The sequence below is a fragment of the Gordonibacter sp. An230 genome (assembly GCF_002159915.1).
Classification (GTDB): Bacteria; Actinomycetota; Coriobacteriia; order Coriobacteriales; family Eggerthellaceae; genus Rubneribacter.
The window spans coordinates 53,209-110,879 of record NZ_NFJP01000010.1; the positions used below are offsets into that span (position 1 = coordinate 53,209).

Annotated in this window: 45 protein-coding genes and 1 CRISPR repeat array (1 of these 46 running past the window's edge); of the genes, 5 read left to right on the forward strand and 40 right to left on the reverse strand. The window is 65.6% G+C overall.

The annotated features are described in order from the left end of the window. Positions 1-83: 83 nt before the first annotated feature. The 3 genes from smpB to B5F40_RS06980 all read right to left on the reverse strand — a co-directional run bounded on the left by smpB (position 84) and on the right by B5F40_RS06980 (position 2,159). A complete protein-coding gene (smpB, locus tag B5F40_RS06970) occupies positions 84-548 on the reverse strand; it encodes an SsrA-binding protein SmpB (protein WP_087193621.1) in 465 nt (154 codons plus the stop codon). Positions 549-554: 6 nt separating this feature from the next. Then, positions 555-1,715 (reverse strand): M42 family metallopeptidase, encoded by a 1,161-nt coding sequence (locus B5F40_RS06975; protein ID WP_087193622.1) that lies wholly within the window; start codon positions 1,713-1,715, stop codon positions 555-557. Between the two features lie 162 nt (positions 1,716-1,877). Next, the gene (locus B5F40_RS06980) at positions 1,878-2,159 is read right to left on the reverse strand and encodes a hypothetical protein (protein ID WP_087193623.1); all 282 of its coding nucleotides are present in this window, start codon (positions 2,157-2,159) and stop codon (positions 1,878-1,880) included. 285 nt (positions 2,160-2,444) lie between these two features. Between B5F40_RS06980 and B5F40_RS06985 the strand changes: the two genes are divergently transcribed. Both B5F40_RS06985 and B5F40_RS06990 read left to right on the forward strand, forming a co-directional pair. Continuing rightward, positions 2,445-4,787: a bifunctional alpha,alpha-trehalose-phosphate synthase (UDP-forming)/trehalose-phosphatase gene (locus tag B5F40_RS06985; RefSeq protein ID WP_087193624.1), complete on the forward strand. Its 2,343-nt coding sequence runs from the start codon at positions 2,445-2,447 to the stop codon at positions 4,785-4,787. A 740-nt stretch (positions 4,788-5,527) separates the two neighbouring features. Then, the gene (locus B5F40_RS06990) at positions 5,528-6,697 is read left to right on the forward strand and encodes an IS110 family transposase (protein ID WP_162610923.1); all 1,170 of its coding nucleotides are present in this window, start codon (positions 5,528-5,530) and stop codon (positions 6,695-6,697) included. A 401-nt stretch (positions 6,698-7,098) separates the two neighbouring features. Here B5F40_RS06990 and B5F40_RS16640 read toward each other — a convergent pair whose 3' ends face one another. Together B5F40_RS16640 and B5F40_RS07000 are read right to left on the reverse strand one after the other, a co-directional pair. Continuing rightward, positions 7,099-7,296: a CRISPR-associated endonuclease Cas2 gene (locus B5F40_RS16640; protein WP_239442941.1), complete on the reverse strand. Its 198-nt coding sequence runs from the start codon at positions 7,294-7,296 to the stop codon at positions 7,099-7,101. A gap of 6 nt (positions 7,297-7,302) precedes the next feature. Beyond that, positions 7,303-7,818 carry a CRISPR-associated endonuclease Cas1 gene (locus B5F40_RS07000; RefSeq protein ID WP_342395014.1) on the reverse strand — a complete coding sequence of 172 codons (516 nt, stop codon included), beginning with the start codon at positions 7,816-7,818 and terminating at the stop codon, positions 7,303-7,305. Between the two features lie 207 nt (positions 7,819-8,025). Here B5F40_RS07000 and ade point away from each other — a divergent pair, with 207 nt between their 5' ends. After that, entirely contained in the window at positions 8,026-9,834 is a 1,809-nt protein-coding gene (gene ade, locus B5F40_RS07005) for an adenine deaminase (RefSeq protein WP_087193626.1), read from the forward strand. A gap of 176 nt (positions 9,835-10,010) precedes the next feature. Continuing rightward, positions 10,011-12,986: a CRISPR direct-repeat array (repeat unit 31 nt; unit sequence GTTTCAACCCGCGAGCCCGTGAGGGCTCGAC). Between the two features lie 191 nt (positions 12,987-13,177). Here ade and cas2 read toward each other — a convergent pair. The 8 genes from cas2 to B5F40_RS07045 form a co-directional block, all read right to left on the reverse strand. Continuing rightward, a complete protein-coding gene (cas2, locus tag B5F40_RS07010) occupies positions 13,178-13,468 on the reverse strand; it encodes a CRISPR-associated endonuclease Cas2 (RefSeq protein WP_087193627.1) in 291 nt (96 codons plus the stop codon). Between the two features lie 2 nt (positions 13,469-13,470). Further along, positions 13,471-14,496 carry a type I-C CRISPR-associated endonuclease Cas1c gene (cas1c, locus tag B5F40_RS07015; RefSeq protein ID WP_087193628.1) on the reverse strand — a complete coding sequence of 342 codons (1,026 nt, stop codon included), beginning with the start codon at positions 14,494-14,496 and terminating at the stop codon, positions 13,471-13,473. After that, positions 14,456-15,115 (reverse strand): CRISPR-associated protein Cas4, encoded by a 660-nt coding sequence (cas4, locus tag B5F40_RS07020; RefSeq protein ID WP_087193629.1) that lies wholly within the window; start codon positions 15,113-15,115, stop codon positions 14,456-14,458. The genes cas1c and cas4 overlap by 41 nt, the downstream gene beginning before the upstream one ends. Positions 15,116-15,118: 3 nt before the next feature. Continuing rightward, positions 15,119-16,024, reverse strand: coding sequence for a type I-C CRISPR-associated protein Cas7/Csd2 (gene cas7c / locus B5F40_RS07025; RefSeq protein ID WP_087193630.1), 906 nt, complete (start codon positions 16,022-16,024; stop codon positions 15,119-15,121). Positions 16,025-16,033: 9 nt separating this feature from the next. Next, positions 16,034-17,860 (reverse strand): type I-C CRISPR-associated protein Cas8c/Csd1, encoded by a 1,827-nt coding sequence (cas8c, locus tag B5F40_RS07030; RefSeq protein WP_087193631.1) that lies wholly within the window; start codon positions 17,858-17,860, stop codon positions 16,034-16,036. Then, a complete protein-coding gene (cas5c, locus tag B5F40_RS07035; protein WP_087193632.1) occupies positions 17,857-18,522 on the reverse strand; it encodes a type I-C CRISPR-associated protein Cas5c in 666 nt (221 codons plus the stop codon). Before cas5c ends, cas8c begins: the two co-directional genes overlap by 4 nt. A gap of 54 nt (positions 18,523-18,576) precedes the next feature. Beyond that, positions 18,577-20,874, reverse strand: a complete 2,298-nt coding sequence (locus B5F40_RS07040) for a CRISPR-associated helicase/endonuclease Cas3 (RefSeq protein WP_087193633.1) — start codon at positions 20,872-20,874, stop codon at positions 18,577-18,579. Between the two features lie 376 nt (positions 20,875-21,250). Beyond that, positions 21,251-22,501, reverse strand: a complete 1,251-nt coding sequence (locus B5F40_RS07045) for a HipA domain-containing protein (RefSeq protein WP_140396449.1) — start codon at positions 22,499-22,501, stop codon at positions 21,251-21,253. Between the two features lie 490 nt (positions 22,502-22,991). Between B5F40_RS07045 and B5F40_RS07050 the strand changes: the two genes are divergently transcribed. After that, complete coding sequence (locus B5F40_RS07050; RefSeq protein WP_087193635.1) at positions 22,992-23,642, forward strand: NUDIX hydrolase; 651 nt, start codon at positions 22,992-22,994, stop codon at positions 23,640-23,642. On the opposite strand, the gene B5F40_RS07055 is transcribed toward B5F40_RS07050, so the two are convergent. The 18 genes from B5F40_RS07055 to B5F40_RS07145 form a co-directional block, all read right to left on the reverse strand. Then, positions 23,525-24,667, reverse strand: coding sequence for a GNAT family N-acetyltransferase (locus B5F40_RS07055; protein ID WP_087193636.1), 1,143 nt, complete (start codon positions 24,665-24,667; stop codon positions 23,525-23,527). The genes B5F40_RS07050 and B5F40_RS07055 overlap by 118 nt on opposite strands. Positions 24,668-24,879: 212 nt before the next feature. Beyond that, positions 24,880-27,396 carry an acetyl-CoA carboxylase carboxyltransferase subunit alpha gene (locus B5F40_RS07060; protein WP_087193637.1) on the reverse strand — a complete coding sequence of 839 codons (2,517 nt, stop codon included), beginning with the start codon at positions 27,394-27,396 and terminating at the stop codon, positions 24,880-24,882. 18 nt (positions 27,397-27,414) lie between these two features. Further along, positions 27,415-27,864, reverse strand: a complete 450-nt coding sequence (gene fabZ, locus B5F40_RS07065; protein WP_087193638.1) for a 3-hydroxyacyl-ACP dehydratase FabZ — start codon at positions 27,862-27,864, stop codon at positions 27,415-27,417. Positions 27,865-28,148: 284 nt separating this feature from the next. Further along, entirely contained in the window at positions 28,149-29,453 is a 1,305-nt protein-coding gene (gene fabF, locus B5F40_RS07070; RefSeq protein ID WP_087193639.1) for a beta-ketoacyl-ACP synthase II, read from the reverse strand. Further along, positions 29,450-30,214 carry a 3-oxoacyl-[acyl-carrier-protein] reductase gene (gene fabG / locus B5F40_RS07075; RefSeq protein WP_087193640.1) on the reverse strand — a complete coding sequence of 255 codons (765 nt, stop codon included), beginning with the start codon at positions 30,212-30,214 and terminating at the stop codon, positions 29,450-29,452. The genes fabF and fabG overlap by 4 nt, the downstream gene beginning before the upstream one ends. An 11-nt stretch (positions 30,215-30,225) precedes the next feature. Then, positions 30,226-31,230: an ACP S-malonyltransferase gene (locus B5F40_RS07080; RefSeq protein ID WP_087193641.1), complete on the reverse strand. Its 1,005-nt coding sequence runs from the start codon at positions 31,228-31,230 to the stop codon at positions 30,226-30,228. Positions 31,231-31,241: 11 nt separating this feature from the next. Beyond that, complete coding sequence (locus B5F40_RS07085) at positions 31,242-32,216, reverse strand: DUF561 domain-containing protein (protein ID WP_087193642.1); 975 nt, start codon at positions 32,214-32,216, stop codon at positions 31,242-31,244. A 114-nt stretch (positions 32,217-32,330) separates the two neighbouring features. After that, positions 32,331-32,552, reverse strand: a complete 222-nt coding sequence (locus B5F40_RS07090) for an acyl carrier protein (protein ID WP_087193643.1) — start codon at positions 32,550-32,552, stop codon at positions 32,331-32,333. 217 nt (positions 32,553-32,769) lie between these two features. Next, positions 32,770-33,240, reverse strand: a complete 471-nt coding sequence (locus B5F40_RS07100; RefSeq protein ID WP_087193645.1) for a MarR family winged helix-turn-helix transcriptional regulator — start codon at positions 33,238-33,240, stop codon at positions 32,770-32,772. A 120-nt stretch (positions 33,241-33,360) separates the two neighbouring features. Continuing rightward, entirely contained in the window at positions 33,361-35,577 is a 2,217-nt protein-coding gene (locus B5F40_RS07105; RefSeq protein WP_087193646.1) for a ribonuclease R family protein, read from the reverse strand. A gap of 3 nt (positions 35,578-35,580) precedes the next feature. After that, the gene (locus B5F40_RS07110; RefSeq protein WP_087193647.1) at positions 35,581-36,861 is read right to left on the reverse strand and encodes a S41 family peptidase; all 1,281 of its coding nucleotides are present in this window, start codon (positions 36,859-36,861) and stop codon (positions 35,581-35,583) included. Positions 36,862-36,876: 15 nt separating this feature from the next. After that, the gene (ftsX, locus tag B5F40_RS07115) at positions 36,877-37,782 is read right to left on the reverse strand and encodes a permease-like cell division protein FtsX (protein ID WP_087193648.1); all 906 of its coding nucleotides are present in this window, start codon (positions 37,780-37,782) and stop codon (positions 36,877-36,879) included. Then, complete coding sequence (gene ftsE, locus B5F40_RS07120; RefSeq protein ID WP_087193649.1) at positions 37,775-38,614, reverse strand: cell division ATP-binding protein FtsE; 840 nt, start codon at positions 38,612-38,614, stop codon at positions 37,775-37,777. Before ftsE ends, ftsX begins: the two co-directional genes overlap by 8 nt. Before the next feature lie 55 nt (positions 38,615-38,669). Then, positions 38,670-39,635, reverse strand: a complete 966-nt coding sequence (locus B5F40_RS07125; RefSeq protein ID WP_087193650.1) for a transketolase family protein — start codon at positions 39,633-39,635, stop codon at positions 38,670-38,672. 2 nt (positions 39,636-39,637) lie between these two features. Beyond that, complete coding sequence (locus tag B5F40_RS07130) at positions 39,638-40,468, reverse strand: transketolase (protein WP_087193651.1); 831 nt, start codon at positions 40,466-40,468, stop codon at positions 39,638-39,640. A 290-nt stretch (positions 40,469-40,758) separates the two neighbouring features. Next, the gene (prfB, locus tag B5F40_RS07135; protein ID WP_087193652.1) at positions 40,759-41,853 is read right to left on the reverse strand and encodes a peptide chain release factor 2; all 1,095 of its coding nucleotides are present in this window, start codon (positions 41,851-41,853) and stop codon (positions 40,759-40,761) included. 4 nt (positions 41,854-41,857) lie between these two features. After that, positions 41,858-44,680, reverse strand: a complete 2,823-nt coding sequence (secA, locus tag B5F40_RS07140) for a preprotein translocase subunit SecA (RefSeq protein ID WP_087193653.1) — start codon at positions 44,678-44,680, stop codon at positions 41,858-41,860. 162 nt (positions 44,681-44,842) lie between these two features. After that, positions 44,843-47,428 (reverse strand): BTAD domain-containing putative transcriptional regulator, encoded by a 2,586-nt coding sequence (locus B5F40_RS07145; protein WP_087193654.1) that lies wholly within the window; start codon positions 47,426-47,428, stop codon positions 44,843-44,845. Positions 47,429-47,725: 297 nt separating this feature from the next. Here B5F40_RS07145 and B5F40_RS07150 point away from each other — a divergent pair, with 297 nt between their 5' ends. Beyond that, positions 47,726-48,703 (forward strand): P1 family peptidase, encoded by a 978-nt coding sequence (locus tag B5F40_RS07150; protein ID WP_087193655.1) that lies wholly within the window; start codon positions 47,726-47,728, stop codon positions 48,701-48,703. A gap of 424 nt (positions 48,704-49,127) precedes the next feature. Here B5F40_RS07150 and rsfS read toward each other — a convergent pair whose 3' ends face one another. The 9 genes from rsfS to polA all read right to left on the reverse strand — a co-directional run. After that, positions 49,128-49,556, reverse strand: coding sequence for a ribosome silencing factor (gene rsfS, locus B5F40_RS07155; RefSeq protein WP_087193656.1), 429 nt, complete (start codon positions 49,554-49,556; stop codon positions 49,128-49,130). Next, complete coding sequence (gene yqeK, locus B5F40_RS07160; RefSeq protein ID WP_087193657.1) at positions 49,553-50,179, reverse strand: bis(5'-nucleosyl)-tetraphosphatase (symmetrical) YqeK; 627 nt, start codon at positions 50,177-50,179, stop codon at positions 49,553-49,555. Before yqeK ends, rsfS begins: the two co-directional genes overlap by 4 nt. Further along, entirely contained in the window at positions 50,176-50,847 is a 672-nt protein-coding gene (gene nadD / locus B5F40_RS07165; protein ID WP_087193658.1) for a nicotinate-nucleotide adenylyltransferase, read from the reverse strand. Before nadD ends, yqeK begins: the two co-directional genes overlap by 4 nt. Further along, positions 50,848-52,137, reverse strand: coding sequence for a glutamate-5-semialdehyde dehydrogenase (locus tag B5F40_RS07170; RefSeq protein WP_087193659.1), 1,290 nt, complete (start codon positions 52,135-52,137; stop codon positions 50,848-50,850). 132 nt (positions 52,138-52,269) lie between these two features. Further along, positions 52,270-53,424 (reverse strand): glutamate 5-kinase, encoded by a 1,155-nt coding sequence (gene proB / locus B5F40_RS07175; protein WP_087193660.1) that lies wholly within the window; start codon positions 53,422-53,424, stop codon positions 52,270-52,272. Continuing rightward, positions 53,424-54,818, reverse strand: a complete 1,395-nt coding sequence (gene obgE / locus B5F40_RS07180; protein ID WP_087193661.1) for a GTPase ObgE — start codon at positions 54,816-54,818, stop codon at positions 53,424-53,426. The genes proB and obgE overlap by 1 nt, the downstream gene beginning before the upstream one ends. A 211-nt stretch (positions 54,819-55,029) precedes the next feature. Continuing rightward, positions 55,030-55,281: a 50S ribosomal protein L27 gene (rpmA, locus tag B5F40_RS07185; RefSeq protein WP_087193662.1), complete on the reverse strand. Its 252-nt coding sequence runs from the start codon at positions 55,279-55,281 to the stop codon at positions 55,030-55,032. Positions 55,282-55,299: 18 nt separating this feature from the next. Further along, the gene (gene rplU / locus B5F40_RS07190; protein ID WP_087193663.1) at positions 55,300-55,671 is read right to left on the reverse strand and encodes a 50S ribosomal protein L21; all 372 of its coding nucleotides are present in this window, start codon (positions 55,669-55,671) and stop codon (positions 55,300-55,302) included. Between the two features lie 388 nt (positions 55,672-56,059). Then, positions 56,060-57,671: the 3' portion of a DNA polymerase I gene (gene polA / locus B5F40_RS07195; protein ID WP_087193664.1), read on the reverse strand. 1,016 nt of this gene lie beyond the right edge of the window; the window shows 1,612 of its 2,628 coding nt (coding positions 1,017-2,628); its start codon lies off the right edge, out of view; it ends in the stop codon at positions 56,060-56,062.

Consider the following 57,671-nt stretch of genomic DNA (forward strand, 5'->3'; position numbering starts at 1 on the left):
AGACCTCCTTCGCCTTAGGCGCCGCATGTGCGGCGCTGGCTCTTCGTTCGATGCCCCGCTCGAAACGCCGTCAGGGGCGATGTTCAGCGACTGCGCTCCTTGAGCGCACGCTCGACCTCTCGGCGGCTGTCGCGCTCGGCCATGCTTGCGCGTTTGTCGTAGAGCTTTTTGCCCCGAGCAACGGCCAGCTCCACCTTCACGAGCGCGTTTTCCTTGAAGTACATGCGCAAAGGTACGAGCGCCAAACCTTTCTCCCGTACCCGCTCTTGCAATTGCCGTATCTGCCTCTTGTGGAGCAGCAGCTTGCGTTTGCGATCAGGATCCGGATTGGCGATGTTGCCGTTTGCGTACGGAGGGATATGGACGTTATGCAGCCACACCTCGCCGCCACGAACGAGCGCGAAGCAATCCGTGAGCTGGCAATGATTGTCCCTCAGCGAGCGCACCTCGCAACCCGTGAGCTCGATACCCGCCTCGATCGTCTCGAGAACCTCGTACTCGTGCAGAGCCTTTCGGTTCTTGGCGATGGTCGTTTCCTCGCGCCTCATGGAAAACTACCCCGCCACCGCTTCGAAACCTTCTGAATCCGCTTCGGATCGAAGGTCGTCATCGTCCCCGACCTCGCATGGAACCTGAAAACCGCCCATGCCCGGCACGAAGCACGCGTCTTCGTCAAGATCGCGAACGAAGCGCACGATGAGATCCACCGCCGCATCGAGGTCGTCGAGGCACACCACTTCGGTTGGCGTGTGCATGTAGCGCAGCGGCACGGACACGAGGCCTGTAGGAACGCCGCCGCGGGCCATCTGGATGGCACGCGCGTCAGTGCCCGTCACGCCCGGCTCGGCTTCGATCTGATACGGCAGCCCCTCGGCTTCGGCAGCGGCCACGAGGCGCTCGAACACCTCGGGGTTGATGTTGGGTCCGCGCGCGATGACAGGACCTTCACCGCAGACGATCTTCCCATGCTTGGCCCTGTCGATGCCCGGATAGTCGGTTGCATGCGTCACGTCGAAGGCCAGCCCCACGTCCGGACGCACCGAGTACGCGCTCGTCTGCGCGCCGCGCACGCCGATCTCCTCCTGCACGGTGGCGGCGAAGATGAAGTCGCCCGCCGGACGCGGTCCCTTCGCCAGCCGCTGAAGCACGCGCGTGCCGATCCACACCCCCGCCTTGTCGTCGAATGCTCGCGACACGGCCATGTTCGCGCCGAAGCGCTCGAAACCGACGCCGAAGGTGACCACGTCGCCCACTCGGACGAGCTTCCTCACCTTCTTGGCGGGAAGGCCCAAGTCGATGACCAGCTTGTCGAGGGGGGTGACGTTTTTGCGCTCGTCGGGCTCGATGAGATGGATGGGCTTGCGCCCCACCACACCCCGTAACGGCACGAAGGAGTTCGAAGCGTGCACGTCCACGCGCAAGCCCGGCAAGATAGCAGCGTCCACGCCGCCCACCGCCGCGACGGAGAGAAAACCGTCGTCGGAGACATAGGTGACCATGAGGCCGATCTCGTCCATATGGGCCGACAGCATGAGCGAGGGACCGGCACCCGCTCCCTTGAGCCTGGCGTGCACCGAGCCCATCGCATCCGTCTCGACCTCGTCGGCCGCATCGGAGACCCGCTCGCGAACGAGCGCGGCGACGCCGATCTCCGAACCGGTGGCCGAGGGGGTCTCGAGCAATCGCTTGAGAAATTTCACCTGCTTGTTCTTCATAACGCTCCCTGTTGTTCGGTCATGTCCGCGCACGGGTCGCGCAACGCGCCGACGCGACGGTTTTCGATCTGCCGCATTATAGCGCCTCGCGAGGAAGACGAGCCCGCAGACGCGGGGATGAGGCGCAAACGTCACCGCGAAGGCATGCGGAAGGCCGTGCGGCTACCACCACTCTTTGCGCTTCGCGCGCTTGCGCTCGGGCTTCGGCGGCCTGAAGTCAAGCTCGAGCTGGCCGTCGGAAGCCGATGCGGTCGCCTTCTTCCGCTCGACGCGGTCGATGTTCCACGACACGGCGTCTTTCCCGTACATCTCGAGCATCTTGAGGCGCGCGTCGCGCAGGTTGCCTTTCGTACCGGCACGCGAGTCGCTCTCGAACTCGAACAGACCCGTGCCACGCACGTCGGCGGCGGCGGGAGAGCGGTAGTGGGCGATATAGGTCTGCATGTCCTTCCCTCGATGAGATCGGCGGCGGGTAATCGTCTGACGGCATCATAGCGCATAACGGGCGCGCGCGGAACGCGAAGGGGCGGAGCACCGAAAGAAGCGGACAGGACGAGACCCTTCTGAGTGTCGAAGAGCACCGACGCTTTCCGGCACGAACGCAGGCGGTCTCAGACGAGGCGCGCGGTTCACGACGGCCTGACGGGCCTGAAACGACCATGCAACCGCCGAAAAGGAAAGGCGCAAGGCTGCGTACAATGGCGAAAACGACAGCGAAGATGGAGCAGCATGGACAAGACAGCACACGCATATGCGGTCGTCGCCGACCGCCCGAAGACGTCTCCCCTCCCCCCGGCGCCCAAACTCGATCTCGCCAGCGCGCCGACCCCGCCTTCCGAAGCCTTCAAGCCGGGCGTGGCGGGGACGGATGCGACGGGAAGGAGGCTCGTCATCGTGTCGAACCGCCTCCCCTACCGCATCGAGGGCGATGGCACTGGCAGATTCTCTTTCGAACGCAGCGTCGGCGGGCTTTCGACAGGCTTGGGACCATTGCATGAAAAAGCCGGGAACCTCTGGATAGGATGGGCCGACACGGACGGCAGCATCGAAAACCAAGAGCGTTCGGGGCTCGAAAGCGCACTCGGCGAGCGAGCATGCCGTCCCGTGTTCTTGGACGAGCGAGATGCCCAGCGCTACTACGAAGGATTCTCGAACTCCGCCGTCTGGCCTCTCTTCCACGGATTCTCCCACCTCGCGCGCTTCGATAAAGAGGAGTGGGAAGCGTACCGTCGCGTGAACGAGCGTTTCCGCGATGCGGTGGTCGCCGAAGCACGGCCTGGCGACGTGCTCTGGGTGCAGGATTACCACCTCATGCTCCTGCCGTCGCTTCTGCGCGAAGCGCTGCCCGACGCGCGCATCGGCTTTTTCCTGCACATCCCCTTCCCCGATTACGAGACGTTCCGCATGCTGCCGTGGCGAGAGGAGATCGTTCGCGGCATGCTGGGTGCCGATCTCATAGGGTTCCATGCCTACGACTACGTGAGGCACTTCCTCTCGAGCTGCAGGCGCGTAGCCGGCATAGAGAACGCAAGCGGTGCGCTCATGGTGAGCGGGCGGCTCGTGCAGGCAGACGCATTCCCCCTCGGCATCGATTACGAACGCTACCGCGATGCCGCTCGCACGCCCGCAGTGCGCCGCGCCGCTGCGGAGTTCACGTCGGAGAGAGGCCACGAGGGCTGCAAGGTTATGTTATCGGTGGAGCGGCTCGATTACTCCAAGGGCATCCCCGATCGCCTGAACGCCTACGACGCCTTCCTCGATCGCCACCCCGAATGGGCGGGAAAGGTCGTGCTTGTTCTCGTCACCGTGCCTTCGCGCGAGAACGTGGAGTCGTACCGCAAGCTCAAGAAGCGCATCGACGAGTTGGTGGGCCTCATCAACGGCAAGCACTCGACGATGGATTGGACGCCCGTGGAGTACCATTACCGCTCGTTGCCGTTCGACCAGTTGGCAGGGCTGTACGTGGCGAGCGACATCATGCTGGTCACCCCTTTGCGCGATGGAATGAACCTCGTGTGCAAAGAGTATCTGGCCTGTCACGATGGCGGCGCAGGCGTGCTCGTGCTATCCGAGATGGCCGGCGCATCCTCCGAACTGCACGAAGCGATCCTCGTGAACCCCTTCGACCTCGAAGGCATGGTATCGGCCATGGAGCAAGCGCTCGCCATGCCCGAAGACGAGCAGCGCCGACGCAACGCGCCCATGCAGCAAAGGCTCGCGCGCTACACGTCGCAAAAATGGGCGCGCGAGTTTTTGAGCGCAATGGACGAGGCGAAACAGAGGCAAGAAGGCCTGGGCGCTCGTCTGATCGGATCGGATTTTGCACGCAAACTGGCTGAAGCGTTCCTCAGAGCGCAAAGACGCGCGCTCCTGCTCGATTACGACGGGACGCTTGCGCCGTTCTCGAACGAGCCCGAGCATGCGGAACCAGACGCTCGGCTGCTCGAACTCCTGAGGACATTGGCGGCCGCAAAGGAAACCGACGTGGTGGTGGTGTCGGGACGCGACCGCGCAACACTCGAAACTTGGCTAGGCGGCACGCCCGCAGAGCTGGTGGCCGAGCACGGCGCATGGTTCCTGGACCGCGCGCGCAACGGCTGGACGCTCGAAGAGCCTCTCGACAATTCTTGGAAAGATTCGATCCGACCGGTGCTCGCCGATTTCGTGGACCGAACGCCGGGAGCAATCCTTGAGGAGAAAGACTTCTCGCTTGTATGGCATTACCGCATGTGCGGACAAGAGCTGGCCGAGCGCCGCGTGATCGAGCTGAAAAACGCGCTCGGGGAATTGGCCGAAAGCGGACTTGCTCTCATGGACGGCAACAAGGTGCTCGAGATCAAGCCGAGCGGCGTGAGCAAAGGGCATGCGGCGCGTCGTTGGTTTTGCGATCCTTCGTACGGCTTCCTGCTAGTCGCAGGTGATGACCGCACCGACGAGGACATGTTCGAAGCCGCGCCGTCAAGTGCATGGACGGTGAAGGTGGGAGGCGGGCCGACGCGGGCCCGCTTCGCCCTGCGCGACTGCCACGAGATGCGCGCGCTGCTCGAAACGCTGGCGAAAACGGCGAGCTAGGACGCTCGAACGGGAGTAATTCGAAGTCGCCGAGCGGTCTGCCAACTCCGGTCCGGAGAGACAATCCGCGTCGACTCCGTTTTGGCGTCGATGCGAAAGGGCATGAACGCGAGAGGAAGTTGGCGCGAAACCGAGCAGATCAAGCGCTGAATCCTTGACAGGCGATACCGCGAACAGGCGTTTTGCCTGCAACAAACCGAAAACGCACGTCTTTGAAGGCAGAACCGCCCCACAACGATCTTTCGTGCCCATAAATTGCGTCTTTTCCGCCAGGCCACCGCCGACGAGCGCTCAATCACCTTCGCGCGACGCCTCAGCCTCATCGGCCTCAAATGAGGGAATTCATGGCGGAAAGCTTCGGGCGAAACAGGTCGCGCCAACCCCTGCTCGACGGAAAGGGAAGCCGTCGAAGGCAATCGTCCGGCAGAAACCATTCGCGCACCGAAGCATTTCGCTCTCGCCCCATTACAGTTAGACCTGGCTCTGCCGGGTCTTTTCTTTTCCAGCTCGATTCGCAAGCGGATCACGATGAAGCGGACCCTGCGGGGTTGCTGGCCGACCCGCCCCGGATGGCCCTTCGTCCCTGCCTCTCACGAAGGCCCGGGGGGGTGTTGCCACCAGGGACGGGCGCCGCGGCGAAGGCTGATGGAAACCTGCCGGCCCGAAAGGGCGCGGCTCTGCAATGCGGGTGCCGAAGCTGCGGCCCGCGCGGTCAGCCAGCATGCCGAAAGGATAGCATCATGGAGGCCGCAAGGGCAATCTGCATCGGATTCGACGTGGGCAAGTCGGCGCATCGGGCGTGCGCCGTCTCCCGGGCGTCCGGGGAGATGCTCTTCAACGAGGCGCTTGAGGACAGGGAGGGGCCCATAGACGAGACGCTCGCGCTCGCGGGCGAAGGGGCGCTCGTCGTCGTCGACCAGAAGCGCAGCATCGGGGCCCTCGCGCTCGAGCGCGCGAGGGCCGCGGGCATGGAGGTCGCCTACCTGCCGGGCCTGGCGATGAAGCGCGCCCGGGACATGTTCCCCGGCGCCGCCAAGACCGACGAGATGGACGCCGAGGTCATCGCGCGCACCGCCATCGGGATGCCGCGGTGCCTGCGGCCCGCGGCCGAGGACGCCGACAGCGGCGCCGAGGTAAGGCTGCCCGCATCGCGGCGGCGCTTCCCGACGGAATGCTCCACGCAGTCGAAGGACCGCCTGCGCTCGGCGCTGCTCGAGGTCGATCCCGCCTTCGAGGCGGCCGTCGACCTGGGGGCGGCGTGGCAGGTGGGCGTCCTCTCCAGGTTCGGAGGGGCCCTCGGCATAGCCGCGGCGGGCAGGAGGGGCCACCGCGCCTTCGCCGTGAAGAAGTCGGGGGCGCCCGAGGCGGCGGCCGACGGGCTTTGGGACGCGGCCCTGGCTTCGGCGAAGTCGGGCGGGCCGCACACGGCCGCGGAGGACGCGGCGGTGAGGATGCTCGCCGAGCGGATAGCGGAAGACCTCGCCAGGGCGGCATCCGTCAGGGAGTCCATGGACGCGCCGCTCGCCGACGACGCCGTGTGCCGGGCGATGCTCGCCGTTCCGGGCATCGGCCCGAAGGCCGCCTCGGCGCTCGTCGCCGGAGTCGACATCGGCCTGCTTTCGAGCCACGACAAGCTGGCGTCTTTTACCGGGCTCGCCCCGAGCAACAGGCGGTCGGGCACCTCCCTGGACTCGGCGTCGTCGTCGAAGGCCGGCAACAAGGAGCTCAAGAACCCGCTCGTCTTCTCCTGCAACTCCCTCGTCGGCGCTGACAACGGGTTCGGCCGCTACTACGATGCGTGCCGCGCGCGGGGAACGGGGCGCAACAAGGCCCTCAAGGCCGTGGCGCGAAAGAGGCTGAAGGTCGCCTTCGCCGTCATGCGGGACGCCCGCCCGTACGTCCGAGCCTAGCCCTCGGCCGAATCGCCGAAGAAAAGCCCTGTCGCCGGGGTTTGCGCGAGCATGCCCGAATCCAACGGCCCGATCCCGAAGAAGCAATTGACAAAACCATAGAAACACCCCCCCCCTCCCCGAGCGCATCCGAGGTGGCCTTGACCAGCCTCGCTCGGAGGCACAACGCGACCTTGGAGGCGAGCGGAGCCGAAGCCGCGAAGAACGCGCCCCACCCGCGCTTCTCGAACACGTCGCATTTCCCACGCTCCCCACATGGGGAGCGACCGCAATATATTGCGTTGATAGTATTTTGCTGTCAATATGCAGACCAAAGAAGAGTTGTTGTCCCGAAAAACGAGTCGCAAGGACCTCGAAGAGCCCGGATGCGACGCGAACCTCCCCCATGACGCTTGGGAGCCCTATGTTCGCACCGCAGACTGCAGTGCCGAGAAGCCCTCGGCTTCATGCGTCGGTTTCGCGCCCACGTGCTCTATCTTCGTTTGGTACTTGTTGCCCAGATAATAGAATCGCAAGCTATCCTTCGCAAAGTCGACGAGCTCCACCAGCTTGTTCTTGATGCGCACCATCTCAGCTGCATCGGCAACGCACTCGAACACCGAGCTTTACACACGTTGATCATAGTTGACGCAGTGGCGCGCAACCTTCCTCGGCCGCCGTTGCCCCGTCGGATCCTCCGTGCTCACGTCGTACGTGACGACCGTCAACATCTCACCTAGCCTCACTTCCACAGAAACGGCGGATAGCCGTCCAAATCGCCCCGAATACAGCGCGCAAGCAGAAGCGCCTGCGCATGAGGAACAAGTCCGCGAGGAATCTTCTCCTTCGGGAACGAATGCGCGATCGCCTCCCTCTTCCGCTTCTGCCACGCACCGAACAATGCGCCCCCCCCCCTCGTCGGTCAGACGCGCCTCGCCTGATTCCCGCCGTTCGAACCGCCCGGGCTGCACCACGCGGTTGTTCACCGCCGACAACACGAAGCGATCCGCCACGACCGGTCGCAGCCCCTCCATCAGATCTAACGCAAGCAAGTGCCTTCCCGGCTGATCGGCATGCATGAACCAGACATACGGATCGAGCCCCACGCCCTCGAGCGCCGCCGCGCAATCGTGCGTCAGCACGGTGTTTCATGCGCCCTCGAAATTGCTCCCCCATACCGCTACTCGAAGCGCCGGACCCCGCCAAAGACCTATCGCATGGCTCTCGCAAAACGCAACGTTTGCGCATTCCGTCTGAGATCTTTCCGGAACTTGGGACGACAGACACGTCGACGCGCGATACTGGCCGCATCGCTTTTGCGCCCGCAACGTCGTCCGAAGGAGCCCGCCATGATCAACGCGTTTTGCAAGAAGCCTTTATGGGAGTGCTCGAAAACGCTCGTCGCCGTCGCCCAAGGCCGCACGCCCGCCGACACGGTCATCAAGGGCGCGAAGCTCGTGAACGTGTGCACGGGCGAAGTCCAGGAGGGCATCGACGTGGCCATCGCCGAAGGTCGCATCGCCTACCTCGGTACGGCCGACCACTGCGTCGGCGAAGGCACGCGCATCATAGACGCGGAAGGCCAATGCATCGCCCCCGGATTCCTCGACGGGCACATCCATGTGGAATCGTCCATGATGGGCGCGGGAGAGTACGCGCGCGCCGTCGTCCCGCACGGCACCACGGGAATCTACTGGGATCCGCACGAGGTGTGCAACGTGCTGGGCCTCGACGGCGTGCGGCTCATGGCCGAGGATGCGCGCCGCACACCCCTCAAGGCCATGATCACCACGCCGTCGTGCGTACCCGCCGTGCCCGGCTTCGAGGACACCGGGTCTTCCATCGGCCCCGAAGACATCGCTGAAACGATGGCGTGGCAAAACGTCGTGGGCCTCGGCGAGATGATGAACTTCCCCGGCATCCTCTCCGGCGCAGACCACGCGCACGGCGAAGTGGCAGAGACGCTGCGCGCCGGAAAAATCGCAACCGGCCACTACTCGCTTCCCGAAACCGACCGGGGCCTGAACGCCTACGTCGCCTCGGGTGTGCGCTGTTGCCACGAGTCCACGCGCGCGCAAGACGCGCTCGCGAAGATGCGCCTCGGCATGTACGCGCAACTGCGCTTCGGCTCGGCCTGGCAGGATCTGCCCGCGCTCGCCGAAGCCGTCGCGTCGCGCGGCATCGACACGCGCTTCGCCAACCTCGTGAGCGACGACACGCATCCGCACACGCTTGTGGCCGACGGACACCTCGACCATATCGTGCGCACGGCTGTGAGCTTGGGCATCGACGCCGTCGTCGCCATCCAGATGGTCACCATCAACTGCGCCCAGTGCTTCCAGATGGACCACGACCTGGGCTCCATCGCCCCCGGCAAGTGCGCCGACATCGTGTTCCTGGACGATCTAGAGAGCCTGCAGGTCACGCGCGTGCTCATCGACGGCGAGGTGGTGGCCGAGAACGGGCGCGCCCTGTTCGACCTGCCGCCCTACCACTACCCCGATTGGGCGACGCGCTCCATGCACCTGGGACGCGAGATCACGCCGGCAACGTTCGAAGTGGCCGCCCCCGAAGGCGCCTCTGACGGCGGCACCGTGCGCGTGCGCGCGATCGAGGTCATCCCCGGCAAAGTGGGCACGCTCGAGGCGCACGTCGATCTGCCCGTTAAGAACGGGCGCTTGGAGTCCGCTGCGGAAAAGGACGCGCTCAAGGCGTTCGTGTTCGAGCGGCACCATGGGACGGGCGCGTTCGGCAGAGGGTTCGTCAAAGGCTTCGGCATCAAACGCGGGGCGATGGCGTCCACCGTGGCGCACGACGCGCACAACCTGCTCGTGCTGGGTGCGAACGACGAGGACATGGCCCTGGCCGCGAACACGCTCGCCGCGTGCGGCGGCGGCATGGCCGTGGTCGCCGACGGAGAGGTGCTGGGCCTTGTGGAGCTTCCCATCGCCGGCCTCATGGACGCGCTTCCCGCCGAGGAGATGAGCGCGAAGGTGCATGCCCTTGAGGACGCCTGGGCTGCTATCGGCTGCGCCATGCCCTCCCCTTTCATGACGATGGCCCTGATCCCGCTCGCCTGCCTCCCTGAGCTGAGGCTGACGAACCGAGGATTGGTCGATTGCACGAAGTTCGAGTTCGCGGATTTGGCGGTGGAATAGAGAGCGGGCGGATCGGAGACATCTTCTGGCCCGCTCGCCCCTTGGAACAAGAACCGCTCGCGCTCTCCGGGTTCGATCAGCCGCTGCCTTCATGCGAGCCCCTCGCGTGAGAGCTCTCGATCCGAACTCACGAAGGCTCGACACGACCCTCTCAAAGGTGCGCCGCACCGATGCGCATTCCAACCCGCGAGCCCGCGAGGACTCGACTACCCCGGCATCGCCGAGGTCGTGCGAACCGGCATGTTTCAACCCGCGAGCCCGTGAGGGCTCGACACGGCATGCCGCAGTCGTCGACCGCGGTCACGTCGTTTCAACCCGCGAGCCCGTGAGGGCTCGACCAAAAACCTTACGAGCAGCACGCCCAGCACCATCGTTTCAACCCGCGAGCCCGTGAGGGCTCGACGATAATCACGCAGATAGTGCAGTTCGTCAATGAGTTTCAACCCGCGAGCCCGTGAGGGCTCGAAGTGTCCTCCAAGCTCTCCGGCGTTGCCGGCGCGGTGTTTCAACCCGCGGGCCCGTGAGGGCTCGACCAGGCGCCTACCTGCAGCAGATAATCGACGGGCTGTTTCAACCCGCGAGCCCGTGAGGGCTCGACCGATGCTGTCGATCATCTGGTGCGCCGCCAGCCAGTTTCAACCCGCGAGCCCGTGAGGGCTCGACATCATGCTCAAGGACATCTATGCGGAGACGTTGGTTTCAACCCGCGAGCCCGTGAGGGCTCGACGTCGCGAACGACGAGACCGCCGCAACGCTGACCGTGTTTCAACCCGCGAGCCCGTGAGGGCTCGACAAATCACCCACCGTCCACTCGCGGCGCCCGATAGGTTTCAACCCGCGAGCCCGTGAGGGCTCGACGTACGAGAGCGACGAGGCCGTGCCCATGGCGAGGGTTTCAACCCGCGAGCCCGTGAGGGCTCGACGCCATGGTCGATTTGCCGTTTTGGCGCGCAACCAGTTTCAACCCGCGAGCCCGTGAGGGCTCGACCACGTAGGACGTCTTCGCGAGCTCGACGCCGTTGTTTCAACCCGCGAGCCCGTGAGGGCTCGACGGTTGCCGCCTCCTCGGCGCCCTCAAGGATGCTGTGTTTCAACCTGCGAGCCCGTGAGGGCTCGACCATGGCGACGTACTTCGCGGGAGCATCCACGCTTGAGTTTCAACCCGCGAGCCCGTGAGGGCTCGACGCATCGTGTCGCCGACCGGGAGGACGCCGTCGAGGTTTCAACCCGCGAGCCCGTGAGGGCTCGACTTGAGCGTTTTGAGGGGCGTTATGAATGGTACGAGTTTCAACCCGCGAGCCCGTGAGGGCTCGACTACGGGCGGCGCGAACACGTCCGCGCCGCATGCCTTCGTTTCAACCCGCGAGCCCGTGAGGGCTCGACCGCAGCGGCGAACGTCCCCTATGCGAACCTGCAATGGTTTCAACCCGCGAGCCCGTGAGGGCTCGACCCACCGGCTTGTTCCTGGGATTACGCATCTGGAGAAGTTTCAACCCGCGAGCCCGTGAGGGCTCGACTGATGGTGGCGGCCATTTTGTCCCTTTCTCTCGTGTTTCAACCCGCGAGCCCGTGAGGGCTCGACCTGCGCGTCCTCCTCGTTCAAAAACGCCTGGAAGGTGTTTCAACCCGCGAGCCCGTGAGGGCTCGACGCCGCTCCGGGGCCGCTGTAGAGGGTCTGGGATACGGTTTCAACCCGCGAGCCCGTGAGGGCTCGACGGATGGCGCTAGGCGGTAGGCCAGTCGAGCGTACGGTTTCAACCCGCGAGCCCGTGAGGGCTCGACATCGATCATGCAAACCTCCAATGCATGTGATGTTGTTTCAACCCGCGAGCCCGTGAGGGCTCGACCATTCTATCCTCCCGTCACCATGATCCCGTTTATGTTTCAACCCGCGAGCCCGTGAGGGCTCGACGCTATCGCCGTCCACATCATCCCGCGAGCCCTCATGCGGTTTCAACCCGCGAGCCCGTGAGGGCTCGACGGATAAAGGCAGATACAACCATTCCCAAAGCCCAGTTTCAACCCGCGAGCCCGTGAGGGCTCGACGACCGATTACACGCCCATCACGCCCGAGCGCCTGTTTCAACCCGCGAGCCCGTGAGGGCTCGACGCGTCCGCGCCTCGGAGAATCGTTAGAGAGAAAGGTTTCAACCCGCGAGCCCGTGAGGGCTCGACCTGCGTACGTGGATAGCAGGGCGTCGATGACGGCGTTTCAACCCGCGAGCCCGTGAGGGCTCGACGACGGCACGTGGGCGCGCTGCTCCGCATCCAAGAGCGTTTCAACCCGCGAGCCCGTGAGGGCTCGACGACCCTGTACGGCTACAATTACGCGATGTTCAAGTTTCAACCCGCGAGCCCGTGAGGGCTCGACTGGACTCCGGGTCGCGAGCGATGTCCATGATGCGGTTTCAACCCGCGAGCCCGTGAGGGCTCGACAATCCGGCAGCGACGGGGTTAAAAAACCGCAGTGTTTCAACCCGCGAGCCCGTGAGGGCTCGACCTTAAGATAGCCGGTGCGAGAATCGCAATAAAAGTCGTTTCAACCCGCGAGCCCGTGAGGGCTCGACCGCCGCCGAGAGGTTCAAGGGCGACATGCGCGAGTTTCAACCCGCGAGCCCGTGAGGGCTCGACTCCTGCGAGCCCGTATCCGATTCCAGCGAAAGCTTGTTTCAACCCGCGAGCCCGTGAGGGCTCGACCATGATATTGCGATCATACTCGCGAAAAACGAGGGTTTCAACCCGCGAGCCCGTGAGGGCTCGACGGGGCCGGGAAGGAGAGAAGATGAGCATCAACTGGTTTCAACCCGCGAGCCCGTGAGGGCTCGACGAGCTCGCCGGTCGTCGCGTTGTCGTCGGTCGTGTTTCAACCCGCGAGCCCGTGAGGGCTCGACTCGCGAGACGGCTTGCAACGCCTCCTTGTTCAAATAGTTTCAACCCGCGAGCCCGTGAGGGCTCGACCGATGTCGATGAGCACGCCGGGAACGTTCTCAAGTTTCAACCCGCGAGCCCGTGAGGGCTCGACTCGATACCGATGTGCCCTTCGTGGCTATCGATCTGTTTCAACCCGCGAGCCCGTGAGGGCTCGACGGGAGTCTCGAAGTTCGATCACATGGCTCTTTGAGTTTCAACCCGCGAGCCCGTGAGGGCTCGACTGTCGGAATATACATATTAGTGCATATTCTGACTATTATATTCATATTAGACAATCAGCCAACACCGTAAGCAGCTATCAGCGGGCTTGTGAAGCCTAAAACCTGCGCGAACCTCATGAATAGCGCGCCATTGCTTGGGGTTCGCGCGGCACGCTATCGAGTTTTCGCATTGTCAAGGTGCGCATTTCCTCTCACACGCACAGGAGCCCTTCCGGGTCGTACGCCTCCTTCGCTCCCACATGCTCGACTTTTCGCTTCCAGTTCTTCCCGAGATTATAGAACCGCAGGCTGTCACGCGTCAGATCGGCCGCCTTCATCAGCTCGCTCTTCATTGTCTCGAACTGAGCCGGATCGAGCGAGCACTCGAACACCGAGTTCTGCACGCGCTGGCCGTACTTCACGCAGATCTTCGCAACCCGACGCAACCGGCGGGTTCCCTGTGGGCTCGCCGTTTCCACATCGTACGTCACCAGCACGTACATCGCTACCTCCAAATGAACGCCGGATAATCGTCCAAATCTCCGCGCAGGTGGCGCGCCAGCAGCTGCACCTGCAAGAACGGCACGAGACCCACCGGCACCTTCTCCTTCAAGAACGGATGCATCACCTGCTCCTGTTTGCGCTGCTGCCAGAGCCCAAGCGCGTTCTTGCGGGCCGCGTCAGTCAAAACGACGCCCGATGCCTCGCTCGACGAGAAATCGGGCTCGCCCACCTGCCGACGATTGATCAGCGATACCACGAAGCGATCAACGTACCACGCCCGCAACTCCTCCATGACATCCAATGCGAGGCTCGCCCGCCCCGGTCGATCTCGATGGAAGAAGCCAACCTGGGGGTCGAGCCCGACGGTCTCGCACGCGCTCGCCACATCGCGAGCCAGAAGCGAATAGAAAAACGAGAGCAGGGCGTTCACCGGATCTCTTGGCGGCCTCCTCGTGCGTCCCGAGAAGGCGAAACCGTCCCCCGCCCGAAGCAAGCGGTCGAACACGCCGAAGTACCGATGCGCCGCGTCGCCCTCGACTCCCCTCAGCTCGTCAGCGTCGACCGTCGAGAACGCGCCAGCCTCACGAAGCTTGAGCCCTTCGATGGCCTCGTCCAAAGCATCATCCGCCTCGTCGGGATAATCACGCCTGCAACGCTGCAGGACGGTCCGCGCGTTGCGCACCTTGGCCGCGACGAATCGCTGTGCGAGACGGAGGGCGGCGTCAGGATCGTCCGACACCCGGTACTGGGCGCGTCGGAGCAGCACGTTTCCCGAAACCGGCCCCTCGACCCGCGCGAGGAAGCGCCCGGCGTCGTCCAGAAACGAGATCGTGATCCCCCGCTCAGCACAAGCCCCCAGAACCGCAGGGGAGCAGCCGAGGTATCCGAATATCACAATGCCCTCGAGCAAGTGGCACGGCACCTGCAGCGCCTTCTCGCCGTCCACCCGCACCACGAGCGCATCGTCGCCCTTGCACACGTACGCCTCAGGGTTCGTCACATAGAGCGTGTTGAGAAGCTTTTTCAAACCCCGCCTCCTTCCAATACGCTACGGCATCATGATCGAACGCCTCGAGGAGGCAAGAGTCGGCCAACGAGCATCGGCGGCACTTCGGGCCGCGCACGGCCCGAGGCGTCTCGCCGCACTCGAACAGCTTGTGCATGCGAAGCGCCAACCCAGCGACGCGCTCGCGCAAGGCATCGTCGAGCACGACGCGCTCCCGACGGCGGGTGGCGCCGTAGAACAGGTCGCCCTGTCCTACGGCGCATCCGAACATCTCCTCCAGGCACAGCGCCTGCGCACACACCTGGATGCGATCCCATTCTTCTATCTTCGGTTTCCCCACCTTGTACTCCACGGGGCGCACCGCAACCTTGGCCGCATCGCCGTCCGCAGCGAACTCCACAACATCGGCGATGCCCGCTATACCGAGGCTGCGGCTCACGAGCCGATACCCTCGCTCGGACCTGACGCCCTTCGCGGCGGAGTACCCCTCCAAGTGCACCCGTTCGTGGAACAGCGAGCCCCGCACCGTGTCGTAGCTCTCGTCCCATATCTGCTCGAGGTGGATGAGCGCCCACTGGCGCTCGCAGTACGCGATGTGCTGCAGCCCCGAAAGCGGCAACAGCTCGTCATCGGCGTACATGGTCTACTCGACCGGAAGTTCCAGCAGCTCGACCCCCTCGGGAATCGCCGCGCGGTCGACGACGATCTCGTAGTCCGAGAACGCACGGGCCTCGGCGCCGTCCTCGATGAGCCGCTTCACCGACACCGCATCGAACAGCTTATGGGCCGGCGCGTTCCCCAGCTTGCTCTCATGCTTGAACGCGAACAGCTTGCGCAAGGCCATGAGCCCGCGCGCGGCACTGCGGTCGTGCTCGAACATGTTCATGAGCGCCTCGAAGAACAGGTCGAGGTCCTCCTGGGAGAAGCCCGTCTTCTCGGCGAGCGCGGCGGAGATGAACCCCTCAGCCCGGTACAGCCCGTAGGGCACGTACTGCTTGCGGCCCATCGTCTTCTCTTTTTCGACGTCCTTCTCGTTCGTCACCGCCATGCGCGTGATGCTCATCTCGAGCGGCAGCACGGGGTCGACCGACTCGGCGAAGCACAGCTGGATGGGGCCGCGCACCTGGCCGCAGTTCACGTCGGTGGTCATGACCGCGCCGAACGCGCGGATGTCGAAGAAGTTGTCGCACATGAACTTCGTGACCTTGAGCTGGTCCTCCTTGGCTTTCGGCAGCTTCTTCGGCGCGGGCTTCATGTCGTAGTGCACGTACGCCTTGCGGTTGCGGTCGTTGAGCACGGCCGCCTCCTGCACGTAGATCTTGTACCCGAGCTCGCCCTGGGCCACGTCGGGGTCGTCGATCGCCTCGCCTTTCACCAGGTCGACGTAGTTGCGGATCTTGCGCTTGAGGCACACGTCCGACACGATGCCGCGGCTCGTGTCGGGATCGATGCGCGGCATGTTGCCGGCATCCGGGTCGCCGTTGGGGTTGCCGTTCTTCACGTCGAAGAAGAAGACGAAGTCGTAGCGGTTCTTGATAGGCTCTGCCATGATGTCCTCCTAGTTGGTTTCGGTCTCGTCGTCGGCGCTATCGGCGTCCGCTTCCGCATCGGCCTCGTCGTCGTGCTTCTTCCACAGGTCGACGCGCTGCTGGTAGTACCCCACGAAGAACTCGCCCTGGTCTTCCGCGTCGAGTGTCTTGGGGAACAGGACCGGCCCGTCGAGCATCGCCATGATCTCGTCGTTCGCCTTCTCGAACTTCACGCAAAGCCCCGGGTTGAACTTGCGCAGCTTCGACAGATGGTTCTGCGTGTTGTGCAGCAGATGCGGGAACACGCGGGCGGGCGTCGTGGAAGCGGCCCCGATGTAGCGGTCGCGGATGGTAGCGTTCACCTCGCCGAGCGCGCTTCGCTGCGCGTGCTCCATGACGGCGAACAGCCTTCCGAGCACGTAACCGCGGTTCGCCCTCTCTTTGTCCAGATTCACGTCCAGACTCCTTTCCTCATCGGCGCGTGCGGCGCCGTCTTCCCCATTCGAGTTTTCTGCGCCGAGCCGTGCCCTGCGCACAAGGCACGCCTTGAGCAACGCCGCCCGCCGGCCCATGTCCCACGAGTTGCGCCGCGCATGGTCGGAGCGCATGCGCGAAAGCACCGCGTAGTAGAGGGCCTGCGGAAACGCGCGGCCGGTGAGCATGGCCTCCATGCAGCCGTTCACCAGCGTCGAAGGCAGCTGGTCGGCCGACCCCATGGGCGCGGTCTGCAGCAACAGCGTGCGAAGCGAGCGGGCGCGCACGTCGGCCATGCTCACATCGCGAAGGTACGCTCCGAAGTTCTCGGCCATGCGGCCGAGCGTGCTCGTCTCGAAGAACCGAGCGGCCAAGCGCGCCGCGTTGGGCGCGAGGCCGAGCACGAAGTAGCGCGTCTCGGTGTCGACGCCGGTCAGGGGAAGGCCGCGCTCCATGCTCTCGAGCGCCGCGCGCACTTCCTGCACGGCGTTCTGGTCCTCGGCCCTGTCGAGCTCGTCGGGGTCGAGTATCCCCAGCATGAGCAGGTCCTCCGCCGGCGCCGGACGATCCGCCCAGAACACCACCGTCGTCTCGCCGAAGCGCACCCGATGCTCGCGGTCGGCGCAGAGCTGCCGCAGTGCGGAGCCCGCGTTGAACGCCGCCGCCTCCGAGACCGACGCGTTGTAAGCCTGCGACTTGCCATACGACTCGAACGACTGCAGGTTGAACGATACGAGCGACGCTCCGGCCGACTGCGCCCCAGGAACGCCGGTCACCTGGGGAAACAAGCGGGCAAGCGGGCCCTCTTCGCCCGTGACGGCACATTGGCCAACCACCTCGCCCGTCGCCTGGCCATCGCAATAGGAAGCCCATGCGGCAGCCACCGCGGGCCGCTCGTGCAGTCGCCCCGGGTCTCCGTCCAGCCGGAACACCACGAAGCCGCCGCCGCTCGCCAACTCCGAGCGCACGCCCTCGTCGAGGTCGGCGTCGCGATCCTCGCGCTCGAAGAAGCGCAGGACGGCTTGCGCGCCCTCGTCGTCGCATTCGCCCAGCACGGCCTCGTGCAGCGCCCGCGCGCTCGCCAGCTTCTCGGGCCCGCGTTTCTCATCGTAACCGAGCAGGTAGGCCGCATTGTCGCACAGGAAGAACGGCAGCATGCCGGTTCCGCTGCGCGTCGTATGCTCGGGCACGCGCAGCGAGACGAACTTCCGCAGCTCCTTGCCCGTGCCCGCTGTGAGTTGATACGCGCCCAGCAGCCTGCCGTCGCGGGAGAGCTTGAGCTCCCACGCCGCCTTCTCCACGCTCCAATGACGGGCGGGAACGTCGCGCTCGGGATCGGCCAACAGGCGCTCGTAATACTTGTTGAGCTCTTGCAAGATCATCGGACCACCGCCTCGCGCGCGCGGGCGACGTCGATCACGCCGTCGCGCATCGAGGCGCGGAAGAACTGCGGCTCCATATCATGGTCGAAGTCGATGTCGAAGAGCATGAACCCCAGATCCCGCTCGCCGGAGCCGGCGTAGAACGACTTGGGCCTATCGCCAGGCTCCTCCACGATCGATACGTCGGCGGGGAACTCGCGGCAGCCGAAGTAGGGCTGGTTGAAGCACTGCCCCTTGCGCAGGCGGCGCAGGGCGATGCTGTAGTGCTTCTCCACCGCGTCGTCTTCCCCCGCCTGCTCCGTCAACGTGAAATGCGCGTCGATCAAATACGCGACGTCCTTCAAGTACATGGTCGCGCGCTGTTGGCGGTCGTCGTTGGCCGCCGTCCATACCTCCTCGCCGCGCTCCATGGCGGCCTTGGCATTGCGGTAGCTCAGCTTGCCGCCCAGCTCGTTGCGCCTGAACGTGTCGAAGCGAATCTCATTGAGCACCTCAATGCGGTCGATGTGCCATCGGATGGCCGGCTTCCAGTACACGGCCTCGACGAGCCCGCGCGCCGCCGACGGCGTGATGACGTCGTAACTGACGCGCTCGGCTTTCATCTCGGGCCGCGTGAAGCACGCCCGAGGGCCTCGCGCGAGCACTTTGATGCCATATCCCATGTCGAACCTCCTTCCTCTCTCGTTGCAGCCGCGCCCGCAAGCGCGAACTTCGCCTTAGCAGCTCAACAGCTCGAGAACCTCCTCTCCCACCGCGACCAGCCCCACGTCCTCCCGGTAGAAGGATCGACAACCGTCATCTCTCAATATGAGGAACGGCTCAAGCTCCTCGACCGCGCCGGTCTTTTTGTATTCGTCTATCTTCCACACAGGTACGCTCACGCTGAACCTCTGCAAGCGCATGGCCATGCCAGCCGGATTTTCGCTGGCAAGCAGCTCCTTGAGCAGCGTCCGCCCCTCTTCGCCCCATGGCACGAACACGGGAACCGAATCGTCCTCGATGATGCGGTAGTCGAGGGCGCACTGCTCGAAGGGCATGGTTTTAAATCCTGCGGCGATCAGGTCTTTGGAAGTCAGCTTCTGGAAAATGTGCTTGGCATCGAGGTCTTCCGTGCCGTAGCGCGTCGAGAAGAAAGCGGGTATGAGCGATTCGTCGACCTTCCCGTCGTTTTCACGGATCACATCACGGGCTATGCTCTTCATTTTCTCGAGCCATGCGCCCGTCTTCTGACGCTCGCCATCGACAGCGCATTCGAACACGTGCACCATGCCCCCGTCGATCAGACGGCCCTCCCGATTGCAGCGCCCCGCGGCCTGCACGACGGAATCAAGGCCCGCAAGTTCGCGGTACACCTCGGGAAAATCGACGTCCACGCCGGCCTCCACAAGCTGCGTCGACACGACGACGCAGCGCTGCTTGTCGTCGAGCCTCTTGCGAATGCGTTCGAGCATGGCGCTGCGATGCGCCGGGATCATGAAAGCGCTTAAATGGAAGAACCCCTCGTCGTACGCGTGTTTTGCATCTGAAAGCTCGCCGCGCTCCACCGCTCTCGTCACCACGTCGTCATAGATCGTGCGGGCCAGGGCGCGCGTACCCACGACGCAAAGCACCTCATGGCAATCAACGATGCGTTCAGCGAGGTCAGCCTTCTCAATTGCTCCGAGCGACTCGTAGGCGACCCGCCCTCCGAACGCCTCGTCGAACAAGTCGCGACGCCGCACGATCTCGCATGGCTCAGCGCCGAACGGCCAAAGCCCTTCCAACGCCGGCTGCGTAGCCGTGCACAGCACGACGCTCGATTCGTAACCCGCCACCAACTCCTCGAGCATGGCAAGCGAGGGCTTGAGAAGCGAGTCGGGAAGCGTTTGCGCTTCGTCGAGGATGATGACGCTCTTCGCCATGTTGTGCACCTTGCGGCTCTTGCCCGGCTTGTTCGAGAACAGCGACTCGAACAGCTGCACGTTCGTCGTCACCACGATGGGCGCATCCCAGTTTTGGACAGCGAGTCGCTGCTTGGCCTTCTCCTCGTCGCCGAGGTCGCTGAAGTCGTAGTTCGAATGATGCTCGAGCACGTTTTCAGAACCAAAGATGGTTTTAAGCGTGCCGGCAGTTTGCTCGACGATACTGGTGAACGGAATCGCGACGATGACCCGATCCAGCCCGTGCTCAACCGCATGCCGCAGCCCGAACGCCATCGAGCTGAGCGTCTTACCGCCACCGGTGGGCACCGTCATCGTGTAGAGTCCGCAGGGTAGCATGGAGGCCCCAAGGCACTCCTCGTACACCGAGCGGCGCACGCGGTTGACCGGCGTTTCCTTCGCGCTCCCCATGAGTTCGCTCATATGGGCTTCGAGTTTCGCCAGCAGCTCTTCCATGCTGGCAAGGTCGCGTGCCTCGCGCGCTTCTGCAGCTTCGGGAGTCATGAAGCGCTCGGTATCCAGATAATCGCTGTCAACAAGCGCCGAATATAAGAAATGTTCGAGCACGAACGTCGAGAACACCTTGCTCCCCGTTCCCTCGAACGTGCGACCATAGCGCATGGGGGCTCCCAGTTGCGCAAGATCGGGAAGGCTGATCTCACCCGCTTCGGCCAAGTCGAAAAAAGCGTCATAAGGATCGATAGCGTTTGCAAGCCGGTCTTTGAGAGGGGTTCGCAAAGAAACCTTCTGCGAGCCAGAGCATTCCGACCAGTTCATGCCGTTAGCCATTCCCCCGTGATGCCCGCAGAGCGCATAGGCCATGAACTGGCCGCATGTTGCATACCGTTCGATCGCGATCTTCGCGCCCGCGGTCGAATGATCTACCGGTTTGCCGCCCTCCAAGCGCTTCTGGAAGCCGGCGCTTGCCTTGCCCGCGTCATGCAGCAAACCGAGCGTGCGCCCCCATGTCCCCATGTCGAATTTCTCTGCGAATGCCTCGGCCCGTCGCGCCACCTCGTTCGCATGCTCCGAAAGCGTCTGCCAGGTGGAAACATCTTCAAGATCAGAACCGGTATGAGCGTAATATTCAGGCATATGCCGTCCTTTTTCGGACCGTTATTGTAATGGCTACCAGCATTGTATCCTACCTTCATTTGGCAACTATCCCTATACTGGGACTCGCAGGCAAGAACCTAATCGAAATCGTTATTTCTTCTGGCGCGTGGCGCGAAAGGACACACATATCCCGATCTTGCAGAACCATGACCTGAATCGCACTTTTAGCTTACCCTTCATTCTATTTCCTTTATAGATTGGGTTAAGTTAATACTTATTACGACACCCGTAGTATATATAAAAATGGGAGGCGCGTCTACAAGACGCGCCTCCCACCGTCACACACTTAACCCATTCTATATTTCAATCCACGCATTTGTGCGACAAAACCAGTTTATACCACTTTGTACGGCATTTACTTCTCTGCCACGTCCTTCAAAATCTTACCAGGATCGACGGTCGGCAATACGAGCAGCATTGCAGCGCGACGTGCAATATAGCTATCCAAACACCTCAACCGCTCGTCGCTGAAATAGTTGCGGACATCGCTCTCATCGAACTCGTCCATGACCGGATGGCGCTCGAAGACGAATCCGGCAAGCCGCTCCAATTGCGCTTTCTGCACCGGACCGATCACAAGAGCCGCCTGCTCGTCGAGCGAGGGAGCGAACGCGCCGCGGCTGATCGACGCCTTCCGCATCATGGCATCCACGGTCAACTCATCAGGCATTGCGCTCGCGAACAACCCTAGGTTGTGATCGAACAGCGGGGCCATCCCCCGCACGATGCCCGTACCGTTGTCGCGCAGGACGCCGTAATTTCCCATATGACGATCCTCGTTGCAGATGAGCGCGTCGAATACGAGCATCGACTTGAACTTCTCAAGCTCTGCCTCGCCGAGGTTCGCGAAATACGCAAGCGCCTCGCGCAGGTTCATGTCCTTGAAACGCTCGGGGCGAACCGCGAAGCCGAAAGGTACGAACGCGACGTCCTTCGAGCAGAATAGTTCGCAGGTGGAGCAGAGCTTCCTCTTCCACAACGCCAAGTCGTATGAAACCGCGTCGATCCCCATGCGGTACGCGATCTGGAAAGATAGATATTCCGAATAGGGCTCCTTACCCACGTTCGCGCCCTCGAACAGGTGGCCGGCCTTGAACAGCAGGCGCTTCGACCCCGCTGCGCGCCACGCCTTGGGGAACATGCCGCCGATGGTGAGCTCGCCGGGGATGCCGCCGTCGGCAAGCGCGTCTGAGACGACACCCGTGTACGCGACAAGCTGCAATGCAGCGCTCATCTCATTGTCGTACAGGTTCCATTCGCCGAACGAGCCCTCGGAGCCTTGGGGGACAACCCAATAGGAATCGTTGAGCGAAAGGCCCTTGCTCACATCGATGATCGATTTGGCGTCATCGGACTCGATGCCGCACGACTTGAGTATCTCGTCAACATAGGCGCGATTCTTCGGGATACGCCGTCGGTGAATCCATTCGATCAGGCGCTCGCGAGTTGCCTCCCCGTCGAACGACAAGGGGAGAAGGCTGCTTGCCGACGAGTCCGTCGAGAGTATCTCGATCGAAAGATCTCCGTACTCGCCTCGCGACATGCGAAAGACGATCAGAACCCGATCGAACAGCCGCAGCTCGTATATGTCGCTCTCGCGCATCATGAGCGCATTGTAGCATGGCGGGACCGCGCTGTCCGGACGCCCCCCTCAGCACCCAAGCCGGTTGGAGCGTGGCGCAGCGAGCCTTCGTATAGCGCGAGATCGCGATGTCAGCGCCTCAACCAACATTACCGTGCGTAGCGCATGGCCGAATTCCAACAACGAGGTCCGAGCCCCAACCCAGGATGCAGCCGACAGCCCAAACGGACGAAATTGAGCAAACCCCTTCGCTCGTGACGTCAGCGTTTCGAACTCGCACGCCAGAAAAGCCATCTCGATCAGCCAGAACGCCATCGTAGACTTGCAGCCTGGACCCCACCCGAAAACCCGACCCCTCGCTCTCGGGAAAGCGGCGATTCCTCGTTGGCTCGTCAGCAAAACCGCACAGGCGGCCTCGCTCCGGAAGCGCATGGTTCCCGGCGGGATGCAACCCCAATGCCCGCCTACAGCAAACCCCCTATACCCATCGGCGGCAACCTCGTACAATAGTCTTATGCCCCTCATCGACGACATACGAGCCTACCGACCCTTCAACGAACAGGAAGAGGTCGATCGCGAGATCATCCTCCGGCAGCTCGAAAGCGACCCGGACGTGTTCGACCGCAGTTCGCTCGCGCACGTAACGTGCTCGATTTGGACGGTCGACCCGACCGCAGCCAAGACGCTCATGGTCCACCACAACGTCTACAGCTCCTGGAGCTGGATAGGCGGGCACGCCGACGGAGAGCGCGACTTGATCCGCGTCGCCTTGCGCGAGCTCGAAGAGGAGACGGGCGTCGCCGATGCGCGGCTCGTCGCATCATGCGGCCCTGGCGGCATCTTCTCACTGGAAGTGCTCACGGTGGACGGCCACGAGAAACGACATCGCTACGTGAGCCCGCATCTCCACCTCAACGTGACCTACCTGGCCGTGGCCTCGTCCGACGAGTCGTTGCGCGCCAAGCCGGACGAGAACGACGGTGTGCGCTGGATGACCCTCGACGAAGCTCTCGCCTCGTCGACGGAGCCGTGGATCCGTGATCGGATCTACCGCAAGCTCGTCGACAAGCTGTCGACAGTCGACGTCGGACGAGACGGCGAACCCGCCCCTTCGCCTCCCGGCAAGCTGGCAACCGTCGACATCCAACGTTCGCGCACAAGATAGTAGCACTCGCAGTCCTGCATGAGGCCATCAAGGGTCGCCTCGATGCCGTGCAACGTTCCCTCGCGGACGAACCCCAACTTCTCGATCACGCGTCGTGAGCGTGCGTTGAAGGAATAGTGAGTGCAGGTGATCATCGCGAGGCTCAGCTCTTCGAAACCGTAGCGCAGCACCTCACTCGACGCCTCGGTCATATATCCGCGGCCCCATGCGCGCCGCGCGAGCGCGTAGCCCAGCATGAGGCAGTCCACATTGCGTCGCTGCGGATCGCGAATGAGCCCGATCGATCCGATGCACGGCCCCACGGCACCGGCGTCGGCGCCGTCGCCGCGCTTCTCGAAGATGCCGAACACGTGTGGCTCGTGCGCAATCACCTCGACAAACATACGCGCGTCCTCGCGCGTGCGATGCGGCGCCCATCCTGCATCGGGATCGACAGCAGGATCGCTGCAGTAGGCGAACACATCGTCGATGTCGTCGGAGATCAGCGGGCGCAGCACGAGGCGCTTGGTCTCCAACGAAGGGCACTCCGCAGACGTCTCGGCCAATACGGCGGGCACCTGACCCGGACGCTGCGCCGCGCTCGCCTCGAGGCACGCCGCGAACTGCGATTCGTCGAGCGTGCGCACTCCCGCCTCGCGCAGCGCTCGAGCTGCGACGCCGTAACCAGGCACGAGAACGCCGGCGAACGTGCCGTCGTACACGAGGCCGCATCCGCATGAGGGGCTCTTCGCCTTGAGAACCGCCAGCGTGCAGCCCCGTTCCGACGCCAGTTCCACCGTTTTGGCTGCCCCTGCCAAAAACGCGTCCGTGACATCGCCCCCGTCCGCGTCGACCACGCGCAGAGCGCGCTCGGCTGCGACGATCTCGCAAGGCGTGCGCGGCACGGGCAGGCCTCCGAGCATCTCGGGGCACACGCCCACGAACTCGCGCGTCGCGCCCAGTTGCAGCACCGCCTCGCAAGAACGAGATTCCCCGTCGTAACGGCACGGCTCGCCCAGCAGGCATGCGCTCACGGCTATCGGCATCCCCCATCCTTCCACTCCGGCATTCTCGTCACAGCGAGAAACGTAACGCAGTATAGCAAAGCATCGGGACGAGGCGTCGGAGAAGCAAGGTGGCCTGCGGGAGAGGGCGTCCCCGACCCAAAACCCGAAAGGCTCGCGGGCGCATTCGCCCCCTCCGAAACGCGACAAGTCCTCCGCCGAACGGCGAAGGACCTGAACGAGCGCCGCCTCGCTCAGAACTTGGCGAACCGCTCGTGGCGCTTTTTCACAAGTTCGTCTGCCGGCATGTCTGCGAGCTCGTCGAGCGTCGCCTCAACGTAGGCGCGCACGCTCGCAGCAGCCTGCTCGGGATTCTCGTGCGCCGGGCGCGCGCCTTCGGACAGCACGGCGTCCACGATGCCCATCTCGCAGGCTTCGGCGGCGCTCATCTTCATGACGGCAGCTGCCTCGGGTGCGCGGGTGCGATCCTTCCAGAGGATCGAGGCGAACCCCTCCGGCGACAGCACTGAGTACACCGCGTGCTCCTGCATGGCCACGCGATCGGCCAGCGCAAGGGCAAGCGCGCCGCCGCTTCCGCCCTCTCCCAAAAGCACGCTCACCACGGGCACCCGCAGTCCCGCAAGCTCGATGAGGTTGTCTGCGATGGCGTTTCCCTGCCCGCGCTCCTCGGCCTCCATGCCGCAGAAAGCGCCCTGTGTGTCCACAAGGCACACGATCGGCCGTCCGAACTTCTCGGCCTGACGCATGAGGCGCAGGGACTTGCGATAGCCTTCGGGCTGCGGGCAGCCGAAGTTGCGCGCGATACGCTCGGGGAGGTCGCGCCCCTTCTCCTGAGCGATCACCGTCACCGCCCGTCCTCCGATCCAGCCAAGACCCGCAACGATGGCGCCGTCGTCGCCGAAGGCGCGGTCGCCGTGCAGCTCGATGAATCCGTCCACGAACGCGTCGATGTAAGAGAGCGCCGTCGGTCTGCGCGTGTTGCGCGCCAGCTGCACGCTCTCCCACGCGCGGTTGCCCTCCTGGGCGCCGACGTCGCCAGCTGCGGCAGCGCCCTCGAGCGACACGCCCGCCTCGGCGTCGAAGCCCCCTTCGCTCAGCACCCGCTCGAGCCGTTTGCGCGAAGCGGCTCCGCGCCGGTCGAGCCGCTCGGCCAGACTCGAGATGCGGCGCTTCAGCCCCAGAGGGCCCCATCCCTCTCCTCCGCCGAAGGCGAAGCCCTCCGATGCCAGATCGCCATACGTCACCGTGTTGTACGTGTCGGTCCCATGAGCGAGGTTCTCGCGCACCGCCTCGTAGCTCACGAGTATCTCGCGATCGCCCGGCTCGTGATCGGCACGCATCGCCACCTCGGTGGCCAGATGCAAGGCAAGCAGATGCGCGAGCGTTCCGCGCAGCTCGGCACGCTCGACGATGGCGTCGATAAGCCCGTGCTCGAGTGCGAACTCGGCCGTCTGAAAGCCTTCGGGAAGCTCCTGCTTGATGGTGTCGCGAATGACGCGCTGGCCTGCGAAGCCTATGAGCGCGCGCGGCTCGGCCAAGATCACGTCGCCCTGCATGGCGAACGATGCGGTCACGCCGCCCGTCGTGGGGTCGGTGAGCACCGCAATGTAGGGCAGCTTCGCCTCGGCATGGCGTTCGAGGGCGCAGGACACCTTCGCCATCTGCATGAGAGACACGAGGCCCTCCTGCATGCGCGCCCCGCCCGATGCCGTGAAGATCACCACCGGCAAGCGCTCGGACGTGGCGCGATCCACGAGCCGCGCCACCTTCTCGCCCACGACCGACCCCATCGAGCCCATGAAGAACTGGGAGTCCATGATGCCGACGGCCACGCGCAGGCCCGCGATGCGCCCCTCGCCCGTGCGCACGCCCTCCTCGAGGCCGGTCTTCTCGCGCTGGGCGGCCAGCTTGTCGGCGTAACCGGGGAAGGAGAGCGGATCAGTCTCGGCCACGACGCGATCCCATTCGACGAAGCTGTCCGCATCGAGCGTATCGTCGATCCGCTCGGTCGACGACATGCGCAGGTACCCGCCGCACGATGGGCACACATAGTGGCCGGCCGCAAGGCTCGCTTCGTCGAAATTGAGGCCGCAATGCGGACAGGCTCGCCACGACCCGCCGTCGAACGCGGGCTTGTCGGTGGTGCAGAGCACCCAGCCCAAAAGCGGCGCTTCGGCGCTCAGAGGACGGAACACGCGGATGCCGCGGGCGGCCGCTCGCGCGAGGAAGCTGTCCACCTCGGCGAGCGGCAGCGCCTCGTCGCACAAAAGCACCGTCGTCGCACCGCACTCCCCAGCCGCCGTCAGCACCGCATAGCCGTTGCAGAACAGCGCGTCTGAGTGCTTCTCGCCCAAGCAAACCGAAAGCGGGGCGAGCTTCACATGCGCATCGAACCGATGGTCCTGCGTGTAGACGACGCAGGGGGCGAATCCGGCATCCGACACAGACCTCACCAAGCGCTTCGCCGTTCTCGCGCGCGCCATGACGAGCGCGACGGGAAGCCCTTTCACGCCGTCGGCCGAGCCGTTCGCATGCGAGGACGGCGAAGCGGTCCATTCGGACGAATCCGCTGCCTCGAGCGCATTCGGGACAACGGGAAGGGCCGCTGCGGCCTCGTCCGCCATGCGGGACAGCCGGTAGGCAACGTCCGCGGCTTCGGCCGTTTGTCCGGAGGAGACGGCTTCGCCGTCCTTGGGCAGCACCGTTCCGTCCGAGCCGATGGTGATGTAATCCTGCGTGCGCTGCTTCATCGAACGATCGCCGCCCCTCTACGCTTCCGCTTTCGCCAGCACGTACTTCTGCGTGGCCGTGGCGCACACCGCGCCATCCACGCTCGCCTCCACCTCGGCCACGACGAGGCGCGATGAGGACTTCACTATGCGACCCTTCAAGGTGAGCGTCTCGCCCGGCTCCACCTGCCGACGGAACTTCGCGCCGTCGATGCCGGTGAGGAATCCGATGGCACCTTCCGATCCGCGATCGACGAGAACGCAAAACGAGGCCGCCTGCGCGAGCGCCTCCATGATGACGACGCCCGGCAACACCGGATGCCCGGGAAAGTGGCCTTTGAACAAAGGCAGGTCGGGGTCGACATCCAGCTCGGCCGTCACCTCGACGCCCGGCTCGCACGAAACGACGCGGCTCACCCACAGAAACGGGTCGCGGTGCGGCAGCACCGCCTCGACGGCGCCTTTGCCGCAGGGAAACGAGATGGCCATGTTCGGCTCCTTTCAACGGTGCGCGCTCCGCGCGCCATGCGCCCGGAGGACGCGCAACAAGCTCACAAGTAGGCCGCGCGTCGAAGGTCGAGCGACGCGGCCCGGCGCCGCCTTTTCGCGCGCGGCGCGAGAGCGACGACCCCGTGCGGACGACCGACGCAGGGCGCTGGAACAGCCCAGCTGACAGCCCTCCCGGACGCCAGCTTCCAGGCCGTGCGCCGAAACCTCGCGGCGACCCTCCCCCGGGAACCGCGCTTCCGGCGGCACGAGGGACAACGCCGTCCCTACCCCTCCGTTCGCCCGAAAGGAGAGATGGCGATGGAAGCGTTGTGGCCCCCGAATCCAAGCGAGTTCGACAGCGCCACCTTCTGAGGGTAGTCCGTCTTGGCCTCGACGACGACGCTCACAGGGCACTCCGGATCAGCCTCGGCGAATCCGCAGGTGGGCGGCACGCAGTCGTTCATGACGGAAAGAGCGGTCACGATGGCCTCGATGGCGCCGGCGGCGCCGAGCGTGTGGCCCGTCGTGCCCTTCACCGACGTCACCGGCACCTTCCGTCCCGCCTCCTCGCCGCAAAGCGCCAGAAGAGCCTTCGACTCGGTGACGTCGTTGGCCGGCGTGCCCGTGCCGTGCGCGTTCAGATGCCCCAAGTCGGCAGGCGTGAAGCCACCCTCTTCGAGTGCTTGGCGCATGGCGCGCGCCACGCCCTCGCCCGACGGCTCGGGGGCGGTCATATGGTAGGCGTCGCCCGTCGAACCGAAGCCGGTGACCTCGGCGAGGACGGTTGCGCCGCGCGCGAGCGCATGCTCCAGCGACTCGAGCACCACCGCGCCCGCGCCCTCGCCCGCCACGAAGCCCGCGCGTCGCACGTCGAACGGCAACGAGGCCTGCGACGGATCCTCGGACTTCGACAGCGCGCCTAGGTTCGCGAAGCCCGCGAGGCAGATGGGAGAGACGCTCTCCTCCGAACCGCCGGCAAGCGCCGCGTCGACGTAGCCGTGGCGGATGTCGCGCACAGCCGCGCCGATGGAGTGCGCACCCGTGGCGCAGGCGGTGACCACGTTGAGGCACTCGCCACGCAAACCGTAGCGGATGGACAGGTTCCCGGCGGCGATGTTTCCGATCATCGTGGGGATGAACAGAGGGCTCACCCTCTTCGGCCCCTTCTCCGCCAGCGTGAAAAAGCCGTTCTGAAGCTCGTCGATGCCGCCGATGCCCGTACCGAACACGCATGCGATGCGCGTCGTGTCCTCAGCTTCAAAGTCAAGCCCCGACTGCGCGACGGCCTCGTCGGAGGCGACGATGGCGTACTGCACGAAGCGTTCGAAACGACGCGCCTCCTTTTTCGAGATCCCATGCTCGGTCGGATCGAAATCGCGCACCTCGGCGGCGATGCGCACGTCGTAGTCGGCCGCGTCGAAGCGCGTCACCGGGCCGATGCGGCACTCTTTGCCCATGACCGCGTTCCACAGCGCCTCCACGCCCACGCCGGCGGGCGAAACGGCGCCCATGCCGGTGATCACCACGCGGTGCGTGCCGTCAGGGCGGCGCGTGGCGACCGCCGTGGTTCCGTTCGCATTCTCGCTCATAGCGACATCCCTCCGTCGATGCAGACAACCTGTCCGGTGATGTAGCCGGCCTCCTCGCCCGCCAAGAAGCGCACGAGCGCGGCCACGTCCTCGGGCGCGCCGAGGCGCTTGCTCGCGATGCGACCCATGATCGCCTCGCGCTGCCTCTCCGACAGCGCGCCCGTCATGTCCGTCTCGATGAACCCCGGCGCCACCGCGTTGCACGTGACGTTGCGCGCCGCCAGCTCGCGCGCGAGGGACTTCGTGAGCCCGATGACGCCCGCCTTCGAGGCCGCATAGTTCGCCTGGCCCGCGTTGCCGGCCACGCCCACCACGCTGCTCATGTTCACAATGCGCCCGTAGCGCTGCTTCATCATGCGCTGCGCCGCCGCCTTACAGCAGTTGAATGTGCCCTTGAGGTTCACGTCGATGACGGCGTCGAAATCCTCTTCCTTCATGCGGGCGATAAGCCCGTCGCGCGTTATGCCCGCATTGTTCACAAGCACGTCCACGCGACCGAAGGCCTCGTGCGCGGCGGCGACGAGCGCCTCGGCTTCGGCGGCATCTGCCACGTTGGCGGCCACGGCGATGGCGCGCACGCCATGCTCGGCCTCGAGCGCGGCGGCCTGCTCACGCGCGGCGGGAAGCCCGCTTTCGCTCGAGCAGTTCACGCATACGTCGAAGCCTGCCCGGGCGAGCTCCTCGGCCACGGCGCGGCCGATACCGCGGCTCGACCCGGTGACGATCGCGCTTCTGCGCGGGGTTTCGGTGGTTTCGGTCATGCAGGAGGCTCCTATTCGGAATCGGAGGAGTCGGGTGCGGAAACGGCAGCCGCGACGGTCTCGGCCCCGCCATGCGCCGCGACGCACGCCTCGAGGCTCGCGCGATCCTGCACGCAGCTGCGCGCAACCGACTTGTCGATACGCTTCACAAGGTTCGCGAGCACGCCGCCGAACCCCGTCTCAATGAACGTGTCGGCACCAGCGGCAACGAGCGCCTCGACGCTCTGCTGGAAGCGCACGGGGCTCGTCAGGTGGCGTACGAGGCTCTCGCGCGCCTCGACGGCGGAAAGCGGCTCGGCGGTCACGTTGCAGACGAGCGGGATGCGCGGCTCTGCGAACTCGACGTCTGCCAGATACGCCGCCATGCCCTCGGCCGCCGTCGACATGAGCGGGCTGTGGAAGGCCCCCGACGTGGCCAAGCGCGAGAAGCGCTTCCCATCCGAGGCCCATGCCGCTTCGGCACGTTCGACGGCTGCGGGCGCGCCCGATACGACGATCTGCCCCGGGCAGTTGTAATTCGCGGGCACAAGCACCTCGCCCTGCGCGCATTCATCGCAAAGCGCTGCCACGTCCTCTTCGCCAGCCTTCAGAAGCGCGCTCATCGCACCGGGGTGCTCCGCGGCCGCTTCGGCCATGAGCCGCGAGCGCTCCTTCACGAAGGCGAACGTCGCCTCGTCGGAGAGCATGCCCGACACCGCGAGCGCGCTCACTTGTCCCAGCGAGAACCCGAGCACAGCCGCCGGCTCCACGCCACGCGCCTCGAGCGCGCGGGCGACGGCCACCGACAGAACGCAGATCGCGGGCTGGGCGTTGCGCGTGTCATCGAGCACCTCGGGCTCGGCGCGCAGCACGAGGTCGACCATGTCGAATCCCAGCACGTCGGACGCACAGGCGAACACCTCGGCCACCTCGGGCACGTCCACGAGGTCGGCGCCCATGCCGGGCTTCTGCGAACCCTGACCGGAGCACAGAAAGACAGGGGAGCCCGCTGCGATCGCGGGGATGGAGCCGCTCATGCGCCCTCCCCCTATCGTCCCGCGCGCTCGCGCCGCGCGTTCGCTGAGGCCGTCGCCGCCAGATCGAGCGCGCCGAGCGCTTCCGCTTCGGCCATCATTCCGGCGATCGCCTCGGCGGCCGTCGCGCGCTCGCGCACGAGCGCCGCCGACTGGCCGGCCATCATCGTGCCGTTGTCCACATCGCCCTCGACCGCGCGGCGCAAAGACCCCACGTACATGGCCTCAAGCTCGTCGCCGTTTTGTGCGAGGTCGTCTTCGAGCTTGCGCACCGTGCGGGCGAACTTGTTCTTGAGGCAGCGCACGGGATGCCCGCTGCCGCGGCCCGTGACAATGGTGTCGGCGTCCTTGGCAGCCAGCACGCGCTCCTTGTACGCGTCGGCGATGGTGCACTCGTCCACCGTGAGGAAGCGGGTTCCCACCTGCACGCCTTCGGCGCCCAGCGCAAAGGCCGCTGCCACGCCGCGCCCATCGGCGATGCCGCCGGCGGCGATAACGGGGATGGACACGGCGTCGCACACGGCCGGGACGAGCGCCATCGTGGTCAACTCGCCGATATGCCCGCCGGCTTCCGTTCCCTCGGCCACCACGGCATCCGCGCCGAGGCGCTCCATACGGGCCGCGAGTGCGCTCGAAGCCACCACGGGCACCACCTTGATGCCCGCGTCCTTCCACATCTGCATGTAGTTCGCCGGACTGCCGGCGCCGGTGGTGACGACGTCCACGCGCAGATCGGCCAAAAGCTTCGCCAGCTCGGCGGCGTTCGGATCCATGAGCATGACGTTCGCGCCTATGGGCTTGTCGGTCATCGAGCGCGCGATGCGCACCTGCTCCTCCACCCAGGAAAGCGGCGCACCGCCGCACGCGATGACACCGAGGCCGCCGGCCTCGCTCACCGCACCGGCCAGGCTCGCATCCGCGATGCGCGCCATCGCACCCTGCACGACGGGCACCTCGATGCCCAGAAGCTCCGTTATCCGCGTCTTCATGCCCTGCCCTCTTCCTCAAACCGCGCCCGAACCCCAAGACGAACCTTGCAGCGCGGGCCGCGCGTCGCGCAGCCCGCCAGAGCGAGGGCCCCGTACGGGGCCCGTCTTCACCTGTTATTTCAGCGAGTCGATGTGCGCGACCAGCTGGCCGATCGTCTCGATGCCCTCGGGCTCGCCGAACTCCACCTCGCATTTCTCCTCGAGGTCGCAGATCAGCTCCACCATGTCGAGGGAGTCGATGCCGAGAGAGTCGAGCGTGGCGTCCTCGGTGATGCTGTCGGCATCGAGGTCGAGGTTCTCCACGAGGACTTCTTTGACGGTGTCGATAGTGGCCATGGCCGTTCCTTTCCCGAATCAAAATAGTTTGATAATCAAAGTATTTCCGTAGGGATAATGATATGGGGAGGCCCGTCCCCTTGCAAGGCACCCGCGCGCCCCTCCACGATATCTGCGCGCGAAAAGGCCTGCGAAGCCGCGCAGCGCCAACGACGGTCGCGCCCTCCCACCCACCGAAGATCGCCAAGACGCAAACGCACCTTCGAATCCGCGATCTTCATGCGCGCTCGTCGAAAAACGCCTTCACTTTGGCAAGCGCCTCAGCCAGCACGCGTTCCTCCTCTTCGCTGAGATCCGCTAGCGCCTCGTCAATCATCTGATGGTGAAACAAATTGTGCGCACGCAGCACTTGTCGGCCCTTCTTCGTCAGCGACACGAGCACGACGCGTCGGTCGTCTTCGGAACGGGAACGTTCGACGAAGCCTTTGCGCACCAGCTTCGCCACCGCGGTCGTGAGCGTGGCCAGCGTCACTCCAAGGCGTGCTGCCACCACGTTCATGGGACTGCGTTCGTGAAGCCCCATGGCCACGATGGTGTGCACCTCGGTGATGGTGAGCCCGTGCGTGAGCCGGTTGTCGAGCGAACGCTCCTCGATACGCAGAATGGAGTTGAACGTGCCGGACAAGAGCCCGTCAAGCTCCTCCCGGCGTCTTTGCGACGCATCGGCTCCTATGGCCGGACCGTCCATTCTGCGCTCCCTTCCGTTCCCTGGGCGCATCATAGCGCAAAAAGTTTGATTATCAAAGTATTTTCCCGATCCGATCCGGCCCCCTTCGTCAGCCCTCGCCCCGAATGGACGGTCCTTCGCTCAACAAGCCTCCCATCTCGGCGACGCAAGCCTGAAATCAAGGCGGCACGAGCGCGCGTCGGCGTTCGTCAGCACGACGGCAAGGCGCTGCCCGAGCCTGTACGACGTTCCGCTGTCCTGGCCTGTCAGCCGATGCTGCACGGCATCGAGCTCGAAGTACTCGTCTCCGAGCACCCGCAACGGCACGAACCCTTCCGCCGTATTGTCGAGACGCACGTAAAATCCGCCGGGAGCCACGCCGGAAACGACCGCGGAGAACGCCTGACCCACGAAACCCTCGAGATACTCGACGAGCTTGAGCTCCTGGGACTCGCGCGCGGCCCGTTCGGCCACGCGCTCCATCTCGGAGGAATGCTCGGCGATCCACGGCAGCGCCGCGGCCTCTTGGTCGAAGTGCTCGGGCCGTCCACCGAGGAGCGCCTTCAACATACGATGCACCACAAGGTCGGGATAGCGCCTGATGGGAGATGTGAAATGGGCGTAAGCGTCGCTGGCGAGGCCGTAGTGGGGCTCGCACTCCGGCCGATACACGGCACGCTTCATCGAGCGCAGCAGCAAAGACGACACGAGCTCCCCCTCGGGCCGCCCCGCGCTCGCGGCGAGCGCCCTCTGCAGCGCATGCGCCTCCCCCGCCGCGAACGAACGCGCGTCGACGTCCGAAAACCAAGGGAACTCTTCGAGCGCCTCCGCGAGCGCCGCAAGTCCGTCGGACGCAGGACGTTCGTGGACACGGTACAATCCGGGAAACCCCGCGTCGCGCAGGTGCGCCGCCACCGTCTCGTTCGCGAGGATCATCGCCTCTTCGACGAGCGCAGTCGCATCGGTCTTGCAACGCAGATCGACCCCTTCGGGTCGTCCTTCGGCGTCGAGGCGCACCCGCGCCTCGACCGTGTCGAAGTCGAGTCCGCCCGCCCGCTCGCGCGTCGCCTGCCGCGCTTTCGCAATGCGCGAGAGCTCCCGCAGCCGCCAGGCAAGACCCTCTTCGAGACCAGCGCGCCCGGTGCATCCCACGCCGCGCAGCCGCGCAGCGCGAAACGCCTCGACGGGGTCGGCGCCCACCAGCGCCCTTCCGACTTCATCATAGGTGAGCCGCACGTCGGAGCGAATGAGCGATGGATACAATTCGTAGCCCACGAGCCGCGCCGCTTCGTCCAGGTAGAGATCGACCGTCATCGCACGACGCGTCATGCCGGGTCGAAGCGAGCACAGATCGCCCGAAAGCTCCTCGGGAAGCATCGGTATCACGCGATCCACCAAATACACGCTCGTCGCACGGCGACGCGCATCGAGGTCGAGAGAGGATCCCCATGCCACGTAATGAGACACGTCGGCGATGTGCACTCCGAGCCGCCAGCGAGCCGACGCGGGCGAGCGCCCCTCCACGAACCGCACGCCGAAAGGCGCCTCTCCCCCGCGCGTTGGCCGCCGCGACGCATCGGAAAGGACGCTCGCCTTTTCCGGATCCGAGCCGACAGCGAAAACGCCGGACGCCTCGCCGCCTTCCAAAGCGACGGCGTCCAACGAGACCGCGTCGTCGAAATCACGCGCGTCATCAGGATCGACGGTGAATGTGAAGCGCTCCCTCAGGTCGCGGTACCCATCGGCCAAGGCGCCGTCCTCGTCGAGCGAGGCCGAGCGCGCCTCGTCAAGCGCGCCTTCGGAGAACGCCGTCTCCAGCTTGTGGCGCGCGACGACCGCATCGACGGCGGCATGCGCCCCATCGGCGCGACCGAGCACTTCCTCCACGACGCCCGTGGCCGCAACGTTGCGCGACGGGAACGTCGCGATGCGCACGCGCACAAGCGACCCGTCCTCGATGTCGGGGTTGTCGGCACGCATGGTGAACACGTCGTAGGGGATGCGCGGATCTTCGGGTACGACCACCCCGAACGGATCCGCCACCTCGTAGCGCCCCACAAGCGTGTCGTGCGCACGCTCGAGGACGCGCAGAACGCGCGCTGCAGGGCTCCCCCCTACGCCGTCGCGCCCTCCGACAGATCCGTCACGGCCACGCGCACGGCCGGCGCGAGAGCCTTGCGCAGGCAGCGGCACCAGCTCCACAAGATCGCCGTCGAACGCTCCTGACATCTTGGATGCGGGAATGAAGAACACGCCCTCGGCCGTCTGCACGAAGCCGAAACCACCCGCACGCACAGAGAGCACGCCGCGCGGATTCGCCCGGGGACGACGCCGCGTATGGGACCGCGCCCGTCCCATGGCCTACTCCTTCACAAGCGACTGGGCCGTCTCGATCGCAAGCGCTTTCTGGTTGTCCTCGCCGTCCGACAAGCCCACCGCGACATCGGGCGTGACACCCACGCCGTCTATGTCGTGGCCGAGCGGGCTTTTGTAGTAAGCGGCCGTGTAGCGCAACGCCCCGCCGAAGCTCAAGTCACGCGTCACCTGCACCGACCCCTTCCCCAAGGTCGTCTCGCCCACGAGCGTGGCGCGCTGGTTGTCCTTGAGCGCCGCGGCGAGCACCTCGGCCGAGGCCGCCGTGTTGCCGTTCACGAGCACGACAAGGGGCTTGTCGGTCGCAAGGGCACCGGTGGCCACCTTCGTCGACTCGTCCATCTCGCGCGTCTCGATCTTCACCACGGTGCCGCTCTTCACGAACAAGCTGGCCACATCAACGGCCTGCGTGAGATAGCCGCCGGGATTGTCGCGGATGTCGAGCACGAACGACGTGGCTCCTTGCGCCTCGAGATCTGACACCGCCTCTTTCACGAGGTCGTCGGCATTCTGCGTGATCTGTTTGAGCTTGATGTAGCCCACTGACCCCTCGAGCGCATGCTCCACGTTCTTCACCGTCGCATTCGAGATGGGAAGCGTCGTGGTGTATTCCTCGCCGCCCTCGTCGTCGAGCGACGCAGCGCGCCGCCACGTGATGACCACGCTCTCCCCCTCGTCACGCCGAAGAGCCGCAGCCACCTCGGTGGTGGTCCAATCATGATCACGATCCCCGTCGATGGCCACCACGAAATCGCCCTCCAGCACCCCAGCCGCTTGCGCAGCCGACCCCTCGAACACGTCCACCGCATAGGCGCGCCCGTTGTACTCCGAGAACAGCACCCCCACGCCAGCATAGCCACCAGAGCTATTCTGCACGAGCGCCGCATAGCGAGCCGCATCGTAGTACCGCAGATACGGATCCTCCGTGGTGTCGGCCAACGCGTCCAGCATGTTCGTCGTGGCCATTGACAGGTCGTAGGAATCGAGGCTGTCCTGCTCGATGATACCTTCCACTTCCTCGACGCGTGCCCCGAGCGAATCGTAAGTGTCGCCCGAAGTAGTGGAGCCCGGGTTGCGCTCGGCATCGACCACGAGCGACTCGAAGCCGAGCGATTCGAGCACAGACGACTCGCCTCGCACGAAAAAACCCGCTGCGAAAGCGGCGCTCACCGCTATCACGACGGTGAACGCCTTCGCCAGTCGGACGTTGCGCGAGCGCGTCCTGCGTTCGGACGCCGCAAGTTTAGACGTGTCGTTGCGCTTGGCCATAAACGAGGCGAACGCCTACACCTTCAAGTAGCGACGCATGGCCAGCGCAGATCCGAGCAAGCCGATGACCAGGCCCGCCGCAATCAGCACCGCGTAAACGAACAAAAACGCCATCATGCTCAGATCGAGCGGCAGGAACATGAGGGCATCCTGGGCCTTCGGCAACGCAAAACGATGCAGAAGCTCGATCACCCCCACTGCCAGAAGGGAGCCGATGATGGCATGCAAAGCGCCTTCCATGAGGAAAGGCCCGCGGATGAAGCCGTTCGACGCGCCCACGAGACGCATGATGGCGATCTCCTTGCGGCGCGCCAAGATGGCCAGGCGGATGGTGTTGTTGATGAACACCATGGCCACGAACACGAGCAGGGCCACAAGCGCGATGCCAACGTAGCGCACGGAGCTCGTAAGCGCGAACAGGCGGTCGACCGTCTGCTGGCCGTACACGAGCGACTCGTCCACCGTATCGTACCCGTAGATCTTCTGGTACGTGGCGTTGCCGCGGATCTCATTTGCCACCTGCTCGACAAGCTGCGGATCCGACAGTTCCACATCGATAGATGCCGGCAGCGGATTCACGCCGTCGAGTGTGTCAATGATGTCCGAAGTCGTCGACGAGCGGAAGTTCTCGAGCGCCTGGTCCTTCGTCGTGAAGCCGACGGAGGCCACGCCCTCGAAGCCCTTGATGTCGTCCTCGACCTTCTGGATGTCCGCCTCGGATGCGTCGTCGGCCACATAGGCCGTGATGGACACCTCGTCCTCCACCGACGACACCACCTTCTCCACGACGAAGCCGCCTACGAGAAAGATGCCGATGATGAGCAAGGACAGGAAAATAGTGACGATGGAGCCGAGCGCCGTCGAGAGATTGCGCGTGAAGCCCTTGAGCGACTCGCGTATGAAATAAGCGAAACTAGACATCGAAACCGTACACCCCCCGGTCCTGGTCGCGGGTCAAATGCCCGCGGTCGAGCGCGATGACGCGACGACGCATGTTGTCCACCATCTCACGGTCGTGCGTAGCCACGAGCACCGTGGTGCCCGTGCGGTTGATGCGCTCGAGCAAATCCATGATTCCCCGCGACGTCTGCGGGTCGAGGTTGCCGGTGGGCTCGTCGCACACGAGCAAGGGCGGACGGTTCACGATGGCGCGCGCGATGGACACGCGCTGCTGCTCGCCGCCGGAGAGCTGGTCGGGGCGCTTGTTCAGCTTGTCCTGCAGGCCCACCAACCGCAGCACCTCGGGCACCTGCGTCTTGATGACATGTCGGCTCTTGCCGATGACTTCGAGCGCGAACGCCACGTTCTCGAACACGGTCTTGTTCGGCAGGAGCTTGAAGTCCTGAAACACGCACCCGATGTTGCGACGCAGGTAAGGCACGCGCCAATTGCGCATGCTCGTCAGATCCTCGTCGGCCACATAAATGTGCCCTTCCGTCGGCTTCACCTCGCGGATGAGCATGCGGATGAACGTGGACTTTCCGGATCCGGAGTGGCCCACAAGGAAGATGAACTCGCCTGCGAAAATCTGCAGCGAGATGTCGTTGAGCGCCGGTTTGTTGGGCTGCGCGGGATAGACTTTCGTCACATGGTCAAACGTGATGACAGGCGTGCCCGTCTGCTGGGGAATGTCGTCGACCTCCACGACTGGCAGCGAGGCGGACAGCTGCGATGCCGTCTGACGCGGGGGAGCCGCATGGGCACCGCCTCGCGAAGGACGCGCAGAGGCCCCTTGGCTGATGTCGTTCGTCACAGAATGCTCCGTTCGAATAGTGATGTACTGAGACGCGTCGATTCTAGCAGAAGCGCTAACGGGCCATAACCCTCTTCACAGCTTCGACAAGCGCCTTCGACCCCAGGCCGAAGAAGTCGAGCAGCTCCTCGAACTCGCCGGATTTGCCGAAAACGTCGCGCATGCCCACGAACTCGACGGGCGTCGGCAGCCTGCGCGCAAGGACCTCGGCAACGGCCGATCCGAGACCGCCGTGCACGCTGTGCTCTTCCGCCACGACGACGCGCCCGGTCTTGCGCGCGGACGCCAGGATCGTCTCCTCGTCGAGGGGCTTCACGGAGAACGCGTCGATCACCTCGACGTCCACACCCTCGGCGACAAGCGCCTCTGCGGCCTTGAGCGCCTGCTCAACCTCCACGCCGCAGGCAACGATGGTGACATCGACCCCCTCGCGCAACACGTAGGCGCTCCCAAGCGAAAGCCTCACGCCTTCGGCGTAAACGGCCGGAACGCCCGCGCGACCCATGCGCACATACACCGGCCCCGGCGTTTCGGCGGCCAGGCGGATAGCGGCTCTGGCTGCGGCGTAGTCGGCCGGCACGAGCACGCGCATGTTCGGCAGCCCCCGCATGAGCGAGACGTCCTCGAGCATCTGGTGGCTGCCGCCATCGGGGCCCACCGAGATGCCGGCATGCGTGGGGGCTATCTTCACGTCAAGGTTGCTGTAGCACACCGTATTGCGGATCTGGTCGTAAGCGCGCCCCGTGCCGAACACGGCGAACGAGCCAGTGAAGGCGACATGCCCCGTGATGGCCAGGCCAGCCGCAACATCCACCATGTTCTGCTCGGCAATGCCGCAGTTGAACAAGCGCTCGGGATAGCCCGCATCGGCAAGCTTTTTCGTGGTGGTGGAGCCGGAGAGATCGGCGTCGACGGCCACGACAGGCAGCCCATCGGCCGCCAGCTCCGCGAGCGTCGCGCCGAAGGCGGCGCGAGTGGCACGCTTGACGGATCGCTCGGTTTCGTTCGCCAACTGAACCACAGCTACTCACCCCTCTTCCCGGCAGCGCCCAGATCGGCGAGCGCAACCTCCAACTGCTCGGCGTTCGGAGCTTTGCCGTGCCAGCCGGCCTGCCCCTCCATGAACGACACGCCCTTGCCCTTCACCGTATGCGCAACAAGGACGCACGGCCTGCCGCGACGCTCGGACTTCGCAGCGGACAACGCGTCCACGAGCGCGGGGATATCGTGCCCGTCCACCTCGCGAACACCCCATCCGAACGCGGAGAACTTCGCGCCCACATCGCCCGGATCGCACACGTCGGCCGTATCGCCGTCGATCTGCAGATGGTTGCGGTCCACGACAGCCACGAGGTTGTCAAGGCCCCGGTGAGCGGCGAACATGGCAGCCTCCCACACCTGGCCTTCCTGGCACTCTCCGTCGCCGAGGAGCGTGAACACCGTCTGCGGCGCTCCGTCGAGCGCAAGCCCCGCCGCAGCCCCCGCAGCAATGGAAAGCCCCTGGCCGAGCGAGCCGGTGGACACCTCCACGCCGGGCAGTTGGTTGGAATCGGGATGGCCCTGCAGGCGGCTCCCCAACTTGCGCAGCGTCATGAGCTCCTCGCGCGGGAAATAGCCCGCATGAGCGAGCGCCGCATACAGAGCGGGCGCCGCATGGCCTTTCGCGAGGACGAAACGGTCACGCCCCTCCCAGCGCGGATTCCCCGGATCGTGTTCCATCACGCCGCCGAAGTAGAGCGCGCACAGCACGTCGGCGCACGACAACGACCCGCCCGGATGTCCGCTGCCCGCCTCGGCGATCATGCGCACGATGTCGACGCGCATATCCCTCGCCCGTCGTTCAAGTTCGGTCATGCTGGTCCTTTCCCGTGAAACACGTTGTCGAGAACAGTGTAGAGCAACGCCGTCCGATTTCCTATACAGATGTGCCGGCCCGAATGCGATGCGCCCGCTTGCGCCGCCAATCGGCTCGCAACGTCAACAAGCGCATGCGGCCGACGAAAGGCATCCGCGATGCGCAGCTCTGCGGCCTGCGCGCGAACGCGGCTCGCAATCAGATTCGCAGACCCGAACCGAGTAGCCACGCGAACGGCGCTCGAGGGCCTTCCAACCCGAAAGGAGGGCCGCGCTGCGGCAAGCGTCCGTCATTGCGACACCCGCCAGCGGTGGTAGCCTATCACGAATTCGTCCAGATCCCCGTCGAGCACGGCATCGACGTTGCCCGTTTCGATGCCGCTGCGCACGTCCTTCACCATCTGGTAGGGGTAGAGCACGTAGTTGCGAATCTGGCTGCCGAACGTGGAGTCCATGCGCTCGCCTCGCAGCTCGGCCAGCTCCTGCGCGCGTTTCTGCTCCTCAAGTTCGTAGAGCTTCGCTTTGAGCACGCGGAACGCCGCCTCCTTGTTCTGCAGCTGGGACTTCTCGTTCTGGCACGTCACGACGATGTTCGTGGGGATGTGCGTGAGGCGCACGGCCGAGTCGGTGGTGTTGACGCACTGGCCGCCAGGGCCGCTCGAGCGGTAGACGTCCACGCGAACGTCAGCGGGGTTGAGGTCCACCTCGATGTCGTCGGGCAGCACGGGCAGCACCTCCACGCCGGCGAACGTGGTGTGGCGGCGCTTCTTGTCGTCGGTGGGGCTGATGCGCACAAGGCGGTGCACCCCGCTTTCGCTCTTCAGCATGCCGAAAGCGTTGCGGCCCTCGATCTGGATGGTGGCCTTGTCGAGGCCTATGCCCTCGCCGGGAACCACGTCGAGCACGGTGACCTTCCAGCCCTTCTTCTCGGCGTAACGCGTGTACATGCGGTAGAGCATGTCGGTCCAGTCTTGCGCCTCGAGCCCGCCGGATCCCGGGTTCACCGTGAGGATGGCGTCGCCACCGTCGAAACGCTCGCTGAACCACGAGCTCACCTCGAGCGCGTCGAGCAGCGATCCGAGCTTTCCGAGCGCCTCGTCCGCTTCGGCGGCAAAGGCCTCGTCCTCGACGGCGAGGTCGAGCGCTGCGCGCGCATCGGCGAGCAGGGCAGCCGCCTCGTCGTACTCGGCGATGGTGTCACGCAGCACGCTCGCCTGCTTCGACACGCTCTGCGCGTGCACCGCATCGTCCCAGAAGCCGGGCTTGGCGCTCTCCTCGTCGAGCCGCGAAAGCTCGGAGCGCTTGTCGTCGATGCGAAGGTAGCCACGCGCAGCCTCGACGCGATCGGCGACCTCCTCCATATCTCTCTCGGTTCTCTCAGCCATCGTTTTACTGATCCCGTCCGTGGCATTTCTTGTACTTCAGACCGCTGCCGCACGGGCACGGGTCGTTGCGACCCACGTTGGCGAAGGGATCGTCCTTGTCCTTCACGTAGGTCTGCGGCTTCGCCGGCGCCGGCTTGGGCGGCGCGCTGGGAACGCCCTGCGCCCGCGCGCCGGCCGCTTGCGCGCGTTGGCGAGCGGCGGCAACGCCCGTTTGCTCGAGCGCCTGCTCGGGCGAAGAGTAGCTCACCTTGCCGTCGAGCGGGCTCTTCTCCTCGGCAAGCGCCGGCTGCTCCTGCTTCGCAGCCACCTGCAGGCGCAAGAGCGTGCGCAGATAATCCTCGTACATGCCGGCCGTGAGGTTCTGGAAGGCGACGTAGGCCTCGTTCTTGTACTCGACGAGAGGGTCGCGCTGGCCAAGCGCGCGCAGGCCGATGCCCGCCTTCAAGTAGTCCATCTCCTGGAGGTGCGCCATCCAGCGTGTGTCGATGATGCGCAGCATCACCTGGCTCTCGAGCATGCGCATCGTCCGCTCCCCCAGCTGCTCGGCCTTCTCGGCGTATACGCGCTCGAGGCGCTCGGCGACGGCCTCCTCCAGAAGCGCCGAATCGTCATCGTGATCGACGGCGGCCACCGAGAAGTCGGAGCGCCCCGTCATAGAGGAAACCCACATCTCGACGGCTTTCGTATCCCAGTCTTCGCTCGGAGCTTTCGCCGGGCAGTTCTCCTCGACAACCCCGCTCACTGCGTCGCGCACGATCTCGGGGATGCGCTCGTCCATGTCCTTGCCGTCCAAGATGGCGTTGCGCTCGGCATAAATGGCCGCACGCTGCAAGTTCATCACGTCGTCGTACTCGAGCACATTCTTACGGGCGGCGAAGTGCATGCTCTCCACCTGGCGCTGCGCGCCCTCGATGGCCTTCGACACCATGCCAGCTTGGATGGGCATGTCCTCGGGCATGTCGGTCTTCTCCATCATGCGGGCGATGGAATCCATGCGGTTGCCCCCGAATAGGCGCATGAGATCGTCTTCGAGCGAGAGATAGAACTGCGTCACTCCCGGATCGCCCTGACGGCCTGCGCGACCGCGAAGCTGGTTGTCGATGCGGCGGCTCTCGTGCCGCTCGGTGCCGATGACAGCGAGGCCCCCCGCCTTGATGACGCGGTCGTGCTCCTCCGCGCACACGCGCTTCGCCTCGGCGAGCGCTGCGGCTCGCTGCTCGTCGGTGGGTGCGGGCGCAGCGCCCTCGTCGCCTTCAGCGGGAGGAGCGGCCGGATCCCGGTCGGGATCGAGTCCCTGGGCTCGAAGCGCGTCGTCGGCTAGCACCTCGGCGTTGCCGCCCAAAAGGATGTCGGTTCCGCGGCCCGCCATGTTCGTGGCGATGGTCACAGCGCCCACGCGTCCCGCTTGGGCGATGATGTGCGCTTCGCGCTCGTGGTTCTTGGCGTTCAGGGTCTCGTGCTTGATGCCGCGCTTGTCGAGCAAACGCGAAAGCTTCTCGGAGCTTTCGATGGACACCGTACCGATAAGGCAGGGCTGGCCAGCTTCGTGGCGGGCGGCAACGTCGTCAGCCACGGCGTTGAACTTCGCCTCCACCGTACGGTAGATGAGGTCGTTCTCGTCCTTGCGCGCCACCGGTCGATTCGGGGGAACCGCCACAACGGGCAGCTTGTAGATCTGGCGGAACTCCGCGTCCTCGGTCATGGCCGTGCCCGTCATGCCGGAGAGTTTCTCGTACAGGCGGAAGTAGTTCTGAAGCGTGATGGTGGCGAGCGTTTGGTTCTCCTCGCGCACGAGCACGCGCTCCTTGGCCTCCACGGCCTGGTGCAGGCCCTCCGACCAGCGTCGGCCCTCCATGATGCGCCCCGTGAACTCGTCGACGATCTTCACCTCGCCGTTCGCCACCACGTAGTCAACGTCGCGATGATACAGGAACTGGGCCTTCAAGGCCTGCTGCAAATGATTCGCCAACTGGCCCGACGGGTCGGCGTAGATGTCATCGATGCCGAGCATCGCCTCTATCTTCTCAAGACCGCTCTCAGTGGCGTTGATGGTCTTTTTCGCCTCGTCCATGTCGAAGTCCTCGCCTTCGCGAAGCCCCACCATGACGCGCGCGAACTTGTTGTACGTATCGGCCGCCTGCGTCCCTGCGCCCGAGATGATGAGCGGCGTGCGGGCCTCGTCGATGAGGATGGAGTCCACCTCGTCGACGATGGCGAAATGATGGCCGCGCTGCACGCGCGACTCCGCGCGCGTCACCATGTTGTCGCGCAGATAGTCGAAGCCGAACTCGCTGTTCGTGCCGTAAGTGACATCAGCCTTGTAGGCGGGCACCCGTTTGTCGGGGCGCATGCCGTTCTGGATGAGGCCCACCTCCATGCCGAGGAAGCGGTAGATGCGCCCCATCCACTCGCTGTCGCGACGGGCAAGGTAGTCGTTCACGGTGACGATGTGCACGTTCTGGCCCGAAAGCGCGTTCAGATAGCCGGCGAGCGTGGACACAAGCGTTTTGCCCTCGCCGGTCTTCATCTCGGCGATCTGCCCGTCGTTCAAAGCCATGCCGCCGATGAGCTGAACATCGAAGTGGCGAAGCCCCAGCGTGCGAACCGACGCCTCGCGCACCGCCGCGAACGCCTCGGGCAGCACTTCCTTGAGATCCTCGCCCTCCGCGACCCGTCCGCGCAGCATGGCCGTGATCGCACGCAACTCTTCGTCGCTTTTCGCTTGCATTTCGGATTCCAGGCCATTGATCTGGTCCACTACGGCCTGATAGCCCTTCATCTGCCTGCCCTCGCCGAGCGTGAGGAGTTTGGAGAGGAAACCTGCCATGTACGCGCCATCCTTCTCGTGGCCAAAGCGCCCATACGCGCTTATCAACAGTCGAATACAATATGTGCTACTCTAGCATAACGCGCCGTTGTCCGGGGAAAATCCACAGGGGGCGCAAGGGCGTCGGCGCACCTTTCGGATCGCGCCGACGCAAAGGGCGCGTCATTCGAACACGGCCTCCGTCTCGATGATGCTATGGTAGAGGCGCATGGTCTCGAGCGAAGGGTCGATCCCCAGCCCGTCGGCGAGGAACCTGCGGCAGGAGAAGTACGTCTCAAGCGCCGCCGTGCGCTGCCCGGCGGCGATCTGGGCGCCCATGAGCGCGGTGTAGGCGTCCTCTCGCGTGTGGTCCCGCTGAAGCGCGGCACGGGCGAACCAAAGCCCCTCTTGAGCCGCACCAGCGGCGACAAGGCGTGTCGAAGCGCTCACGAGCGCGTCGACGAGACGGCTGCGGTAATCCGTCCGCAGCGCCGCAATTGCCTCGTTGTCGTCGTCGCTTGGCAGCAGATCCTCCGAGAACCTCTCGTCCACCTGCAAGCACACGTGCGTCCAACCCCCGAAGCTCGGAGGTTCGAACAGCAGGCTGCGGCACACCTCCTCGAGCTGCGTCACGTCGGTGGCCAGAAGGCGCGCGTCGAGCTTGAGGCCGTTTTGCTGGCGGATGAGGTAGGGGCACGTTCCTTCGGGCGTGGTGAGGGCGCGACGCAGCATCGACCAGATGCCGTAGAGGTTTTTGCGCGCGGCCTCGAGATTGCTATCAGGCCACATCAGCCCCACGAGCTTGTCGCGCGAGAACTCCTTGCCGCGATTGAGCACGAGCAGTGCAAGCAGGGTCTTGACCTTCTGCCGGCGGAGAAGGTGCGCATCGACGGGGTCGTCGCCGATGCGCACCTCGAGGCCGCCGAACAGGTTGACGGTAAGGAGGGGCTCGGAAGCGGTATGGGCATCCGCCGGATCATCGCGCCTGAACGCGTCGGGATGCGTCGTCGCGAACGAGCGTCGCCGCCTCGAGAGCTCGCGCTCTTGCCGTTCGACAACCGTGCGTTGGCGGTACAGCTCCATCTCCACCGAGCGCACGGCGTGCGCGGCGCGCGCATCGAGGGCAGGTTGGGCCAGGGCTCCGCGCTCGCAAGCCCGCTCGAAGGATGAACCCGCCGCAGCGTCGAACAGCCCGAGAGGGCCTTCGGAGCGCGAGACGCGCGCACGGACGATGGAGGCCACGCGTTCGACGGAAGGGAGGGTTCCCGCACCCGGCGCTCCGGAAGCGGACGCCTCTGCCGAGGTTCCGTCGCCGCACCTCGCAGAAGCGCTGTCCAGCACCCAAGCCGCCGCCTGGGCGAGCGCCGGACCGCGCGCACCGCGGTCGTACCAGCAAAGCCACGCCTCGGCCCCCTTTGCGCACGAAGAGTCGAGGGCCGACCGCACCGAGACGGAAGCCTCCCACGAACTACCCTCCCCTCCGACCTCCTCCGACATCCGCGCGAGCGCCGCAACGAGCTCTTGGGCGCGATGGCGCTCCGCCCCGTCGGCACATGCGGCAAGCACGAGCGCCGCGCCCGCACGTTCTTCCGGATCGGCGGCAGGATCGCCCGCCACGCGGCGAGCAGAGGAGCATGCGGCGCGACGGTCGCCCAAAAGGGCGCGGCGACACGCCTCGTCCACGTCGAGCCGAGCGCCGCGCCCGGCGCCCTCCCCGCCGAGCGCCCGGTACGCATCGCACGCCGCCACAAGGCAGCATGCGTCGAGCAGCTCCCCGCCGTGGTCGGCGAGCCACGTTGCACATGCCTCGCGCGAAGCGAGCGTGCGCACCACGCCGCATGCGCGCTCGAACCTCCCACGAGCCGCAAGCGCGTCGGACGCGCGTGACGCGAGCGCATCGCGATCGGCAAACAAAGAGCGGGACGCGATCACGCCGAGCTTCGAGGAGAACGCGAAGGCCACCTCCTCAACAGAGAAACCTGCGGTGGAGAACCGCTCGCGCCGAAGGTCTATGCCCAGATGCGGGTAATGTTCGGCGAGGAACTCGGCTTGATCGCCGCCAAACGGGCCGAATGCCGCCACATCGGAGAAGTCCCCGTGTTCGAGGACGAGCATCGACAGCATCGACAGCATCACGTCGCTCGGAAGCTCTTCGTGCAGCACCCCTTCGAGAAACCCTCCCTCTTCGGGACGACCCCAGGCAAGCCCCGCGACCCGCTCGGCGCGCTCGACGCTCGCCGCGGGACGCGATGCGCGCTCGGCGACCGTACGCGGGCCGTCGATCTCGGCGTCGCTCAGCAGCAAATCGCTGGCGGAAAGCCTCACGCGGTCGCGATGCCTCGCGAACGCATCGCGCGTAGGCGCGCACGTGACGAGCACCTCGCAATCGCGATCAAGCATGCGGTCCATATCGGAGGACAGCGCGTCCACCCGCGCGGGATCGAGCGGCGGCACGTCCTCGATCACGACGAGGAACGGCTCGCGGTCGGCCTCGAGGAGCGCGTCGGCCACAATGCCGCGGTCAAGATCGCGCAAAAAGCAGGGACTCCTCCCGTCGAGCCAGATCACATGCTCGAAGCGGTACACGGTGTCGGCATACTCAAGCGCGAGCGCCGTCTTGCCGTACCCGTCGGGGGCCACGATAAAGCGCGCCACATGCCGCTCGCGCAGCAGCTTCGCGATAAGATCAGGGCGAGGGAATATCCGACGCGCGGCAAGATGCTGGGGTCGGCGGCCGCGACATGCGGCCTTAGCGAGAAAATCGGGCATGCAAACCACTCCTATCTTGAGGAGAGGAGCACGACGACCCGATAAAGGGGTTTCACTTTATCACCCCCCTCGCAGCACTGCAAGCCGACATCGGTTCGTCTTCCGCGAGATGCGAGGAGGACGAACGAGCGCCCCCTCCGCACAACCGGAAAGGCGCAGCCGATCCCAGGCGCCCGCCATGCAGCGTCCTCCCGCCCGGCGGCCCCCCGACTCCGCCCGTGCGCCCGCCAGCGCGTACAGCGCGAAAGAGGCCGATGTACAATATGCGTCGCAAGCCTCTCCGAGAAAGGACGCCCTATGCTTCAGCACGCCACGCTTGCCGACCTGCCCGCCTTCCGCTGCGGGCACGCGCACGATCTCCGTGCCGGCACGGGATGCACCGTCGCCGTGGCACCCGCAGGCGCAACCTGCGGAGTGGCGGTGCGCGGCGGAGGCCCGGCCACCCGCGAGACGGACCTCCTCAAACCCGAGAACATGATCGAAGCCGTTCACGCCGTCGTCCTCTCGGGAGGCAGCGCCTTCGGGCTGGCCGCGAGCACCGGCGTCATGGACGAGCTCGCCGAGCGAGGCATCGGGTTTCCCGTTGGAAGCGCTCGCGTGCCCATCGTTGTGGGCGCCTGCCTTTTCGACCTGCTCGTAGGAGACAACGTGCATCCCGATGCCGCAATGGGACGCGAAGCCGCCCGCGCAGCCTTCGAGCGCACCCCCTCCGACCCGCTCGCTGAAGGCAACGTTGGCGCAGGTTGCGGCGCAAGCGTAGGCAAGATACTCGGCAAAGAGCGCGCCATGAAAGCGGGGTTCGGACTGTGCGGACTGCGCTTCGGAAAACTCGCATGCGTTGCGATGGTCGCGCTCAACGCCTTCGGAAATGTGCGCGACGAAACCGGAGCCTGGATCGCAGGCTGTCGCGGCGAAGATGGCCGCGTCATGGACCCGCTTGCCGCTTTCGCAGCTGCGTCGGCGCCCCAAGCCCCGACGGCAGGCCCATGCGCCAACACGACCATCGGCCTCGTCCTCACGAACGCGCGCCTCACGAAGGCCCAAGCCACGAAGGCGTCTTCCGTCGTCCACGACGCCTACGCTCGCGCCATCAAACCAGTGCACACCTCGGGGGACGGCGACACGGTGTTCACGTTTGCCTCAGGCGAGGTCGAGACCGGCTATGACACGGTCGCCGTGCTGGCCACCGAGGCCATGCAAAAAGCCCTCGTGCGAGCTGCGACGCAGTCCGAGGGGGCCTACGGGCTTCCGGGGCTCCGCGCATCACTTCCCTAACGTCGCAGGACATCGGCGTCATGCGCAAACCGCCAGCTCTGACGCTTCGTGCTCGGCGGCGCCCCGCACGGCTCTCGACGCTCCGACGCACACAGCACGGCATTCGTCGCCGGAAAGCCGATTCCGCATCGGAAAAAAGGAGGTTGAACGCGAAGATCGCCAGATCGCTACGTCCCGCAACCCACGATGCGTCGGACCGAATTCGACGGCAAGGGATTTTCGAGCACGGAGCGCTTCCGCACGGAAAATCCCGCCCCTGCCCCCTCAGATGAGCGGAATGCGGTAGCTATCCGGCGAACTTTGCACACCGCGCACCCGATCTCGCAAGGAACCGACCGGTCAAAGCCCTCGAGGGACGAGCGGCCTCGCACCAACGCGAACACGCCCCCCTCTCCGCCCGAAGCCGCCTCTTCCCGGACCTCACCTAGGAGCGACCGAGCAACTTCGCGATGCGGTCGGAGTACTCGATCTCGTCGAGCCCCGCCTCAGCGGCCAGATCCACCACCGGCGCGTCGTTCCACAGCGCCTCCAGGCGATAGTACTCGCGCGTCTCGGGCTGGAACACGTGCACGACGAAGCTGCCGTAATCGAGCAGCGACCACGTGCCGTCCTGCGTGCCCTCGCGATGGAGCGGCTTCATGCGCGCCTGCTCGCGCTCGGCCTCTTCGATCTCGTCCACGATGGCCTCCACCTGGCGGCTGTTCGCCGCCGTGGCGATAACGAAGTAGTCCGTCACGCCGATGAGGTCGCGCACCTCCTGCACCATGATGTCGGTGGCCTTCTTCCCATCCGCCGCACGCGCCGCGATGAGGGCGCACTCTCGCGAAGTCGGCTCGATCGTCGTCTCGCTCACGCTGCTCCTTTCTCGCCCGCCGCCGTGCGCAGTCGGGCCACGTAGTGGTTCCACACCTCCACCGTCGCCGGATGAAGGCGCTTTCGACGCTTCACGAGCGTCAGCAGGATATGCTCGAACGTCATCAGGAAAAGCTCCTCGAGCGGCACCTTCCCCGCCGCCGAGCGCAGCTCGTCCAGCCCGCCGAACGCGCGCTTGGGCTCGATCGCGTCGGCGACGTAGACGATCATGTCCAAATCGCTCATGCCCGTCGCCGCCGCGGTGTGCCGCTCGATCGCCTGCAGCACGTCGGCGGGGATGCACGGAAACTCCCGTCCGAGCGCCGCGGCGGCCGTCGGGCCGTGCAAAAGCCGCGGCATCGTCTCGAGCACGAGCGGATCCACGTCCACGCCCAGGTCGCGGGCGCGCTGGCGGATCTCGTCGTCGGAGTGCTCCTTGTCCCAATCGTGCAGAAGGCCCGCGAGCCGCGCCTTGCGCACGTCGGCGCCGTACGCCTCGGCGAGCGCGGCCGCCGTGTCCGATACGCTGAGCACGTGGTCGAAGCGCCGCGGCTTGAGCCTTTCGGCCAGGTCGCGCTCGCGCGCTGCAAAGAACTCCTCTGAAAGCGCATCGGTCTGCGTCATCGAGGCCCTCCTTCCCCGTCGTCTCGGTACAAGCGCTTCTCCCGAATATAATCGAAGACGCGCTGCATCGTCAAATACCTGATCGACGCGCCCGCCGCCACGCGGCGGCGCAGGTCGCTCGACGAGACGGCGAGCGAGGTGATTTCGAGGTAGTCGACGGCGAAGTTGCCGCGCCCTTCGATGAGGGCGCGCCGCTCGTCCGAGAGCGCGTATCCGGGCCGGGTGACCGCGATGAGGCGCGCCAAGTCGGCGATGGCCGCGCTCTCGCGCCAGGCCACGATGCTCGCCACTGCGTCGGCGCCTGTGATGAAGCGCAGCTCCACGTTGTCGGGGTAGTGGGCGCGCAGCTGGCGCAGCGTGTCAACCGTGTAGGTGTCGCCGCCGCGCTCGATCTCGATGGCGCTCACGTCGAACGCGGGGTTGCTGCGCGTGGCGAGGCGGCACATCTCGAGGCGGTCGGCCGCCGGCGTCACGGCGCGGTCCTTCTTGAACACGGGGTTGCCCGCCGGGATGAACACGACCGCAGCCAACTCGAACGCCTCGCGCGCTTGCTCGGCGCATGCGAGGTGACCGATGTGGATGGGGTCGAACGTGCCGCCCATGATGCCGAGCCGCGCCGGACGCCCGTCCGCGCCCAGGTCGTCGAAGCGCTCGCAGATCGCCGCCACTTACGCCCTCACCTGGCCCGTTCCGCGCAAAACGTACTTGTACGAGATGAGCGCGTCAAGTGCGAAGGGGCCGCGCGCGTGCAGCTTCTGGGTGGAGATGCCGATCTCGGCGCCCAGCCCGAACTGCCCGCCGTCGGTGAACGCCGTCGAGGCGTTCGCGTACACGGCCGCCGCGTCCACGCGCGCGAGGAAGCGCTCGCACGCCGCCGCGTTCTCGGCCACGATGGCCTCCGAATGATGCGTGCCGTAGCGGTTGACGTGGTCGATGGCCGCATCGACGCCCTCCACGCACCTCACCGCGATCTCGGGAGCCAGATACTCCGTGGCCCAGTCATCCTCGTCGGCGGCGACGAACTGCCCTCCCGCCTCAAGCCCCGCCTCGCGCGCGAGCGCCGCCGCCTGCGCATCGCAATGCAAAAGCACGCCTCGCTCGGCCAGCGCCGAGAGGATGGGAGGCAGAAGCGCGTCGGCGGCCGACGAATCCACCAGAAGCGTCTCGGCCGCGTTGCACACGCCGTAGCGGCGGCACTTCGCGTTCAGCACGATGGCGCGCGCCTTCTCCGCGTCGGCGCTCTCGTGCACATACACATGGCAGTTGCCCGTGCCCGTCTCGATGACCGGCACCTTCGAATGCTCCACGCAGTGGCGAATGAGCCCTGCGCCGCCGCGCGGGATCAGCACGTCCACCACCCCGTGCAGCTGCATGAGCGCGTCGGTGGCGGCGCGGTCGGTGGACTCGATGGCGCCGATGCAGCCCGCCGGCATGCCCGCGGCCACAGCCGCGTCGTGCAGCACGGCTGCGATGAGGGCGTTCGAGTGCGCCGCCAAGCTGCCGCCGCGCAGCACGGCCGCGTTGCCGGACTTCAGGCAGATGCCCGCCGCGTCCGCGGTCACGTTCGGCCGCGCCTCGTACACCACGGCCACCACGCCGAGCGGCACGCTCACGCGCTGAAGCTCGATGCCGCTCTTCAGCACGCGCTCCTCCTGCACCCGCCCCAGCGGGTCGGGCAGCGCGATCAAGTCCTCCAGCGCCGCCGCCATGGCGTCCACGCGCTCCGCGTCGAGCATCAGGCGGTCGAGCAGGCTCTCCTTCGTGCCCGCCGCGCGCGCCGCCTCCATGTCGCGCCCGTTCGCCTCCACGATGGCGCCCGTCTGCGCGCGCAGCGCCGCCGCCATCGCGGCCAGCGCCGCATCGCGCTCGGCCGCGCTTTTCTGCGCAAGCGCCGCGCTGGCCTGCCGCGCCGCGCCGGCGACGCGCCGCGCCTCTTCCCAAGCCGTCTCTTCGACCATGCAACCACATCCTTTCGCATTCGCGCAGAGCGCGAAACCAACCGCAGAGCCCTCCCGCATCGGCGAGGGGCGAGATGCGCAGACGCGCCGCGCGCAGCCGGCTTTCACCACCCGGCAATCCACCGAAGGGCGCTACTCGAACACCACCAGCTCGTCGCGATGGACAAGCGGCTTCTCCGCCAAACTCGACAGCAGCCGGTTCGCCTGCAGCTGCGCGCGCGTGCGCCCGATGGCGAGCGCGGCCTCGTCGCTCGAGAACGCCGCGCGTCCGCGCGCGAACAGATTCCCCGAGCCGTCCTTGATGTCCACGATGTCGCCCGACTCGAAGCGGCCCTCCACCGCGCGCACGCCCACGGACAGAAGCGAGCTGCCGTGCGCGACGAGCGCGGCCTTCGCCCCCTCGTCCACCGCGAGCGCCCCGCGCGCGGCGTCGCCGAGCGCTATCCACAGCTTCTTCGGCGTGATCTCGTGAGGCCGCGAGGCCGCGACGAATCGCGTGCCCACCTCCTCGCCCCGCACCGCGTCCGCGATGGCGCCCTCGCGACGGCCATGGCACACCACAAGCGGGATGCCCGCCACCATGAGCACGCGCGCAGCCTTGATCTTCGTCGCCATGCCACCCGAACCGACCGTACTGCCCGCGCCGCCCGCCGCGGCCATGATCTCCGGGCCGACAGCCTCCACGCGTCTGATGAGCCGCGCTTCGGGATGAACGGCCGGGTTCGCGTCGTACAGCCCGTCGATGTCCGACAGGATGACCACGAGATCGGCCTCTACCAGGCACGCCACGAGCGCCGCGAGCGTGTCGTTGTCGCCGAAGCGAATCTGCTCCACCGACACGGTGTCGTTTTCGTTCACAATGGGGACCACGCCCAAATCGAGCAGCTTGTCGAACGTGTCGCGCGCGTGCAGGTAGGCGCGGCGGTCAGCCGTGTCACGCCGCGTCAGCAGCACCGTCGACGTCACGATGCCGCGCTTGGCGAAGGCCTCGGCGTACGCGGTCGAGAGCGCGCTTTGGCCCACCGACGCCGCCGCCTGGAGGCTCGGCATGTCGTGCGGACGCTTCTCGATGCCGAGTTTCTCCAGCCCGCAGGCGATGGCCGCCGACGTCACCACGACGGGATGCCATCCCTCTGCCCTCACCCGCGCGATCTGATCCCCCAACCGTTCGAGGTAGGCGTAGTCTATCTTGCTCTCCGAAGTCGTCAGCGTCGAAGACCCGATCTTCACGACGAGCCTCCGACCGCCCCCTCGCCGCGCGCCGCACGCGCCCTTCCCAGCGCCCATCACAGGTCGAGCTCCCTGAACGCGTCCTCCGCCGTCCGCGCCGATTCGAACTCGAACGCGCGACCCACGATGCGGATCTCGTCGCCGTCCACCGCCCCGGCGCGCTCGAGCGCCGCCTCCACGCCGAGCCGCTTGAGCCGATGCTGCAGAAAGGCGATGGCCTCCTCGTTCTCCCAGTCGGTCTGCACGACCATGCGCTCCACCTGAGGGCCCGTCACACGGAACACACCGCCGCCGAGCGGCGTCACGGAGAAGCGCTTGTCGCGCTCGGCCCGCCGGTGCTCCCACACCTGCCCGTACTGCACTTCGGTCGCCGCCGCATCGCGCGCCGCCTCGCGCAGCTCGTTCACCTTGCGCGCGATGGCCGCCTTGAGGCCGTCGACGCCCTCGCCGGTGAGCGCGCTCACGCGGTAGAGCTTCGGATCGACGGGGCTCGGGGCGAACTCGTCGCCGCCGGCGGCCGCGACGGAGTCCTCTCGCACGCGCTTCGCCAAGCGCTCGCACGCCTCCTCGGTGCCCGCCACGTCGGTCTTGTTCGCCACCACGATGCGCGGACGCGCAGCCAGCTCGTCGGCGTAAAGCGCAAGCTCGCGGTTGATGATCTCGTAGTCGGAAAGCGGGTCGCGCCCCTCCCAGTCGCCGGTCAGATCCACCACGTGCACGATGAGCGCCGTGCGCTCGATATGGCGCAAGAACTCGTGCCCCAGGCCGCGCCCCTCGTGGGCGCCTTCGATGAGGCCGGGGATGTCGGCCACGACGAAGGACAGATCGCCCGAGCGCGCCACGCCGAGGTTCGGCACGAGCGTCGTGAACGGGTAGTCGGCGATCTTCGGGCGCGCAGCGCTCATCTTCGCGATGAGCGACGACTTGCCCGCGCTCGGCATGCCCACGAGCGCCGCGTCGGCCATGAGCTTCATCTCGAGCTCGATCCAGCCCTCCTGGGCCGGCTCGCCGAGCTCCGCGAACGCGGGCGCGCGGCGCGTCGAGGTGACGAAATGGATGTTGCCGCGGCCGCCCGTGCCCCCCTCGGCCACGACGACGCGCTCGCCGTCGTGCGTGAGGTCGGCGATGAGCTCGCCCGTCTCCCGCGTATCCTCGAAGTACTCGCGCACCACGGTGCCCACCGGCACCTTGAGCACGAGGTCCTCCCCCGTCGCGCCGTGCATGCGGCTGCCTTTGCCGTGCGTGCCGCGCTCGGCTTTGAAATGGTGCTTGAAGCGGTACTCGATGAGCGAGGACAGGCTCGCGTCGGCTTCGAGCACCACGTTGCCGCCGTGCCCGCCGTCGCCGCCGTCCGGCCCGCCCTTCGGCACATGGGCCTCGCGGCGAAACGACATGCAACCCGCGCCGCCGTCGCCGCCCTTCACATGGATGCGCACTTTGTCGATGAACACCTGGGGCCACCTCTATCCTGGAACCGGCCTTCGCATCGGAAGGCCCTCTTGCGTCGCACGCGCGAAGTGAGCAAGTCGTCTTCACGCCCGGTTTCACGGCACGATGCGGGATGCGCGACGCGCTCTTTCGATTGTATACGAAACATGCCCCCTGAAAGACAGAGGGCATGCAAAAACAGACAAGGTGTGGTTGATGCGAAAGAAGCGGCTCTTACGCCTCGGGACGCACGTGAACCCTGCGCTTCACGCCGCGCGTGAACTCGAGCGTGCCGTCGCACAGCGCGAACAGCGTGTCGTCCTTGCCGCGGCCGACGTTGTCGCCCGGATGAAACTTCGTGCCGCGCTGGCGAACGATGACGTTGCCCGTCTTGACCGTCTGACCGGCGAACATCTTCACGCCGAGGCGCTGCGCGCGGGAATCGCGGCCGTTTCGGGTGGATCCAAGACCTTTCTTGTGAGCCATGATGTTCCCTCCTTCTGCTTACTCGGCGTCTTCGGACGCGGGCTTCTCGGCGGCCTTCTTGGCGACGGGCTTGTCGGCCTTCGCCGAGCCCACGGACTCGATCTCGATGCGCGTGAGACGCTGGCGGTGACCGCGCAGCTTCTTGTAGTTCTTGCGCTTCTTGAACTTGAAGACGAGCTGCTTCTCGCCCTTGAACTGCTCGAGCACGATGGCCGTGACCTTCGTGGCGGCGGCCTTCGCCGGATCGGCCTCGACCTTCGCGCCGTCGACGACGCAGATGGCCTCGAGGTCGACCTTGGCGCCCACCTCGGCGTCAAGCTTCTCGACGTTCAGCCTGTCTCCTGGGGCGACCTTGTACTGTTTGCCGCCCGTCTTAACGATTGCGTACATGAGTGTCTCCTTGAATGAAATAAACGCAAGGCGATAGCTTAGCAGCGTGATCGTAGCAAGTCAATATGAACGTATGCACAATCTCCGCGTATCATCGCACTCTTCCTACGCGCGCCCTTTTGAGCGCAACGTTTGCATGATAGCAGATCTTTCCGGTCACGCACGGCAGCATGGCATGATTTTTCCCGGCATCACAGGTCCTGCAAAGTCGCAGAAAGACCGCGAACGCGCTTTGCGAATCGCGACCGCCGTTGCGCCGCCTTGCGGGCGGCATTGTCGCCCCGAAGACACGGTTTGCGGGCGAAAACCGTGTCTTCGGGGCGACAATGCGCCCTCCCCTGTCACGCCCCTGCCCCGTCATACCCGACGGCCGGAGGGCACCGTGATCCTAGTGCGCTTCGGCCCAGGTGGCTCCTGCGGACACGTCTGCCACGAGCGGCACGCGCAGCTTCACCACGCCCTCCATGACTTCCTTCGCAAGCGCGCTCACAACCTCGAGCTCGTCTTCGGGCACGCTGAAATCCAGCTCGTCGTGCACCTGCAAAAGCAGCTTCGCGCGCAGCCCTTCGGCCATCAGCCGGCGCTGAACCTCGCCCATCGCGAGCTTGATGATGTCGGCGGCGCTTCCTTGCATGGGGTGGTTCATAGCCGTGCGCTCGCCGAAGCCGCGTTGGTTCGCGTTTCCGGCTTTGAGCTCGGGGATGTGGCGCTTGCGACCGAACATCGTCTCGGCGAACCCCTGCTCCTTGGCCTTCGCGACGGTGTCGTCGAGGTAAGCGCGCACGCCGGGGTACGCCTCGAAGTAGCGATCGATCATCTCCTTGGCTTCGCCGAACGGGATGCCGAGGCTTTGCGAGAGACCGAACGCCTGCTGACCGTACACGATGCCGAAGTTCACAGCCTTCGCGCGGCTGCGCAGCTCAGGCGTGACCTCCTCCACGGGCAAGTCGAACACGCGGCTCGCCGTGGAGGCGTGGAAGTCGGCGCCCGAGCAGAAGGCGGCCACAAGGTGCTCGTCGCCGGAGAGGTGCGCGAGCAGCCTCAGCTCGATCTGCGAGTAGTCGGCCGACACGAACAGCTCGCCCGGCGCGAGCGGCACGAACGACTCGCGGATCTGGCGGCCGAACTCCGTACGCACGGGGATGTTCTGCAGGTTCGGGTCCGACGAGGACAAGCGGCCGGTCGTCGTGACCGTCTCGTTGAAGCACGTGTGCACGCGCCCGTCGCCGGCGCGCATGCGCGGCAGGGCATCGATGTAGGTGGACTTGATCTTGGCAAGCTCGCGGTAGCGCAGCACGAGCGCGGGCAGGTCGTGCTCATGCGAGAGCTCCTTGAGCACGGCCGCGTCGGTGGAGTAGCCGCGCTGGTTCTTCTTGAGGGGCTTCAGGCCCAGCACCTCGAACAGAATGCGCGAGAGCTGCTTGGGGGAATCGAGGTTGAACTCCTCCCCCGCCATGTCGAATATGCGAGCGCTCAGTTCGTCGAGCTCGGCCTGCGTGGATGCGCCCAGCTCGGCCAAACGGTCGCAGTCCACCGCGGCACCCGTGCGCTCCACGATGGCGAGCACGGCCACGAGCGGCAGGTCGATGTCGAAGTACGGGCGCGCGCTGCCGTCGCGCTCAAGCGCCTCCGTAAGCGGCCCCACGAGCTGGCGCGCCGCAGCGGCCTGGAAGGAGGCCGCGGCCGCTTCGTCCTTCGCCTCGGGCAAAACGCCCCCGCAGTAGGCGTCGAGCAGCGCGTCGAAGGAGTACTCCGACACCGACGAATTCAGCACGTAGCCGGCCAGCCCCAGGTCGAACGCGCGCATGCCCATGAGGTCGGCGTCGTCCACAAGGGCGCGCTCGGAAGTGTCGGCCGGATAGACGCGGTGAAGCGCCTGCTTCACATCGAGCGCGGAGAACGGAGCGCCCTTCACGACGCGCGAGAACGCGGCCAGGCCCTCGTCGTCCTCGAACAGCGCGGTCCCCTCGCTCGTGGACACGGCGCAGTGCAGCCCCGCG

Coding starts and splice junctions, on each gene's coding strand:
- B5F40_RS07050 (WP_087193635.1), top strand. CDS start 22,992: ATGCCCCTCATCGACGACATACGAGCCTACCGACCCTTCAACGAACAG.
- B5F40_RS07085 (WP_087193642.1), bottom strand. CDS start 32,216: ATGAAGACGCGGATAACGGAGCTTCTGGGCATCGAGGTGCCCGTCGTG.
- cas2 (WP_087193627.1), bottom strand. CDS start 13,468: ATGTACGTGCTGGTGACGTACGATGTGGAAACGGCGAGCCCACAGGGA.
- B5F40_RS06985 (WP_087193624.1), top strand. CDS start 2,445: ATGGACAAGACAGCACACGCATATGCGGTCGTCGCCGACCGCCCGAAG.
- B5F40_RS06990 (WP_162610923.1), top strand. CDS start 5,528: ATGGAGGCCGCAAGGGCAATCTGCATCGGATTCGACGTGGGCAAGTCG.
- fabZ (WP_087193638.1), bottom strand. CDS start 27,864: ATGGCCATCTCGTTTCCCTGCGGCAAAGGCGCCGTCGAGGCGGTGCTG.
- B5F40_RS07060 (WP_087193637.1), bottom strand. CDS start 27,396: ATGAAGCAGCGCACGCAGGATTACATCACCATCGGCTCGGACGGAACG.
- B5F40_RS07170 (WP_087193659.1), bottom strand. CDS start 52,137: ATGGTCGAAGAGACGGCTTGGGAAGAGGCGCGGCGCGTCGCCGGCGCG.
- B5F40_RS07040 (WP_087193633.1), bottom strand. CDS start 20,874: ATGCCTGAATATTACGCTCATACCGGTTCTGATCTTGAAGATGTTTCC.
- cas5c (WP_087193632.1), bottom strand. CDS start 18,522: ATGGGATATGGCATCAAAGTGCTCGCGCGAGGCCCTCGGGCGTGCTTC.
- B5F40_RS07110 (WP_087193647.1), bottom strand. CDS start 36,861: ATGGCCAAGCGCAACGACACGTCTAAACTTGCGGCGTCCGAACGCAGG.
- ade (WP_087193626.1), top strand. CDS start 8,026: ATGATCAACGCGTTTTGCAAGAAGCCTTTATGGGAGTGCTCGAAAACG.
- secA (WP_087193653.1), bottom strand. CDS start 44,680: ATGGCAGGTTTCCTCTCCAAACTCCTCACGCTCGGCGAGGGCAGGCAG.
- rplU (WP_087193663.1), bottom strand. CDS start 55,671: ATGTACGCAATCGTTAAGACGGGCGGCAAACAGTACAAGGTCGCCCCA.
- prfB (WP_087193652.1), bottom strand. CDS start 41,853: ATGGCTGAGAGAACCGAGAGAGATATGGAGGAGGTCGCCGATCGCGTC.
- B5F40_RS06975 (WP_087193622.1), bottom strand. CDS start 1,715: ATGAAGAACAAGCAGGTGAAATTTCTCAAGCGATTGCTCGAGACCCCC.
- fabG (WP_087193640.1), bottom strand. CDS start 30,214: ATGACCGAAACCACCGAAACCCCGCGCAGAAGCGCGATCGTCACCGGG.
- rpmA (WP_087193662.1), bottom strand. CDS start 55,281: ATGGCTCACAAGAAAGGTCTTGGATCCACCCGAAACGGCCGCGATTCC.
- B5F40_RS07105 (WP_087193646.1), bottom strand. CDS start 35,577: ATGGGACGGGCGCGGTCCCATACGCGGCGTCGTCCCCGGGCGAATCCG.
- B5F40_RS07150 (WP_087193655.1), top strand. CDS start 47,726: ATGCTTCAGCACGCCACGCTTGCCGACCTGCCCGCCTTCCGCTGCGGG.
- B5F40_RS07055 (WP_087193636.1), bottom strand. CDS start 24,667: ATGCCGATAGCCGTGAGCGCATGCCTGCTGGGCGAGCCGTGCCGTTAC.
- B5F40_RS07080 (WP_087193641.1), bottom strand. CDS start 31,230: ATGAGCGGCTCCATCCCCGCGATCGCAGCGGGCTCCCCTGTCTTTCTG.
- yqeK (WP_087193657.1), bottom strand. CDS start 50,179: ATGACGCAGACCGATGCGCTTTCAGAGGAGTTCTTTGCAGCGCGCGAG.
- B5F40_RS07045 (WP_140396449.1), bottom strand. CDS start 22,501: ATGATGCGCGAGAGCGACATATACGAGCTGCGGCTGTTCGATCGGGTT.
- B5F40_RS06980 (WP_087193623.1), bottom strand. CDS start 2,159: ATGCAGACCTATATCGCCCACTACCGCTCTCCCGCCGCCGCCGACGTG.
- B5F40_RS07145 (WP_087193654.1), bottom strand. CDS start 47,428: ATGCCCGATTTTCTCGCTAAGGCCGCATGTCGCGGCCGCCGACCCCAG.
- proB (WP_087193660.1), bottom strand. CDS start 53,424: ATGGGCGCTGGGAAGGGCGCGTGCGGCGCGCGGCGAGGGGGCGGTCGG.
- ftsX (WP_087193648.1), bottom strand. CDS start 37,782: ATGTCTAGTTTCGCTTATTTCATACGCGAGTCGCTCAAGGGCTTCACG.
- fabF (WP_087193639.1), bottom strand. CDS start 29,453: ATGAGCGAGAATGCGAACGGAACCACGGCGGTCGCCACGCGCCGCCCT.
- cas7c (WP_087193630.1), bottom strand. CDS start 16,024: ATGGCAGAGCCTATCAAGAACCGCTACGACTTCGTCTTCTTCTTCGAC.
- B5F40_RS07090 (WP_087193643.1), bottom strand. CDS start 32,552: ATGGCCACTATCGACACCGTCAAAGAAGTCCTCGTGGAGAACCTCGAC.
- B5F40_RS07130 (WP_087193651.1), bottom strand. CDS start 40,468: ATGACCGAACTTGAACGACGGGCGAGGGATATGCGCGTCGACATCGTG.
- B5F40_RS07100 (WP_087193645.1), bottom strand. CDS start 33,240: ATGGACGGTCCGGCCATAGGAGCCGATGCGTCGCAAAGACGCCGGGAG.
- cas8c (WP_087193631.1), bottom strand. CDS start 17,860: ATGATCTTGCAAGAGCTCAACAAGTATTACGAGCGCCTGTTGGCCGAT.
- smpB (WP_087193621.1), bottom strand. CDS start 548: ATGAGGCGCGAGGAAACGACCATCGCCAAGAACCGAAAGGCTCTGCAC.
- cas4 (WP_087193629.1), bottom strand. CDS start 15,115: ATGTACGCCGATGACGAGCTGTTGCCGCTTTCGGGGCTGCAGCACATC.